At 69.3% G+C, this 55,244-nt stretch carries 52 protein-coding genes (2 of these 52 running past the window's edge); 25 read left to right on the forward strand and 27 right to left on the reverse strand.

All coding sequences use genetic code 11. The features are described 5' to 3' along the window. Window positions 1–69, forward strand: the 3' end of a protein-coding gene (locus tag N8A90_RS02125) for a DNA-3-methyladenine glycosylase I (protein ID WP_262072987.1). Its footprint begins 585 nt before the window's first position; only the last 69 of its 654 coding nucleotides appear in the window; its start codon lies off the left edge, out of view; the stop codon is at window positions 67–69. 9 nt (window positions 70–78) lie between these two features. Here N8A90_RS02125 and N8A90_RS02130 read toward each other — a convergent pair whose 3' ends face one another. The 10 genes from N8A90_RS02130 to pdxH form a co-directional block, all read right to left on the reverse strand. Beyond that, window positions 79–1,623 carry a SpoVR family protein gene (locus N8A90_RS02130; RefSeq protein WP_262072988.1) on the reverse strand — a complete coding sequence of 515 codons (1,545 nt, stop codon included), beginning with the start codon at window positions 1,621–1,623 and terminating at the stop codon, window positions 79–81. After that, a complete protein-coding gene (locus N8A90_RS02135; RefSeq protein WP_262072989.1) occupies window positions 1,620–2,912 on the reverse strand; it encodes a YeaH/YhbH family protein in 1,293 nt (430 codons plus the stop codon). Before N8A90_RS02135 ends, N8A90_RS02130 begins: the two co-directional genes overlap by 4 nt. Window positions 2,913–2,948: 36 nt before the next feature. Beyond that, on the reverse strand, window positions 2,949–4,871 hold the full coding sequence (locus tag N8A90_RS02140; RefSeq protein ID WP_262072990.1) for a PrkA family serine protein kinase: 1,923 nt from the start codon (window positions 4,869–4,871) through the stop codon (window positions 2,949–2,951). Window positions 4,872–5,198: 327 nt separating this feature from the next. Continuing rightward, window positions 5,199–6,338 (reverse strand): molecular chaperone DnaJ, encoded by a 1,140-nt coding sequence (dnaJ, locus tag N8A90_RS02145; protein WP_262072991.1) that lies wholly within the window; start codon window positions 6,336–6,338, stop codon window positions 5,199–5,201. An 88-nt stretch (window positions 6,339–6,426) separates the two neighbouring features. Continuing rightward, window positions 6,427–8,364, reverse strand: coding sequence for a molecular chaperone DnaK (gene dnaK, locus N8A90_RS02150; RefSeq protein WP_262072992.1), 1,938 nt, complete (start codon window positions 8,362–8,364; stop codon window positions 6,427–6,429). 107 nt (window positions 8,365–8,471) lie between these two features. Next, entirely contained in the window at window positions 8,472–9,047 is a 576-nt protein-coding gene (gene grpE / locus N8A90_RS02155) for a nucleotide exchange factor GrpE (RefSeq protein ID WP_262072993.1), read from the reverse strand. Between the two features lie 163 nt (window positions 9,048–9,210). Then, window positions 9,211–9,561, reverse strand: coding sequence for an FKBP-type peptidyl-prolyl cis-trans isomerase (locus tag N8A90_RS02160; protein ID WP_262072994.1), 351 nt, complete (start codon window positions 9,559–9,561; stop codon window positions 9,211–9,213). A 102-nt stretch (window positions 9,562–9,663) separates the two neighbouring features. Further along, window positions 9,664–10,044 (reverse strand): winged helix-turn-helix transcriptional regulator, encoded by a 381-nt coding sequence (locus tag N8A90_RS02165; protein ID WP_262072995.1) that lies wholly within the window; start codon window positions 10,042–10,044, stop codon window positions 9,664–9,666. 126 nt (window positions 10,045–10,170) lie between these two features. Beyond that, window positions 10,171–11,022 (reverse strand): archaetidylserine decarboxylase, encoded by an 852-nt coding sequence (gene asd, locus N8A90_RS02170; protein WP_262072996.1) that lies wholly within the window; start codon window positions 11,020–11,022, stop codon window positions 10,171–10,173. Between the two features lie 116 nt (window positions 11,023–11,138). Next, a complete protein-coding gene (gene pdxH, locus N8A90_RS02175; protein WP_410087625.1) occupies window positions 11,139–11,810 on the reverse strand; it encodes a pyridoxamine 5'-phosphate oxidase in 672 nt (223 codons plus the stop codon). Window positions 11,811–11,846: 36 nt separating this feature from the next. Between pdxH and N8A90_RS02180 the strand changes: the two genes are divergently transcribed. Beyond that, the gene (locus N8A90_RS02180; RefSeq protein ID WP_262072998.1) at window positions 11,847–12,425 is read left to right on the forward strand and encodes an NTP transferase domain-containing protein; all 579 of its coding nucleotides are present in this window, start codon (window positions 11,847–11,849) and stop codon (window positions 12,423–12,425) included. Here the strand turns inward: N8A90_RS02180 and N8A90_RS02185 are convergent. Then, window positions 12,412–12,948, reverse strand: a complete 537-nt coding sequence (locus N8A90_RS02185) for a superoxide dismutase family protein (RefSeq protein ID WP_262072999.1) — start codon at window positions 12,946–12,948, stop codon at window positions 12,412–12,414. The two genes, N8A90_RS02180 and N8A90_RS02185, sit on opposite strands and share 14 nt — an antisense overlap. Beyond that, window positions 12,945–13,697: a gamma-glutamylcyclotransferase gene (locus tag N8A90_RS02190; RefSeq protein ID WP_410087616.1), complete on the reverse strand. Its 753-nt coding sequence runs from the start codon at window positions 13,695–13,697 to the stop codon at window positions 12,945–12,947. Before N8A90_RS02190 ends, N8A90_RS02185 begins: the two co-directional genes overlap by 4 nt. 42 nt (window positions 13,698–13,739) lie before the next feature. Here N8A90_RS02190 and N8A90_RS02195 point away from each other — a divergent pair, with 42 nt between their 5' ends. After that, complete coding sequence (locus N8A90_RS02195; protein ID WP_262073000.1) at window positions 13,740–14,306, forward strand: OmpA family protein; 567 nt, start codon at window positions 13,740–13,742, stop codon at window positions 14,304–14,306. Window positions 14,307–14,367: 61 nt separating this feature from the next. On the opposite strand, the gene N8A90_RS02200 is transcribed toward N8A90_RS02195, so the two are convergent. Then, the gene (locus N8A90_RS02200) at window positions 14,368–15,396 is read right to left on the reverse strand and encodes a LacI family DNA-binding transcriptional regulator (protein WP_262073001.1); all 1,029 of its coding nucleotides are present in this window, start codon (window positions 15,394–15,396) and stop codon (window positions 14,368–14,370) included. Between the two features lie 185 nt (window positions 15,397–15,581). Between N8A90_RS02200 and N8A90_RS02205 the strand changes: the two genes are divergently transcribed. The 7 genes from N8A90_RS02205 (at window position 15,582) to N8A90_RS02235 (ending at window position 22,362) form a co-directional block, all read left to right on the forward strand. Then, window positions 15,582–16,169, forward strand: coding sequence for a gluconokinase (locus N8A90_RS02205; RefSeq protein WP_262073002.1), 588 nt, complete (start codon window positions 15,582–15,584; stop codon window positions 16,167–16,169). Next, window positions 16,166–16,681 carry a TRAP transporter small permease gene (locus N8A90_RS02210; RefSeq protein WP_262073003.1) on the forward strand — a complete coding sequence of 172 codons (516 nt, stop codon included), beginning with the start codon at window positions 16,166–16,168 and terminating at the stop codon, window positions 16,679–16,681. The genes N8A90_RS02205 and N8A90_RS02210 overlap by 4 nt, the downstream gene beginning before the upstream one ends. Window positions 16,682–16,691: 10 nt before the next feature. Continuing rightward, window positions 16,692–17,972, forward strand: coding sequence for a TRAP transporter large permease (locus tag N8A90_RS02215; protein ID WP_262073004.1), 1,281 nt, complete (start codon window positions 16,692–16,694; stop codon window positions 17,970–17,972). Between the two features lie 64 nt (window positions 17,973–18,036). After that, complete coding sequence (locus N8A90_RS02220) at window positions 18,037–19,044, forward strand: TRAP transporter substrate-binding protein (RefSeq protein WP_262073005.1); 1,008 nt, start codon at window positions 18,037–18,039, stop codon at window positions 19,042–19,044. Window positions 19,045–19,157: 113 nt separating this feature from the next. Next, a complete protein-coding gene (gene edd, locus N8A90_RS02225) occupies window positions 19,158–20,996 on the forward strand; it encodes a phosphogluconate dehydratase (protein ID WP_262073006.1) in 1,839 nt (612 codons plus the stop codon). Beyond that, window positions 20,987–21,631, forward strand: a complete 645-nt coding sequence (locus N8A90_RS02230) for a bifunctional 4-hydroxy-2-oxoglutarate aldolase/2-dehydro-3-deoxy-phosphogluconate aldolase (RefSeq protein ID WP_262073007.1) — start codon at window positions 20,987–20,989, stop codon at window positions 21,629–21,631. Before edd ends, N8A90_RS02230 begins: the two co-directional genes overlap by 10 nt. 5 nt (window positions 21,632–21,636) lie before the next feature. After that, window positions 21,637–22,362, forward strand: a complete 726-nt coding sequence (locus tag N8A90_RS02235; protein ID WP_262073008.1) for a haloacid dehalogenase type II — start codon at window positions 21,637–21,639, stop codon at window positions 22,360–22,362. Between the two features lie 33 nt (window positions 22,363–22,395). On the opposite strand, the gene hpaI is transcribed toward N8A90_RS02235, so the two are convergent. From hpaI to N8A90_RS02250, 3 genes are read right to left on the reverse strand one after another with little or no spacing between them, the layout of a single operon-like run. After that, on the reverse strand, window positions 22,396–23,205 hold the full coding sequence (hpaI, locus tag N8A90_RS02240) for a 4-hydroxy-2-oxoheptanedioate aldolase (protein ID WP_262073009.1): 810 nt from the start codon (window positions 23,203–23,205) through the stop codon (window positions 22,396–22,398). Between the two features lie 35 nt (window positions 23,206–23,240). Next, window positions 23,241–24,764, reverse strand: coding sequence for a UxaA family hydrolase (locus tag N8A90_RS02245; protein ID WP_262073010.1), 1,524 nt, complete (start codon window positions 24,762–24,764; stop codon window positions 23,241–23,243). A gap of 19 nt (window positions 24,765–24,783) precedes the next feature. After that, window positions 24,784–25,779, reverse strand: coding sequence for a Bug family tripartite tricarboxylate transporter substrate binding protein (locus N8A90_RS02250; RefSeq protein WP_410087617.1), 996 nt, complete (start codon window positions 25,777–25,779; stop codon window positions 24,784–24,786). 129 nt (window positions 25,780–25,908) lie between these two features. On the opposite strand from N8A90_RS02250, the gene N8A90_RS02255 reads away from it, so the two are divergent. After that, the gene (locus N8A90_RS02255; protein WP_262073011.1) at window positions 25,909–26,841 is read left to right on the forward strand and encodes a LysR substrate-binding domain-containing protein; all 933 of its coding nucleotides are present in this window, start codon (window positions 25,909–25,911) and stop codon (window positions 26,839–26,841) included. 22 nt (window positions 26,842–26,863) lie between these two features. Here the strand turns inward: N8A90_RS02255 and gloA are convergent, their stop codons facing one another. Further along, window positions 26,864–27,274: a lactoylglutathione lyase gene (gene gloA / locus N8A90_RS02260; RefSeq protein ID WP_262073012.1), complete on the reverse strand. Its 411-nt coding sequence runs from the start codon at window positions 27,272–27,274 to the stop codon at window positions 26,864–26,866. Window positions 27,275–27,406: 132 nt separating this feature from the next. Between gloA and trxC the strand changes: the two genes are divergently transcribed. Continuing rightward, window positions 27,407–27,844: a thioredoxin TrxC gene (gene trxC, locus N8A90_RS02265; RefSeq protein WP_262073013.1), complete on the forward strand. Its 438-nt coding sequence runs from the start codon at window positions 27,407–27,409 to the stop codon at window positions 27,842–27,844. Here the strand turns inward: trxC and N8A90_RS02270 are convergent, their stop codons facing one another. The 4 genes from N8A90_RS02270 to N8A90_RS02285 all read right to left on the reverse strand — a co-directional run bounded on the left by N8A90_RS02270 (window position 27,845) and on the right by N8A90_RS02285 (window position 32,043). Continuing rightward, window positions 27,845–28,543, reverse strand: a complete 699-nt coding sequence (locus N8A90_RS02270; RefSeq protein ID WP_262073014.1) for an ABC transporter ATP-binding protein — start codon at window positions 28,541–28,543, stop codon at window positions 27,845–27,847. It abuts the gene before it with no gap. Continuing rightward, window positions 28,540–30,234, reverse strand: coding sequence for an ABC transporter permease (locus N8A90_RS02275; RefSeq protein ID WP_262073015.1), 1,695 nt, complete (start codon window positions 30,232–30,234; stop codon window positions 28,540–28,542). The genes N8A90_RS02270 and N8A90_RS02275 overlap by 4 nt, the downstream gene beginning before the upstream one ends. Beyond that, window positions 30,231–31,304: a Fe(3+) ABC transporter substrate-binding protein gene (locus N8A90_RS02280; RefSeq protein WP_262073016.1), complete on the reverse strand. Its 1,074-nt coding sequence runs from the start codon at window positions 31,302–31,304 to the stop codon at window positions 30,231–30,233. Before N8A90_RS02280 ends, N8A90_RS02275 begins: the two co-directional genes overlap by 4 nt. A 124-nt stretch (window positions 31,305–31,428) precedes the next feature. Further along, complete coding sequence (locus N8A90_RS02285) at window positions 31,429–32,043, reverse strand: flavin reductase family protein (RefSeq protein ID WP_262073017.1); 615 nt, start codon at window positions 32,041–32,043, stop codon at window positions 31,429–31,431. A gap of 126 nt (window positions 32,044–32,169) precedes the next feature. Between N8A90_RS02285 and N8A90_RS02290 the strand changes: the two genes are divergently transcribed. The 4 genes from N8A90_RS02290 to N8A90_RS02305 are packed head-to-tail and all read left to right on the forward strand — an operon-like array spanning window position 32,170 to window position 36,185. Continuing rightward, window positions 32,170–32,619, forward strand: a complete 450-nt coding sequence (locus tag N8A90_RS02290) for a MarR family winged helix-turn-helix transcriptional regulator (RefSeq protein WP_262073018.1) — start codon at window positions 32,170–32,172, stop codon at window positions 32,617–32,619. 59 nt (window positions 32,620–32,678) lie between these two features. Continuing rightward, on the forward strand, window positions 32,679–33,995 hold the full coding sequence (locus N8A90_RS02295) for an MFS transporter (RefSeq protein ID WP_262073019.1): 1,317 nt from the start codon (window positions 32,679–32,681) through the stop codon (window positions 33,993–33,995). 7 nt (window positions 33,996–34,002) lie between these two features. Then, window positions 34,003–35,436 carry an MATE family efflux transporter gene (locus N8A90_RS02300; RefSeq protein ID WP_262073020.1) on the forward strand — a complete coding sequence of 478 codons (1,434 nt, stop codon included), beginning with the start codon at window positions 34,003–34,005 and terminating at the stop codon, window positions 35,434–35,436. Window positions 35,437–35,486: 50 nt separating this feature from the next. Continuing rightward, a complete protein-coding gene (locus tag N8A90_RS02305) occupies window positions 35,487–36,185 on the forward strand; it encodes an SDR family oxidoreductase (protein ID WP_262073021.1) in 699 nt (232 codons plus the stop codon). A 7-nt stretch (window positions 36,186–36,192) separates the two neighbouring features. Here the strand turns inward: N8A90_RS02305 and N8A90_RS02310 are convergent, their stop codons facing one another. The 3 genes from N8A90_RS02310 to N8A90_RS02320 are packed head-to-tail and all read right to left on the reverse strand — an operon-like array spanning window position 36,193 to window position 38,515. Then, a complete protein-coding gene (locus N8A90_RS02310) occupies window positions 36,193–36,966 on the reverse strand; it encodes an aldolase (protein ID WP_262073022.1) in 774 nt (257 codons plus the stop codon). 11 nt (window positions 36,967–36,977) lie between these two features. After that, a complete protein-coding gene (locus tag N8A90_RS02315) occupies window positions 36,978–37,616 on the reverse strand; it encodes a 2-dehydro-3-deoxy-6-phosphogalactonate aldolase (RefSeq protein ID WP_410087618.1) in 639 nt (212 codons plus the stop codon). A gap of 14 nt (window positions 37,617–37,630) precedes the next feature. Next, window positions 37,631–38,515: a 2-dehydro-3-deoxygalactonokinase gene (locus N8A90_RS02320; RefSeq protein ID WP_262073024.1), complete on the reverse strand. Its 885-nt coding sequence runs from the start codon at window positions 38,513–38,515 to the stop codon at window positions 37,631–37,633. 215 nt (window positions 38,516–38,730) lie between these two features. Between N8A90_RS02320 and N8A90_RS02325 the strand changes: the two genes are divergently transcribed. Beyond that, window positions 38,731–39,129 carry a hypothetical protein gene (locus tag N8A90_RS02325; RefSeq protein WP_262073025.1) on the forward strand — a complete coding sequence of 133 codons (399 nt, stop codon included), beginning with the start codon at window positions 38,731–38,733 and terminating at the stop codon, window positions 39,127–39,129. A gap of 88 nt (window positions 39,130–39,217) precedes the next feature. Here the strand turns inward: N8A90_RS02325 and N8A90_RS02330 are convergent, their stop codons facing one another. Next, the gene (locus tag N8A90_RS02330; RefSeq protein WP_262073026.1) at window positions 39,218–40,996 is read right to left on the reverse strand and encodes a DEAD/DEAH box helicase; all 1,779 of its coding nucleotides are present in this window, start codon (window positions 40,994–40,996) and stop codon (window positions 39,218–39,220) included. A gap of 282 nt (window positions 40,997–41,278) precedes the next feature. On the opposite strand from N8A90_RS02330, the gene ettA reads away from it, so the two are divergent. Both ettA and N8A90_RS02340 read left to right on the forward strand, forming a co-directional pair. Next, entirely contained in the window at window positions 41,279–42,940 is a 1,662-nt protein-coding gene (gene ettA / locus N8A90_RS02335; protein ID WP_262073027.1) for an energy-dependent translational throttle protein EttA, read from the forward strand. A 149-nt stretch (window positions 42,941–43,089) separates the two neighbouring features. Continuing rightward, a complete protein-coding gene (locus N8A90_RS02340; RefSeq protein ID WP_262073028.1) occupies window positions 43,090–43,407 on the forward strand; it encodes a hypothetical protein in 318 nt (105 codons plus the stop codon). A gap of 19 nt (window positions 43,408–43,426) precedes the next feature. On the opposite strand, the gene N8A90_RS02345 is transcribed toward N8A90_RS02340, so the two are convergent. Together N8A90_RS02345 and N8A90_RS02350 are read right to left on the reverse strand one after the other, a co-directional pair. After that, window positions 43,427–44,785 carry a TAXI family TRAP transporter solute-binding subunit gene (locus tag N8A90_RS02345; protein WP_262073029.1) on the reverse strand — a complete coding sequence of 453 codons (1,359 nt, stop codon included), beginning with the start codon at window positions 44,783–44,785 and terminating at the stop codon, window positions 43,427–43,429. Between the two features lie 10 nt (window positions 44,786–44,795). Continuing rightward, complete coding sequence (locus N8A90_RS02350) at window positions 44,796–45,839, reverse strand: P1 family peptidase (RefSeq protein ID WP_262073030.1); 1,044 nt, start codon at window positions 45,837–45,839, stop codon at window positions 44,796–44,798. A gap of 79 nt (window positions 45,840–45,918) precedes the next feature. Between N8A90_RS02350 and N8A90_RS02355 the strand changes: the two genes are divergently transcribed. From N8A90_RS02355 to rbbA, 6 genes are all read left to right on the forward strand, one after another. Further along, the gene (locus N8A90_RS02355) at window positions 45,919–47,577 is read left to right on the forward strand and encodes an ABC1 kinase family protein (RefSeq protein ID WP_262073031.1); all 1,659 of its coding nucleotides are present in this window, start codon (window positions 45,919–45,921) and stop codon (window positions 47,575–47,577) included. Between the two features lie 156 nt (window positions 47,578–47,733). Then, window positions 47,734–49,470 carry a PHA/PHB synthase family protein gene (locus N8A90_RS02360; RefSeq protein WP_262073032.1) on the forward strand — a complete coding sequence of 579 codons (1,737 nt, stop codon included), beginning with the start codon at window positions 47,734–47,736 and terminating at the stop codon, window positions 49,468–49,470. Window position 49,471: 1 nt separating this feature from the next. After that, window positions 49,472–50,236 (forward strand): enoyl-ACP reductase FabI, encoded by a 765-nt coding sequence (gene fabI, locus N8A90_RS02365; protein ID WP_262073033.1) that lies wholly within the window; start codon window positions 49,472–49,474, stop codon window positions 50,234–50,236. A gap of 10 nt (window positions 50,237–50,246) precedes the next feature. Continuing rightward, window positions 50,247–51,671, forward strand: a complete 1,425-nt coding sequence (locus N8A90_RS02370) for an efflux transporter outer membrane subunit (protein ID WP_262073034.1) — start codon at window positions 50,247–50,249, stop codon at window positions 51,669–51,671. A gap of 13 nt (window positions 51,672–51,684) precedes the next feature. Further along, entirely contained in the window at window positions 51,685–52,764 is a 1,080-nt protein-coding gene (locus N8A90_RS02375) for an HlyD family secretion protein (RefSeq protein WP_262073035.1), read from the forward strand. Continuing rightward, window positions 52,761–55,244: the 5' portion of a ribosome-associated ATPase/putative transporter RbbA gene (rbbA, locus tag N8A90_RS02380; protein ID WP_262073036.1), read on the forward strand. Its footprint extends 273 nt past the window's final position; 2,484 of the gene's 2,757 nt are visible here — the first part of the coding sequence; it begins with the start codon at window positions 52,761–52,763; the stop codon falls past the right edge of the window. The genes N8A90_RS02375 and rbbA overlap by 4 nt, the downstream gene beginning before the upstream one ends.

Consider the following 55,244-nt stretch of genomic DNA (forward strand, 5'->3'; position numbering starts at 1 on the left):
CACATCGAAGGCTGCAGCGCACGGGAAGCCGCGCTGGCCGCGCGCAAGGCGCTCACGCCGCCGCACTGAGGCGCGGGTTCAGTGGCGCGGCGCGGAGGCCGTCTCGCGCAAGGTCACACGGCCCTGCGGGTCGACGCTCTCGAGCCGCACGTCGAAGCCCCACAGCCGGGTCACATGCTTGAGCACCTCGTGCGTGTCGTCGCGCAGCGGCTGGCCGTTGCGCTGCACATGGCGCAGGGTGAGCGAGCGGTCGCCGCGCATGTCGACGTTCCAGACCTGGATGTCGGGCTCGCGGCTGCCGATGTCGTACTGGCGCGAGAGCGATTCGCGCAGCGCCTGGTAGCCGTTGTCGTCGTGGATGGCCGCGATCTCGAGTTCGGGGTCTTCCGTGTGGTCGCGCACCGCGAAGAGACGGAAGTCGCGCATCGTCTTCGGGCTCAGGAACTGGCCGACGAAGCTCTCGTCCTTGTAGTTGCGCATGGCATGGTCGAGCGTCGTGAGCCAGTCGGTGCCGGCGTAGTCCGGGAACCAGCGGCGGTCTTCCTCGGTGGGCTTCTCGCAGATGCGGCGCAGTTCGGTGAACATCGCGAAGCCGAGCGCATAGGGGTTGATGCCGCTGTAGGCACGGTGGCCGACCGGCGGCTGGTAGACCACGCTGGTGTGGGAGCGCAGCCATTCGATCATGAAGCCGTCGGCCAACTGGCCCTTGTCGTACATCGTGTTGAGCAGGGTGTAGTGCCAGAAGGTGGCCCAGCCCTCGTTCATCACCTGCGTCTGGCGCTGCGGGTAGAAATACTGCGCCACCTTGCGAACGATCCGCACGACTTCTCGCTGCCAAGGTTCCAGCAGCGCCGCGTTCTTCTCGATGAAATACAGCAGGTTCTCCTGCGGCTCCACAGGGAAGCGGCGCGCGGCATCGGCGTCGGCCGCGGCCTCGATGCGCCTGGGCAGGGTGCGCCAGAGGTCGTTGACCTGTTGCTGCAGATGGTGCTCCCGTTCCGCGCGTTGGCTGATCTCTTGCGCGAGCGAGCGCTTCTGCGGCCGGCGGTAGCGGTCGACGCCGTAATTCATCAGCGCATGGCAGGAGTCGAGCAGTTCCTCGACGGCATCGACGCCGTGGCGTTCCTCGCACTCTGTGATGTAGTTACGCGCATAGACCAGGTAGTCGATGATCGACGACGCGTCGGTCCACATGCGGAACAAGTAGTTGCCCTTGAAGAAGCTGTTGTGCCCGTAGGCCGCATGGGCGATCACCAGGGCCTGCATCGCCATGGTGTTCTCCTCCATGAGGTAGGCGATGCAGGGGTCCGAGTTGATGACGATCTCGTAGGCCAGGCCCATGGCTCCGCGCCGGTAGTTCTTCTCGGTGGAGATGAACTGCTTGCCATACGACCAGTGGCGGTAGATCACCGGCATGCCGACGCTGGCGTACGCGTCCATCATCTGCTCGGCCGTGATGATCTCGAGCTGGATCGGGTACGTGTCGAGCTTGAAGGACTCCGCCGTCTTGCGGATTTCCTGGTGGTAGGTTTCGATCAGGTCGAAGGTCCAGTCCGATGGGCTCGGCAGCGGCTCGGCGCGGCCCGGGGAAGATGTCACCGGCAGTTCGCTCGTTTCGCTCATGCGGGCGCTCCTTCTTTCTTGAACAGTTCACGAAACACCGGGTAGATGTCCTGCGCGCTCGCGACCTTGCGCATCGCGAAATTGGGCCGCACGCCTTCGAGCTGCGCGTATTCCTGCCAGAGGTTCTGCTCGGCGTCGGCCACCTGCACGTAGGCGTAGTAGCGCACCATCGGCAGGATCGATTCTTCCAGCATCTGGCGGCAGCGGCCGCTGTCCTGGTGCCAGTTGTCGCCGTCGCTGGCCTGCGCGCCGTAGATGTTCCATTCGCCGCTGGGGTAGCGTGCGCGGATGATCTCGTCCATCAGCACCAGCGCGCTCGACACCACGGTGCCGCCGGTTTCGGTGGCGTGGAAGAACTCTTCCTCGCTCACTTCCTGCGCCTGCGTGTGGTGCCGCAGGAAGACCAGTTCGATCTTCTCGTAGTGCCGCGTGAGGAACAGGTACAGCAGCATGAAGAAGCGCTTGGACATGTCCTTGCGTGCCTCGTCCATCGAGCCCGACACGTCCATCAGGCAGAACATCACCGCCTTGGCGCTCGGTACCGGCACGCGCACGCGGTTGCGGTAGCGCAGGTCGATCGGGTCGATGTAGGGGATGTGCTTGGCCGTGCGGCGCAGCTCGATCATCTGCGCTTCCAGCTCGGCGATGCGGTCGGACAGCGGCGGCTCCTGCGCGCCGGGTTCGGCGCGCAACTGCAGCAGTTCGGTCTGCATGCGCAGCAGCGTGACGCGGTCTTCGCCACCCAGCGCGATGCGCCGTGCCAGTGCGCCGCGCATCGAACGCACCACATGGAGGCTGCTCGGGTTGCCGTCGCTCTTGAAGCCGGCGCGGTGGCTTTTCCACTCCGGTACTTCGGCCAGCTGCGTGCGGATGAGGTGGGGCAGGGCGAGGTCGTCGAAGAAGACCTGCATGAACTCCTCGCGGGTGAGCTTGAAGACGAAGTCGTCCTCGCCTTCGCCGCTGTCGCCAGCTTCGCCACTGCCCTGGCCGCCGCCTCCACCACCGGGCGGACGCTTGATGCGATCGCCCTTGAGGTATTCCTGGTTCCCCGGATGCACGTATTCGCGGTTGCCGCCCGGGCCGTGCCCGAACACCGGTTCGGACACGTCGCGCTTGGGCAGCGTGATGTCCTCGCCGCGTTCAAGGTCGCGGATGTTGCGCCCGCTGATCGCGCGCCGCACCGCGTCGCGGATCTGGCCCCGGTAGCGCCGCAGGAAGCGCTCGCGATTGCCGATCGACTTGTTCTTGCCCGATAACCGTCGATCGATGATCTGTTGCAGCATGGCCAAGGTGTCACACCTCCGCGCCGGAGCGCGACATCAAACTCAAGAACTCTTGCGAACGCGCAGGTACCACTCGCACAGCAGCCGCACCTGTTTGGCGGTGTAGCCCTTCTCGACCATGCGTGCGACGAAGTCCTGGTGCTTCTTCTGTTCGTCGGCACTGCTCTTGGTGTTGAAGCTGATGACGGGCAGCAGCTCTTCGGTGTTCGAGAACATCTTCTTCTCGATCACCGTGCGCAGCTTCTCGTAGCTGGTCCAGGCCGGGTTGCGCCCCGCGTTGCCGGCCCGTGCGCGCAGCACGAAGTTGACGATCTCGTTGCGGAAGTCCTTCGGATTCGAGATGCCGGCGGGCTTCTCGATCTTCTCGAGCTCGGCATTGAGCGCGACGCGGTCGAACACCTCGCCGGTATCGACGTCGCGGTATTCCTGGTCCTGGATCCAGTAGTCGGCGTAGGTGACGTAGCGGTCGAAGATGTTCTGGCCGTACTCGCTGTAGCTCTCGAGGTAGGCGGTCTGGATTTCCTTGCCGATGAATTCGGCGTAGCGCACCGCCAGGTGCTCCTTGATGTACGCCAGGTACTTCTGTTCGGTCTCGGCCGGGAACTGCTCGCGCTCGATCTGCTGTTCGAGCACGTACATCAGATGCACCGGGTTGGCCGCGATCTCGCTGCTGTCGAAGTTGAAGACCTTCGAGATGATCTTGAAGGCGAAGCGCGTCGACACGCCGCTCATGCCCTCGTCGACGCCGGCGTAGTCGCGGTATTCCTGAAGCGATTTGGCCTTGGGGTCGGTGTCCTTCAGGCTGTCGCCGTCGTAGACCTGCATCTTGCTGAAGATGCTCGAATTCTCGGGCTCCTTCAGCCGCGTGAGTACCGAGAACTGCGCCATCATGCGCAGCGTGCCGGGGGCACAGGGTGCTTCCGACAGCGACGAGGTGCGCACCAGCTTCTCGTAGATCTTGATCTCTTCGGAGACGCGCAGACAGTACGGCACCTTGACGATGTAGATCCTGTCGAGGAAGGCCTCGTTGTTCTTGTTGTTGCGGAAGGCCTTCCACTCGCTCTCGTTGCTGTGGGCCAGCACGACACCGTCGAAGGGGATGGCGCCGAAGCCTTCGGTGCCTTTGAAGTTGCCTTCCTGCGTGGCGGTCAGGAGCGGGTGCAGCACCTTGATCGGTGCCTTGAACATCTCGACGAACTCGAGCAGACCCTGGTTCGCGAGGCACAGGCCGCCAGAATACGAATACGCATCGGGGTCGTCCTGCGCATAGGTCTCGAGCTTGCGGATGTCGATCTTGCCGACCAGCGAGGAGATGTCCTGGTTGTTCTCGTCGCCGGGCTCGGTCTTGGCCACGCCGATCTGGCGCAGCACCGACGGGTAGCGCTTGACCACCTGGAACTTGCGGATGTCGCCGCCGTATTCCTCCAGCCGCTTCACCGCCCACGGCGACAAGATGCGCTGCAGGTAGCGCCGCGGAATGCCGTATTCCTTTTCGAGGATCTCGCCATCTTCGGCCGGGTCGAACAGGCCGAGCGGCGACTCGTTCACCGGCGAGCCCTTGATGGCATAGAAGGGCACCTGCTCCATCAATTGCTTGAGCCGTTCGGCGATGGAGCTCTTGCCGCCGCCGACCGGGCCCAGCAGGTAGAGGATCTGTTTCTTTTCCTCCAGGCCCTGCGCGGCATGGCGGAAGTAGGACACCACCTGTTCGATGGCGTCTTCCATGCCATAGAACTCCTTGAACGCGGGGTAGAGCTTGATTACCTTGTTCGCGAAGATGCGCGAGAGGCGTGGGTCGTTGCGGGTGTCGACGAGTTCGGGTTCGCCGATGGCCTTGAGCATGCGTTCGGCAGCGGTGGCGTAGGCGACCGGCTCGCGCTTGCAGATGTCGAGGTACTCCTGCAGCGAGATGACTTCCTCTCGCGTGCGGTCGTAGCGGGCGGCAAAGTTGCTGATCACATCCATGGACAAACCTCCATCGAGTCAAAGAGGCCGAAGCCCCGGATCTGCCGCAGAACACGCGCCGACCGCAACCGCTTTGTAGGCGCTAGCGCACGGCGTGGTGCCCTGCAAAAACTCCCTAACCAAACTGCTGATTCAGCATAAAGCAAAGATCGCACCTGCGTGTGGGGTGTTCTCTCTGAACAACAGCGCGAGATCAAGTTCCACCCTGAACCATGAACGATTCGGCAACAGTGATCGCCGACCGTGTTTTCCCCGACTATCGATAGCCCCAAACAAAAGGGCGGCCCGCAGGCCGCCCTTGTCGGAGCGCTTGTCAGCCAAAGGCGTTCAGCTGAAGAATTCCTTGGCCTTGTCGAACCAGCCCTTGTCGGTCGGGCTGTGCTTGTGGCCGCCCTTCTTGAAGGAATCGTCGAGTTCCTTGAGCAGCTTGCGCTGGTGCTCGGTGAGCTTCACGGGCGTCTCGACGCGCACATGGCAGTACAGGTCGCCCGGATAGCTGCCGCGCACGCCCTTGATGCCCTTGCCGCGCAGGCGAAATTGCTTGCCGCTCTGTGTGCCGTCCGGAATGTCGATGGCGGCCGCGCCGCTGAGGGTGGGCACGTTGATCTCGCCGCCCAGCGCGGCGGTGGTCATGCTGACAGGCACCACGCAATGCAGGTCGTCGCCGTCGCGCTCGAAGATCTCGTGCTTCTTCAGGCGGATCTCGATGTAGAGATCGCCCGGCGGCCCGCCGTTGGTGCCGGGCTCGCCGTTGCCGGTGCTGCGGATGCGCATGCCGTCGTCGATGCCGGCCGGGATCTTCACCTCCAGCGTCTTGTTGTTCTTGATCTTGCCCTGGCCGTGGCAGGTGGTGCACGGTTCGGGGATGATCTTGCCGCTGCCGTGGCACTGCGGACAGGTCTGCTGCACGCTGAAGAAGCCCTGGCGCATCTGCACCGAGCCCTGCCCGTGGCAGGTGGTGCAGGTGATGGGCTTGGTGCCCGGCTTGGCGCCGCTGCCGTGGCAGGTGTCGCAGTCGTCCCAGCTCGGGATGCGGATCTGCGCGTCCTTGCCCTCGGCGGCTTCCTCCAGCGTGATCTCCATCGCGTAGCTCAGGTCGCTGCCACGGAACACCTGGCGCCCGCTGCCCTGGCGGCCGCCGCGGGCGCCGCCGAACACGTCGCCGAAGATGTCGCCGAAGGCCTCCGCGAAGCCGCCGAAGCCTTCCGCGCCCGGGCCGCCGCGCATGTTGGGGTCGACGCCGGCATGCCCGTACTGGTCGTACGCGGCCCGCTTCTGCGGGTCGGACAGCATCTCGTACGCTTCCTTGGCGTCCTTGAACTTCGCCTCGGCGTCCTTCGAGGCGTCACCCTGGTTGCGGTCGGGGTGGTGCTTCATCGCGAGCTTGCGATAAGCCTTCTTGATCTCTTCCTCGCTCGCGTTCTTGGGAACGCCGAGGGTTTCGTAATAGTCGCGTTTGGTGGCCATGGGTGCGTGGTCGTCGGGAGCGGTGTCAGGAAACGGAAAAGGCTGGATCACCCGACAGGGTGATCCAGCCTTGGAGAACAGCTGGCGATCAGCCCTTCTTCACTTCCTTCACCTCGGCGTCGACGACGTTGTCGTCCGCCGGGGCGCTGGCAGCTTCCGCGCCAGCCGCGGCACCCGGGCCACCTGCGGCGCCGGCCGCCGCCTGCGCATCGGCGTACATCTTCTCGCCCAGCTTCTGGCTGGCGCTCATCAGCGTGTTGGTCTTTTCGTCGATCGCGGCCTTGTCATCGGTCTTGAGCGCCTCTTCGACGTCCTTGATCGCGGCTTCGATCTTTTCCTTCTCGCCGGCTTCCAGGGTCGCACCGTGTTCGCCCAGCGACTTCTTCACGCTGTGGACCATGGCTTCACCCTGGTTGCGGGCCTGCGCCAGTTCGACCTTCTTCTTGTCCTCGGCCGCGTTCAGTTCGGCGTCCTTCACCATCTTCTGGATCTCGTCCTCGGAGAGGCCCGAGTTCGCCTTGATGGTGATCTTGTTTTCCTTGCCGGTGCCCTTGTCCTTGGCGCCCACGTGCAGGATGCCGTTGGCGTCGATGTCGAAGCTCACTTCGATCTGCGGCGTGCCGCGCGCGGCCGGCGGAATGCCTTCCAGGTTGAATTCGCCCAGCGCCTTGTTGCCCGAGGCGATCTCGCGTTCGCCCTGGAACACCTTGATCGTCACGGCCGGCTGGTTGTCCTCGGCCGTCGAGAAGGTCTGCGCGAACTTCGTCGGGATGGTCGTGTTTTTCGCGATCATCTTGGTCATCACGCCGCCCATCGTCTCGATGCCGAGCGACAGCGGGGTCACGTCCAGCAACAGCACGTCCTTGCGGTCGCCCGAGAGCACCTGGCCCTGGATGGCTGCGCCCACGGCCACGGCTTCGTCAGGGTTCACGTCCTTGCGCGGTTCCTTGCCGAAGAACTCCTTGACCTTCTCCTGCACCTTGGGCATGCGGGTCATGCCGCCGACCAGGATCACGTCGTTGATGTCCGACACGCTCACGCCGGCGTCCTTGATGGCGGTGCGGCAGGGCGCGATGGTGCGCTCGATCAGCTCGTCGACCAGGCTTTCCAGCTTGGCGCGGGTCAGCTTGATGTTCAGGTGCTTCGGGCCCGAGGCATCGGCCGTCACGTACGGCAGGTTGATGTCGGTCGCGGCGCTGTTCGACAGCTCGATCTTGGCCTTTTCCGCGGCTTCCTTCAGGCGCTGGAGTGCGAGCACGTCCTTGCCGAGGTCGACGCCTTGCTCTTTCTTGAACTCGGAAATGATGTAGTCGATGATGCGCTGGTCGAAGTCTTCGCCGCCCAGGAAGGTATCGCCGTTGGTCGACAGCACCTCGAACTGCTTCTCGCCGTCGACGTCGGCGATCTCGATGATCGACACGTCGAAGGTGCCGCCGCCCAGGTCATACACGGCGATCTTGCGGTCGGCCTTGTCCTGCTTGTCCAGGCCGAAGGCCAGGGCTGCCGCGGTGGGCTCGTTGATGATGCGCTTGACGTCCAGGCCCGCGATGCGGCCGGCGTCCTTGGTGGCCTGGCGCTGGCTGTCGTTGAAGTAGGCCGGCACGGTGATCACGGCTTCGGTCACGGGTTCGCCGAGGTAGTCTTCGGCGGTCTTCTTCATCTTGCGCAGGATCTCGGCGCTGACCTGTTGCGGCGCGAGCTTCTTGCCGCGCACTTCCACCCACGCGTCGCCGTTGTCGGCCTTCGTGATGGTGTAGGGCATCAGGTCGATGTCCTTCTGCACTTCCTTCTCTTCGAACTTGCGGCCGATCAGGCGCTTGACCGCGTAGATCGTGTTCTTGGGGTTGGTCACGGCCTGGCGCTTGGCCGATGCGCCGGCCAGCACTTCACCGTCTTCCTGGTACGCCACGATCGACGGCGTGGTGCGGGCACCTTCCGAGTTCTCGATCACGCGGGTCGTGTTGCCCTCCATGATCGAGACGCACGAGTTGGTGGTGCCGAGGTCGATGCCGATGATTCTGCCCATGATGAAGGTTCTCCTGAATGCTGAAATGAAGTTGTTGTGAACGTGTGGATAACCCGCTGTGATTCAAGGGATGGCGCGGGGATTTCCTGTGGGTTTCTTGTGCGCGATCAACCTGCCGAGCTGACCGTGACCAGCGCGGGGCGCAGCACGCGCTCGGCGATGGTGTAGCCCTTCTGCAGCACGCCCACGATGGTGTTGGGCTCCTGGCCCGGCGTCGGCACCACCGAGATGGCCTGGTGCTGGTGCGGGTCGAACTTGGTGCCGGCGGCCGGGGCGATCTCGATCACCTTGTGGCGCTCGAGCGCGCTCTTGAGCTGGCGCAGCGTGGCTTCGGCGCCTTCGCGGATCTGCTCGGGCGTGGCGTCCTGGATGGCGAGGCCGGCTTCGAGGCTGTCCGTCACGGGCAGCAGGCTCTCGGCGAAGGACTCGACCGCGAACTTGCGGGCCTTGCTGACGTCGTCGTCGGCGCGGCGGCGGGCGTTCTGCACGTCGGCCTGGGCGCGGAGGTACTGGTCGGCGAGTTCAGCGTTCTTGGCCTGCAGTGCGGCCAGTTCGGCCTGGACCTGGGCCAGTTCGCCCTGGGCATCGGCCTCGTTGGCGAACTGGGCGGCTTCCAGCTCTTCGGGGCTGGGGGCGCCTTGAAGGTTCTGCGGATTCATTTCTGGATTTTTTGGGTCTGACATGCTCAAAAACCGGTGGATCGGCCGTGAAAGAAACGATTGCAGGCCATCTGGGGCCGGCGGTAGGGCTTTTCAAGGCAAAAAAATGCGGCTGATCAAGCCGCTGGCGGGAAATGCTGCGTTTCCCGCGGTCGAGGTCCGGGGAGGCGCTGCCTCCCTGGGTGGATCAGTGTGCGTCGAGCAGTTCGACGTCGAACTTCAGCGTGGCGTTCGGCGGGATCACGCCGCCGGCGCCACGGGCACCGTAGCCCAGCGCGGCCGGGATGATCAGCGTGCGCTGGCCGCCGATCTTCATGCCGGCGACGCCTTCGTCCCAGCCCTTGATGACCTGGCCGGCGCCCAGCGAGAAGGCAAAGGGATCGTTGCGATCGCGGCTGGAGTCGAACTTGGCGCCCTGGGCGCCGTCGTTGTAGAGCCAGCCGGTGTAGTGCACATGCACGTGCTGGCCGGGCTTGGCTTCGGTGCCGTCACCGACGACGGTGTCTTCGTACTGCAGGCCGGAAGGGGTGGTGGGCATGGGCGCTCCTTGTGTGGTTTGAAGAGAAAGAAAGCGGGGGAGTTTAACGAGCGGCGCTCTGCAGGACGCCACGCCGCGCGCAGCGCGGCGTCGACCGGCCGGTCAGTGCGAGGGGGTGGTCGGCGCGGGCGGTACGGGCGCCAGCGCCGCCGCAGGGGTCGCCGCCGCAGCGGCCGCCGCTTTCCTGACCTGGCCGGCCTGCCATTTGGCGGCGAAGGCCTGCAGGTCGGACAGGCGCTTGAGCAGGTCCTGCCCGCTCAGCGTCAGGCAGTAGCCCTCGCCGCTGTGGCTGAGGACCCCGGCTTCGCGCAGTTCCTTGATGCGGGTGTTCAGCGTGTTCGGCGTGATGCCGCCCACGCTGTCCTGCAGCAGCCGGAAGGTCTGCGCATGGCCGTCCCGCAGCGCCCAGAGCACCCGCAAGGCATAACGTGCCTCCAGCAACGCCAGCAGCTGGTTCACGGCTGCGTTTTCCTTGGAACTCATCGGGATCGTCTCCTCGGCATGGGATGGCGGCGCAAAGCGGGGCTGGCGACTATAGCGCAGCGGATCGATTGCTACGAATGTTGTAGCTGCCGCATCGCGCCAGCCGTGGGCTGTGGCGCGAGGGAGTCAATCGCTGGTGTGGTTGGCCATCACTTCGCCCAGACGCACCGGCCGGCCTGGCGCCCAATCCGGGTTGAAGGCCAGGGCCGGCGGCGGGAACAGCATCACGACCGTCGAGCCGAGCAGGAAGCGCCCCATCTCCTCGCCCTGCCTGAGCGAGATGTCCTGGCCGTCATAGCGCCATTCGCGCACCTCGCCACCGCGCGGTGGGTTGATCACGCCGTGCCACACCGTGGCCATGCTGCCCACGATGGTGGCGCCGACCAGCACCAGCACGAAGGGCCCGCGCGGCCCGTCGAACAGGCACACGGTGCGCTCGTTGCGCGCGAACAGGCCCGGCACGCCACGGGCGGTCGTCGGATTCACCGAGAACAGCTCGCCCGGCACGTAGATCATGCGGCGCAGCCGCCCGTCGCAGGGCATGTGGATGCGGTGGTAGTCGCGCGGGCTCAGGTAGAGCGTGGCGAAGCTGCCGTGCGCGAACTGCGCGGCCAGCGCCGCGTCGCCGCCGACCAGCGCGGTGGCGGTGCAGTGGTGGCCCTTGGCCTGGAAGATCTGATCGTCGTCGATGGCGCCGAACTGGCTCATCGCGCCATCCACCGGCGAGACCAGGTCGGCGCGCGCGATCGGCCGGGCGCCGGGCTTGAGGGCGCGGGTGAAGAAGTCGTTGAAGCTGGCGTAGCTGGCGATGTCGCTGTCGAGCGCCTCCGCCATGTTCACGCCGTACTTGGCGACGAAGCGCCGCACGATCCAGGTGGTGACCGCGCCGCGCTCCTTGCCGGCGACCCAGCCGGCGAACGAGGTCAGCGCCTGCTTGGGCAGGAGGTACTGAAGAAGAACGGGGAGGCGATCGGACACGTGGGGCGGGGCAAAAGCGGCAGGACCGCGCATTCTAGGAACTTGCGGGCAGCGCTTTGCCCGCCCGGCTCGGCCCGATTCGATGTAGGCGCGCGCCGCAACGGGCGGTCGCCGGGTCAGGGCGCCAGCCGCTCGCGCAGCCAGCCACCGTCCAGCCGGTAGCGCAATCGGTCGTGCAGCCGGCTCTTGCGGCCCTGCCAGAACTCCCAGCGATCGGGCACCAGCCGGTAGCCACCCCAGTGCGGCGGGCGCGGCGGCGCCAGCAGGTGTCGGGCGGCGGCCACGGCGGCGTTCTTCACCAGCACCTCGCGCCCCGAGATCACCTCGCTCTGCGGGCTGGCCCAGGCGCCGATGCGGGAGTCGAGCGGGCGGCTCGCGAAGTAGGCGTCGCTTTCTGCGGCATCGACCTTCTCGACCCGGCCCTCGATGCGCACCACCCGCTCGAGTTCGACCCAGTGGAACTGCAGGGCCGCGAACGGATTGCCCGCCAGCTCCTGGCCCTTGCGGCTCTGGTAGTTGGTGTACCAGACGATGCCGCGCGCGTCGTAGCCCTTGATGAGCACGATGCGGCTCGACGGCCGCAGGTCGCTGCCGACGGTGGCCAGCGTCATGGCGTTGGGTTCGGGGACTTGCGCGTCGATGGCTTCGCCGAGCCAGCGTTCAAACTGCTGCAGCGGCTCGTGCGCGCTGTGGGTTTCGTCGAGCTCGGCGCGTTCGTAGCTCTTGCGCAGCGCGGCGAGGTGGTCGTTGGGAGAGGTCATCGGGCGATTGTCGGCCCACCACGACATCTGCGGCATCTGTGGCAGGCGCGTGATACTTCGGGCATGACCGCGCCCCTGCCTTCCGACCTGCCCACCGTGCTCGTGCTGGCCTCCGGCCGCGGCGAGCGCTTTCGCGCGTCCGGCGGCGTTTCGCACAAGCTGGCGGCGCCGCTCGGCGGCCGGCCGGTGCTCGAACACACGCTCGACGCGGTGCGCGCCAGCGGGCTGCCCTGGCATCTCGAGGATGCCGGCCATCCGGGCATGGGCGACTCGATCGCGGCGGCGGTGCGTGCGACGGCCGATGCAGCCGGCTGGCTGGTGCTGCCGGCCGACCTGCCGCTGGTGCGGCCCGAGACGCTGCGCCGCGTGGCTGAAGCCCTGGCCGCGGGTGCCGCCGCGGTGCAACCGCAGCACCACGGACAGCGGGGTCACCCGGTGGCCTTCGCCGCGGGCGCGCGCGATGCGCTCCTGGCCCTGTCCGGCGAGCGCGGCGCCGCGCCCGTGCTGCAGGCCTTGCGCGCGCGCGGCGAGGTGCGCGACCTCGCGGTGGACGACATCGGCACCGTGACCGACATCGACACCCTGGCCGACCTCGCCGCGGCCGAAGCGCTGCTGGCCGCGCGCCTGCTCAGCCCTTCGTGATGACCGCGCAGGCAATGCGCGGGCCGGAATTGCCGGCCGGCTGCGTCGTGAAATCGTCGCGGTCGCGGTGCACCACCAGCGCCCGGCCGAGCACATTGTTGGCAGCGCCATCGGTCAGCGAGATCGAATGCACGTCGACGCGAAAGCGCGCCACGCCGCTCGCATCGGCCACCAGGCTGGGCAGCTCGCCGGCGTGGCTGCCGGGCGCGGCGAACTTGCCGTGCACGCCGCCGGCCGGGTTGAAGTGGCCGCCGGACGCATTGCCGTTGTCGCCGCAGTCACCCTTCTCGTGGATGTGGAAGCCGTGTTCGGTGTTCGGCGGCAGGCCGCGCACTTCGCCCGCCACGCGCAGGCCGTGCTCGAGCGGCGTGAAGGTCACCTTGCCCACGGTCGGGTTCGGCGTGATCGCTGCGGTCGGCACGAGGTTGGCGACCGCGCCGGACCCGCCGGTCATGGAGGCGCAGCCTGCGAGCAGGCCCGCGGCCGCGGCGGCCAGGGCGATCGAACGGAAACGAGAGGTCATGGTTTCTCCTGGGAGTGGTCGGGCGCTGCGGATGCGGCGGTGTCCGGGTATAGCGGCCGCGGCGGCGCGCCGCAATCGGCCGATGCCGACAGCTCGGATTCTGCGAGTTGCACAAGTCGGGCCAGCGCACGGTCGTGGATCGCGTGGCGCTGCAGCTCGAGCCATGTCTGGCGCGCGTAGTCGAGCGAGGTGCCGTAGCGGCCGGTGGCGGTCTGGAAGATCTGGCGGTAGCGTGCGTCGCTGAGCTCGCCGGTGAAGTTCGGGCTGCGCCGGGACAGCGTGAAGGCCAGGGCCCGCACCCGCCCGCCGGGCGTGACGCAGTCGAGCCAGCGCGGGTCGTAGACGCCGGTGGGCATCTCGCGCAGCCACAGCCGGCCCAGCGTCTCGAGGCCGTCGGCCGCCGGGACGCGGAACACCATGCCCTGGCAGCTGCCGCCCGAGAGCAGCCCGAAGACCAGGCCCGGGTTCTGCACCGTGCCGCGGTTCACGCGGCTCCACATCTTGAGTGCCCGGTGCCAGCCGTGCACCTTGGCCGCGCGTCGTTCGGCGAAGTCGAAGTCGGGCCGCCAGATGAGCGAGCCGTAGCCGAAGAGCCAGAGATCGTCGTGGCCGCCCCAGTCGGTGATGGTGCGTTCGAGCATCGGCTGCGGATCGCGCAGCGGGCGCGGCAGCGGGTCAAGGCCGATGGGGCCGGGGTCGCCGCAGGCCGCATCGGCCGGGGCACCTACAATTTCGCGGTCATGGATCACCCGCCCATTATTTACCGTCCCCTTTCCTTCGGAGAACACCGCATGCCATCCAGCAACGACGAAGACAGCCAGCAGCGCTTTGCCCTCGGATTCCTCTTCGCACTGATCGCACTGGTGGTCTTCACCGTGGTGGGCTTCGCGACCTTCACCTACGGCATGGGCGGCGCCACCGCGCAGGACAGCGGCCTGCCCGTCACGCAGGTCGAGCCGGCCGAAGCCCCGGCACCCGCACCCGGCAGCACGGTGACCACCGAAATCGTGACGGTCGTCGTGCCCGAAGGCGCGAGCATCCAGGTGGTGGGCGGCGTGGTGAACTTCTACTTCGCCACCGGCAGCGCCGACCTCGCCCCGGGCGCGGCCGAGGCGCTGGCCACGGTGATCAAGGGCATCGAGGGCGGCCGCAAGGCGGTGATCTCGGGCTTCCACGACACCACGGGCGATCCGAAGATCAACGAGGAACTGGCCAAGCTGCGTGCGCAGACGGTGCGCGACGTGCTGGTGGGCCTGGGCGTGTCGGCCGACAAGGTCGACCTGCTGAAGCCGGCGATCAGCACCGGCTCGGGCAACAACGCCGAGGCGCGCCGGGTCGAGGTGAAGCTGCTGGACTGACCGGCCCTCGCGTCCTCTGCTGCGCCCGCCCGGTCTCGACCGGGCTTTTTTTCGTGCGGCCTCAGGTGCTGCCGCGCACGACCAGCTCGTAGTCCAGTTCGACGCAGCCCGGTTGCGGCAGCGTGCCGCGCATCATGCCCAGCAGCATGGTGGCGCCAGCGCGCCCCACTTCGCTGCGGGGCGTGCGCACGGTGGTGAGCGGCGGCACCATCTGGTCGCTGCCGGCCAGGTCGTTGAAGCCGGCGATGGCGATGCGGCCCGGCACCGGCACTTGCAGGCGGTTGGCGGCCAGCAGCCCGCCCTGGGCGATGTCGTCGTTGCAGAAGAAGATGGCGTCGATGTCCGGCATGCGCTGCAGCATCTCCTCGAACAGGCGCGCGCCCAACGCGATCGACGAACGCTCGGGGCTGAGCATTTCCAGCCGCGGGTCGTAGAGGCCCGCCTCGCGCAGGGCGCGGCGGTAGCCTTCGGCACGTTGCATCACGCGCGGGTCGAGCTGGGCGCCGCAGAAGGCGATGCGACGGCGCCCGCGCGCCAGCAGGTGGCGCGTGATGGCGGCGCCTGCATCCACCTGTGAAAAGCCCACGCAGGCCACGCCCGGCGCGGTGCTGGTTTCCATCAGGTGCACGCAGGGCACGCCGCTGCGCACGATCAGCTGGCGCGCCGTTTCGCTGCGGTCGAAGCCGGTCACCAGCAGGCCGGCGGGACGGTGGGGCAGGTAGGTGTGCAGCAGCAGTTCTTCTTCGGCGCTGTCGTAGTGCGTCACGCCGATGAAGGGCTGGTAGCCCTCGGGGAACAGCGTGCGGTGCACCGCCTCCAGCAGATCCACGAACAGGGTGTTGGACAGCATCGGCACCAGCACCAGGACCTGGCTGCTGCGCTGCGATGCCAGGGCGCGCGCGGCGGGGTCGGGCACGTAGCCGAGGCGCCCGGCCGCCTCCCGGACCCGCGCGGCCAGCACCGGGTCGACGCTGCGTTCGCCGCGCAGCGCCCGGGACACCGTGATCGGGCTGACCGACGCTGCCCGCGCCACGTCGTCGAGCGTGATGCGGCCACTGGAGCGGCGAGGGCGTCGGGTCGCGTCGGTCAAGGGTAAATCCGGATGAAAAGAGCACCTATTGTTCTCTAGGATAGCGCTATCTTTCACAGGGTTAACAAGTAGGGCGCCACCGAGTGCGCACGGAACCCGGCGATCGCTTCCCTCTGAGCCCCCTGTTTTTGAAGACCATGGCGGCCATGGCCCGGCCCTTCGAGCGGGCCTTTTTTTGACTCTCAATGGACAGCGCTATCTCATCATTCGAACCGCAGGCCATCGTGGTCATGGGCGTCTCCGGCTGCGGCAAGTCCAGCGTCGGCGCGGCCTGTGCCGACGCCCTGGGCTGGACGCTGCACGAGGGCGACACGTACCACGCCCCCGAAAGCGTCGCCAAGATGCGCGCGGGCACACCGCTGACCGATGCCGACCGCGCCGGCTGGCTGGACCGCCTGGCCGACCTGCTGGCGGCCCCGTCCGAGGGCGCCGGCCGGGTGCTGACCTGTTCCGCGCTGCGCCGCCGCTATCGGGACCGGCTGCGGCAGGCGACGCCAAGCCTGGGCTTTGTCTTCCTTGCGCTCGACTACGACGCGGCGCTGGCGCGCGTGCAGTCGCGGGCCGGGCACTTCTTCTCGCCGGCGCTGGTGTCGAACCAGTTCGCCACGCTCGAATCGCCCGTGGGCGAGCCGGGCGTGCTGGTGCTGGACGCCACGCGACCCATGGCGGCGCTGGTCGCCGCGGTGGTCGCCTGGGCGGCACCGACGCAGGCTGCCACCTCTTCTCCCAACCCCATCACAGGGCGCGACACGTCGCCCGGAGACATCGCATGAGCCATTCCCCTGCCACGCCGCCGGCGCCCCGGAAGCCGGCGCTTCACCGCCTGGCCGAACTCTTCATGGTCGTAGCGCTGGCCGGCATGGTCGTCGCCGTCTTCGTGAACGTCGTGCTGCGCTACGTGTTCGCCACCAGCATCGTTTCGTACGAGGAAATCTCGCGCCTGCTCTTCGTCTGGCTGGTGGCCGTCGGCACCATCGTCGCGGCCTTCGAGGGCAAGCACCTGGGCTTCGACATGCTGACCTCGCGCCTGAAGGGCGGGGCGCGCACCGGCCTGTTCTGGGTGAGCCAGGCGCTGGTCGCGCTGTGCATGGTGCTGCTGCTCCAGGGCGCCTGGGGCCAGGTGATCGCGGGCATGGAGAGCTTCAGCACCGTGCTGGGCTACCCGCTGGCGCTCGGCGCCGCGGCCACGCTGGTGCTGGCGGTCGGCCTGCTGGTCGCGCTGGTGTTCGACCTGCTGCGCGGCGCGCCGCCGGCCCATACCGGCGACGTCGGCGAGATCGAGTGAGGGCGGCGCCATGATTGTCACCACCATCTTCCTGATCGTGCTCATCGGCGGCATGGTGATCGGCATGCCGATCGCCCATGCGCTGGTGCTGACCGGTGTCGCGCTCATGTGGCACCTGGACTTCTTCGACGCGCAGCTGCTCGCGCAGAACCTGCAGGCCGGCTTCGACAACTTCCCGCTGCTGGCCGTGCCTTTCTTCATCCTGGCCGGCGAGCTGATGAACGCGGGCGGCCTGTCGCGCCGCATCATCGACCTGGCCCGCGCGTTCGTGGGGCACATCCCCGGCGGCCTGGGCTTCGTGGCCATCGGCGCTGCGGTGCTGCTGGCGTCGATGAGCGGTTCGGCCATCGCCGACACCGCGGCGCTCGCCACCATCCTGCTGCCCATGATGCGCGAGCAGAAGTACCCGCCGGGCTACAGCGCGGGCCTGCTCGCGTCGGGCGGCATCATTGCGCCGATCATCCCGCCGTCGATGCCCTTCGTGATCTACGGCGTGACGACCAACACGTCGATCAGCAAGCTGTTCCTGGCCGGTGTGTTCCCCGGCCTGATGATGGGTTCGTTCCTGATCGCCGCCTGGTGGTGGATCGCCCGCAAGCACAAGCTGCCCGCCATGCCGCGCGTGGCATGGGGCGCGCGCATGAAGGCGCTGCTGCACAGCTTCTGGGCCATGATGATGCCGGTCATCATCCTGGGCGGCCTCAAGGGCGGCATCTTCACGCCGACCGAGGCGGCGGTGGTGGCCGCGGTCTACGCGCTCATCGTCTCGATGTTCGTCTACCGCGAGATGACCTGGGCCCGGCTCTACGAGGTGTTCCTGGCCGCGGGCAAGACCACGGCGGTGGTGATGTTCCTGTGCGGTGCCGCCACCGTCACGGCCTACATGATCACGCTGGCCGACCTGCCCAACATGCTGGCCGACAGCTTCTCCGGCGTGATGGGCAACCCCATCATTTTCATGGCGCTGATGATGCTGTTCCTGCTGGTGGTCGGCACCGCGATGGACCTGACGCCCACCATCCTGATCTTCGGCCCGGTGTGCGCGCCGCTGGCCGTCAAGGCCGGCATCGACCCGGTGTATTTCGGCTTCATGTTCATCTACGTGGGCTGCATCGGGCTGATCACGCCGCCGGTGGGCACCGTGCAGAACGTGGTGGCCGGTGTCGGCAAGCTGCGCATGGAGACGGTGATCAAGGGCACCACGCCCTTCCTGCTCATGTACGTGCTGCTGGCCGTGCTGTTCGTGCTGTTCCCGTCGCTCATCACCGCGCCGCTGGCCTGGATGCATTGAGCGCCGACGCGCCATCCCTTTTCATTTTCCTTCCGCCACCTCTTTCGACAACAGGAGACTTCCCATGCGCATTCGTTTCGCTCTCGCCGGCCTCGTCGCCGCACTCGCCGCCGCCGGCGCCGCCCAGGCCCAGGACTTCAAGCCGCGCATCGTGCGCTTCGGCTACGGCCTGGTGGACAACTCCAACCAGGGCCGCGCCGTGCGCCTGTTCGCGCAGGAGGTCGAGAAGGCCACCGGCGGCAAGATGAAGATCCGTGGCATCGGCAACGCATCGCTCGGCTCCGACACCCAGATGCAGCAGGCGCTCATCGGCGGCGCCCAGGAAATGATGGTCGGCTCGACCGCCACGCTGGTGGGCATCGTCCCCGAGATGGCCGTGTGGGACACGCCCTTCCTGTTCAACAACGTGAAGGAAGCCGACGCCGTGCTCGACGGCCCGGTGGGCGAGAAGGTCAAGGCCAAGCTGGAGCCCAAGGGCATGGTCGGCCTGGTGTACTGGGAGAACGGCTTTCGCAACCTCACCAACAGCAAGCGCCCGGTCAACAAGCTCGAGGACATGGGCGACATCAAGCTGCGCGTGATGCAGAACAACGTGTTCCTCGACAGCTTCAAGGCCCTCGGCGCCAACGCCGTGCCGCTGCCGTTCTCGGAGCTGTTCACGGCCCTCGAGACGCGCGCCGTGGACGGCCAGGAGAACCCGTTCAACACCGTGGTGTCGAGCAAGTTCTACGAGGTGCAGAAGTACCTGACGGTGACCAACCACGTCTACAGCCCGTGGATCGTCACGGTGAGCAAGAAGTGGTGGGACACGCTGACCCCGGCCGAGAAGAAGGTGCTCCAGGACGCCGCCGTGAAGAGCCGCGACTTCGAGCGCAAGGACACGCGCGAGGAAGCCACCAAGGCGCTGGCCGAGCTCAAGGGCAAGGGCATGCAGGTGAACGAGCTGCCGGCGTCCGAGGTCAACCGCATGCGCGAGAAGCTCGCCGGCGTGAACGTCGGGATCGCCAAGTCGGTGGGTCAGGAGACCTGGGACGCGGTCAACGCCGCTGTGGCGCAGGCCCGCGGCAAGTAATTCCCTCCACGCGGTGCGAAGGGGGCGCCGCGCGCGCCCTTCGCCTGCACGGCGCGGCAGGTCCAGGGTTTACCATGAAGCCTCCAGCCAGCCGGCGCATTCCACAGCCCAGCATGCCACTCCACGACACCGTCCAAGCCGTCACCCGACGCATCCGCGAACGCAGCGCGCCGACCCGCGCCGCCTACCTGGAACAGATCGACGCCTACGGGCGCCGCGACCGCGGTTCCGACCGCATGGGCTGCGCCAACGTGGCCCATGCGGTGGCCGGCGTGCCGGTCAACGACAAGCTCAAGATCGTCGCCGAGCGCGCGCCGAACATCGGCATCGTCACCGCCTACAACGACATGCTCTCGGCCCACGCGCCATACCAGGGCTACCCGGACATCATCAAGCACGAGGCGCGCCGGCTCGGCGCCACGGCGCAGGTCGCGGGCGGTGTGCCGGCCATGTGCGACGGCGTCACGCAGGGCACCCCCGGCATGGAACTGAGCCTGTTCAGCCGCGACGTGATCGCGATGGGCACGGCCATCGCGCTCACGCACGACATGTTCGACGCCGCGCTGATGCTCGGCGTGTGCGACAAGATCGTGCCTGGCCTCTTGATCGGCGCATTGCACTTCGGCCACCTGCCCACCGTCTTCGTGCCGGCCGGGCCGATGCCCTCGGGCCTGTCGAACAGCGACAAGGCCAAGGTGCGCGAACAGGCGGCGCAGGGCCTGGTCGGCCGCGCGGGCCTGATGGAGGCCGAGATGGCCGCCTACCACGCACCGGGCACCTGCACCTTCTACGGGACCGCCAACAGCAACCAGATGCTGCTCGAGGCGATGGGCCTGCATGTGCCCGGCACGGCCTTCATCCAGCCGGGCAACGCGATGCGCGAGGCGCTCACGCGCGAAGCCGTGCGCACGGTGCTGGGCAAGGCGTCGGCGACGGCCTTCCAGTGCCCGCCGATCGGCCGCCTGGTCGACGAACGTGCCATCGTCAATGCGATGGCGGCACTGCTCGCCACCGGCGGGTCGACCAACCACCTGATCCACTGGGTCGCGGTGGCGCGTGCCGCCGGCATCGTGATCGACTGGAACGATTTCTCCGAACTGTCCGACGTGGTGCCGCTGCTCACGCGGGTCTATCCCAACGGCAGCGCCGACGTGAACGCCTTCCAGGACGCCGGCGGCCCCGGCTACGTGGTCGGCGAACTGGTCGGCGCCGGCCTCATGCACGCCGACGTGCTGACCGTGCGGGCCGGCGGCATCGCCGAGTTCGCCAACATCCCGACGATGGCCGGCGAGCCCTCGGCGGAAGGCGTGCTGCACTGGCACGCGGCGGCACCGTCGAAGAACGATGCGGTGGCGCGCCCGGTGTCGGCGCCGTTCAGCGCCACTGGCGGGCTCAAGCTGCTCACTGGCAACCTGGGCCGCAGCGTCATCAAGGTCTCGTCGGTGCCCGACGACCGGCATGTGATCGAAGCGCCCGCGCGCGTGTTCGACTCGCAGGCCGCACTGCAGAAGGCCTTCACCGCCGGCGAACTCGACCGCGACGTGGTCTGCGTCGTGCGCTGGCAAGGCCCGCAGGCCAACGGCATGCCCGAGCTGCACAAGCTCACGCCGCCGCTGTCGGTGCTGCAGGGCAAGGGCTTTCGCGTGGCGCTGGTCACCGACGGCCGCATGAGCGGCGCGTCGGGCAAGGTGCCCGCCGCCATCCACGTCTCGCCCGAAGCGGCGGCCGGCGGCCCGCTCGCCAAGGTGCGCGACGGCGACCTGATCCGCCTGGACGGCGTGGCCGGCACCTTGCAGGTGCTGCTGCCCGACGACGAATGGGCGCAACGCGAGACGGCGACCATGCCCGACGAACAACGCTTGGCCGACGGCCGCGGCCTCGGCCGCGAACTGTTCGCCGGCATGCGCCGCAACGCGCTCACCGCAGAAGAAGGAGCCTGCTCATGGCTATGAACCCCGACAAACTGACCGCGCTCGACGTGATGCGCGATGCGCCGGTGATCCCGGTGATCGTGCTGCACGACGTGGCGCATGCCGTGCCGCTGGCGCGCGCGCTGGTGGCCGGCGGGATCCGCATGCTCGAAGTCACGCTGCGCACGCCGCAGGCGTTGCAGTGCATCGAAGCCATCGCCCGCGACGTGCCCGAGGCCGTGGCCGGTGCCGGCACCATCCGCAGCGCGTCCGATGCGCAGGCCTCGGTGCTGGCCGGCGCGAAGTTCGGGGTGAGCCCCGGCTACACGTCCACGGTCGGCAAGGCCTGCCGCGACCTCGGCCTGCCCTTGCTGCCCGGCGTGGCAACGGGCAGCGAGATCATGACGGCGCAGGAAGACGGCTACCAGCAGCTCAAGTTCTTCCCTGCGATGCAGGCCGGCGGCCTGCCGATGCTCAAGGCCTGGCAGGGGCCGTTCGGCGACGTGACCTTCTGCCCGACGGGCGGCATCCATGCCGGCAACGCGGCCGAGTTCCTGGCGCTGTCGAACGTGGCCTGCGTCGGCGGCTCGTGGATCGTGCCGACCGACGCCATCCAGCAGGGCGACTGGGCGCGCATCGAGCAACTGGCGCGCGAAGCCACGCAGCTGGCGCGCTGAACGCGATGCAGGCGCAGCCCGACTTCGACGACCTGAAGGTCATCGCCTTCGACGTGTTCGGCACCGTGGTCGACTGGCACGGCGGCATCGCGGCCGAGGTCGAGCGCCTGCTGCCCGGCGTCGATGGCAGCGCCTTCGCGCTGGCTTGGCGCGCCGGCTACCAGCCCGCCATGCGGGCCGTGATGGAGCGGATCACGGCGGGCGAGGGCGGCTTCACGCTGCTCGACGAACTGCACCTGAGCATCCTCGAGGGCGTGCTGCGCGATGTCGGCGTGACGCGGCTCGATGCGGCGCAGATGCGCGAACTCAACCGCGCCTGGCACCGCCTTCCGGCCTGGCCCGACGCGGTGGCCGGCCTCGCGCGGCTCAGATCGAAATACATCGTCTGCACGCTGTCCAACGGCAACATCGGCCTGCTCACCGAGATGGCGAAGAGCGCCGGCCTGCCCTGGGATTGCGTGCTCTCCGCGGAGGTCTTCAAGGCCTACAAGCCGGACCCGCGCACCTACCTGGGCGTGGCCGGGGTGTTCGACATCGCACCCCGTCAGGTGATGCTGGCGGCGGCGCACCACGACGACCTGGCGGCGGCGCGTGCCTGCGGCCTGCGCACGGCCTACATCGAGCGCCCGAACGAGTTTGGAATGAAGCAGCCGAAGGATGTGTCGCCGCAGCCGGGCAACGACCTGCACGCACGCGACATCGGCGCGCTGGCCGACCGGCTGGGCTGCTGAACCGCTGAACCGCTGGACCGGCGCCGCCGTGGCTCAGTAGGCGCCGCGTTCCTGCGCGGTCGCAGCCGGAGGCGCCGGCCGCCGAAGGAAGTCGGCAGCCAGCTTGCGCGCCGCGCCCGCATAGAGCAGCACGTCGACGCCGACCGCCACGAAGGTGCAGCCCAGGTCGAGGTGGCGCCGCGCCAGCGCCGGGTCCGAGGTCAGCGTTCCCGCGGCCTTGCCCGAGGCCACGATGGTCCGCATGGCGGCCTCGATCGCCGCCTGCACCTCGGGATGCCCCGGCCGTCCGCGGTGTCCCATCGAGGCGGCGAGATCGGCCGGGCCGATGAAGACGCCGTCGACACCCTCCACCGCGCAGATCGCCGCCAGGTTCGACAGCGCCGTCACCGTCTCGACCTGCACCAGCAAACAGACCTCGTCGTCGGCCGCGTCGAGGTAGTCGGCGCGCGAACTCCATTGCGACGCGCGTCCCACCGCGCTGCCGACACCCCGGATGCCGCGGGGCGGATAGCGCGTGGCCGACACCAGCGCGCGGGCCTGGTCGGCCGTGTCGACCATCGGGACCAGCAGGCTCCGGGCGCCAATGTCGAGCAGTTGCTTGATGAGCGCTGTGTCGCCATTCACCGCGCGCACCACCGGCTGCGCAGGATGCGGCGCCACGGCCTGCAGCGCGGCCAGGGTGGAACGCAGGTCGTTGGGCGCGTGTTCGCCATCGATCAGCAGCCAGTCGAAGCCGGTGGTCGCGCTGACCTCGGCCATGTAGGGGTCGGCCATCGACAGCCAGAGGCCGACTTGCGGCCGGTGTGCGGCGAGCGCGGTCTTGAAGGGGTTGTGGGCGGGCATGTTTTTCCTGGCGCGCGGATGGGGATGGAAGGGCGTCAGCTGACGATGCCCAGATGCCACGGCACGAACTCGTGGTCGCCGAGGCCGAGCACTTCGCTCTTCGTCGGCTCGCCGGACGCATGGCGGAGGATCTGCTCGAAGATGTGTTGCCCGAGTTCCGGCACGTTCATGTCGCCGTCGATCACCACGCCGCAGTTGATGTCCATGTCTTCCTCGAGCCGGCGGTACATCGGCGTGTTGCTGGCGAGCTTGATGGTGGGGGCAGGCTTGCTGCCGAACATCGAGCCGCGTCCGGTCGTGAAGCAGATCAGCTGCGCGCCGCTGGCGATCTGGCCGGTGGCCGCGACCGGGTCGTAGCCGGGGGAGTCCATGAAGACGAAGCCGTGCTCATCGATCCGCTCCGCGTACTCGTACACGGCACGCAGCGGCGTGGTGCCGCCTTTCATCGCGGAGCCCAGCGATTTCTCGAAGATGTTCGCCAGGCCGCCAGCCTGGTTGCCGTGGCCGACGACGCCGTTGAACTGCGCGTTCTGGCCGGCCGCGTAGCGTTCCCACCAGGCCAGCCGGTCGAGCAGCTTCTGGCCGACGGCCGGCGTGATGGCGCGCCGCGTCAGCATGAATTCCACGCCGTGGATCTCCGGCGTCTCCGACAGGATGGCCGTGCCGCCGTGCTGCACCAGCACGTCCATCGCGGCGCCGAGCGCCGGGTTGGCGGAGATAGCGGAGAAGCCGTCCGAGCCGCCGCATTCGAGCCCGATCTTGAGGTGGTGCGCGCCGACCCGCGTGCGCCGCGCCGCATCGGCGTCGGGCAGCATGTCTTCGATGGCACGGATGCCCGCCTCGATCGTCCTGCGCGTGCCGCCGACGTCCTGCATGACCAGCGTGCGCATCCGGCGACCCGGTTCGAGCTGCTGCGAGTCGACCAGCGCGTCGACCTGGTTGCGTTCGCAACCCAGCCCGACGATCAGCACGCCAGCCAGGTTGGGGTGGCGCGCATAGCCTGCCAGCGTGCGACGCAGCACGTCGAAGTGCTCGCTCGGCGACGACATGCCGCAGCCGCTGGTCTGTGCGAAGGCGACCACGCCATCCACGTGCGGGTAGGCCGCGAGTCGCTCCGGCGTGAAGTGCGCCGCGATGTGGTGGATCACCGTCGCCGAGCAATTGACCGACGACAGGATGCCGATGAAGTTGCGCGTGCCCACGCCACCGTCCGGCCGCACGAAGCCCATGAAGCTCGCGCGCTCGGCCGCCGGCACGAACGCCACCGGGCGCACGTCGGTGCAGAAGGCCGGGTCGCGGTAATAGTCGACCAGCGTGAGGTTGTGGCTGTGTACGTAGTCGCCCGCCTGCAAGTCGCGCGAGGCCACGCCGATGACCGTGTCGTACTTCCTGACCGGCTCGCCGGCCGCGATGGCGCAGGCGGCGATCTTGTGGCCGGCCGGGATCTGGGCGCGGGCACGCACGCCGAAGGTCTCGATCGCCTCACCCAGGGCGATGGTGACCTTGGCGACCAGCACGTTGTCGTTCGGATGCAGGCGGAGCAGGGGGCTGTGGTTCATGCGGCGTGGCGAAGCTGCGTCAGCCCTTCGCCATCATTTCCTTGAGATTCAGTTTGCGGATCAGCGCCGTCTCCTGCCGGTACACCGACTGGACGTACTTGCGGTAGTCCGGGCCGTCCTGGTACATGACCGGTGCGTCGATGCCCTCGGCAACCTTGCGGAACTCTTCGCTCTGCACGGCCACGCGAAAGGCATCTCGCAGGCGCTTCTCCACGTCGGGCGGCAGGCCGGCCGGCGCGCCGATGCCGTTGGGTGCTTCGACCACGACGTCGAAGCCGAGCTCCTTGAGTGTGGGCGTGTCCTTGAAGCGCGGGGTGCGGGCCTCGCCCCAGGTGGCGAGCAGCCGCAGCTTGCCGCTTTCGACATGGGGGGCCCACGAGCTGCTGTCGGCGAGCATGTCGACCTGTTCGCCCAGCACATCCTGCAAGGCTGCCGAGCCGCCCTTGTAGGCGATCGCATTGAACTTCACGCCGGCGGCCTGTGCGAACTGCTCCATGCCGACATGCGTGGCGCCGCCGATGCCGGCGTGGGCATAGGTGACGATGCCCGGCTTCGCCTTGGCCTGCGCCACCACGTCCTTCAGGGACTTGAAGGGCGAATTCGCCGGCACGGCGATGCCGAAGGTCTGCCCCGAGGTACGGGCGAGGTAGCTGAGGTCCTTGAGGGGATCGAGCTGCAAGGTGCCCAGTTGCGAGAAGCGCGTCACGGAGATCGGGATCTGCCCGATGGTGTAGCCATCGGGTTTCGCCGAGGCCATCGCCTTGGTGCCCAGCATGCCCGATGCGCCCGCGCGGTTCTCGAACGCGATCGGCTGCCCGAGCTCGCCCGCGGCGATCTGGCAGATCGTGCGCATCGATCGGTCGGCGGTGCCGCCGGCCGGCCAGGGGCAGATGAAGGTGATGGGGCGTTCGGGGTAGCCGGCAGCGAATGCGCGCGCCGGTGCGATCGTCATCGCGGCCGCGCCCAGCCCGCCGAGCACGAAGTGGCGTCGCGCCACGGAAGTGGTGGTCTTCATCGTTGTCTCCAGAATTCTTGTTGGATTGGCGAGGTCGATTCTTCCGGAGAGAATCATTGCATTCCAATGAAATAGAAGACTCGCTTCATGTCGTACAGGTTATGAAGCGATTCGACCGAGGAGACCTCCATGAGCGAGATCGATCGCGTCCTGCGTTCCAACCTCAAGCTGCGGCACTTGCAGATGCTGGTGGCGCTCGACCAGTTCAGGCACCTCGGCCGCGCGGCCGAGTTCCTGTCGGTGACGCAGCCGGCCGTCTCCAAATCCCTCGCCGAGATCGAGCGGATGTTCGGGCTGGCGCTCTTCGACCGCTCCACGCGCGGCACGGAGCCCACGCCCTATGGCGACAGCGTGGTGCGCTTCGCGCGCACGGTGCTGGCCGACTATGGGCGCACGCGCGACGAGATCGATGCGGTGGCGAGCGGTGCCGCGGGCCGGACCAGCGTCGGCGCGATGGTGGTGGCGATGCCGGTGCTGGTCGCACGCGCGGTCGAGATGCTCAAGGCGAGCTCGGCCCTCACCACGGTGCTGGTGGAGGAGGGCGATCTGACGCGGCTGCTGCCCAAGCTGCGCCTGGGCGAACTCGACGTGTTCGTCGGCCGGCTGGAACCCGGCTACGCGGCGCCCGACCTGGGGACCGAGGCGCTCTACGACGAGCCCATGACGGTGGTGGTGCGCCCCGGCCACCCCCTGCTGGAGAAGCGCCGTCCGGGGTGGGCGGATCTCGCCAAGGTGCCCTGCGTGATGCCGCCGCCCTGGGCGTCCCTGCGCGTCAAGCTCGACCAGATGTTCTTCCGCGACGGCGTCCACCCGCCGGCGGACATCATCGAATCCGCCTCATTTCTCGCGCAGATGAGCTTTCTGTGGCAACGCGACGCGGCTGCCTTCATGGCGCGGTCGGTGGCGCGGCACTTCGAGGAGGAAGGGAGCCTCAAGGTGCTGCGGCTCAAGGTGCCGATCGATCTGCCGCCGGTCGGCCTGATCACGATGCGCGGCAAGCGCCGCACGCCGAGCACGGAGAAGATGATCGGCTGCCTGCGGCAGGCGGCGAAGATGAAGTGATGCGCCGAGTCGTCGGCTGCGCTCAGCGCAGGCCGCCGCCCGCGGCGCCTTCCTGGCGCTGGATCAGCTCGATCTTGTACCCATCGGGGTCCGTCACGAAGGCGATCACGGTGCTGCCGCCCTTGACCGGGCCGGCTTCGCGCGTGACGTTGCCGCCGGCGGCCTTGATCTTCTCGCAGGCCGCGTAGGCGTCGGGCACGCCCAGCGCGATGTGGCCGTAGGCGGTGCCCATCTCGTAGCGCTCGGTGCCCCAGTTGTAGGTCAGCTCGATCTCGGCCTGCGCCGGGTTGCCTTCGTAGCCGACGAAGGCCAGGCTGTACTTGTATTCCGGGTTCTCGGAGGTGCGCAGCAGCTGCATGCCCAGCACCTGGGTGTAGAAGTCGATGGCGCGTTGCAGGTTGCCGACGCGCAGCATGGTGTGGAGGAGTCGCATCTCGTGGGTCCGCTGTTTTCTGGAACCGCCGATTGTGCGGCGCCGACGGCGGCCGTGCCGCGCCGGGGGGCTTGCAAAGCCGGCGGCCGGGCCTCAACTGCAGCACCGAACATCGATTTCCGGAGCGCACCCATGACCGACACGCTGCACATCGTCTGCCCGCACTGCCACACCACCAACCGCGTGCGCGCGGACCAGACGGGCAGCGCCCCGGACTGCGGCAGTTGCCATCAGGCGCTCTTCACCGGCCATTCCACCGCGCTCGACGCCGCCAGCTTCGAGCGCCACGTGGCGCGCAACGACATTCCCGTGCTGGTCGATTTCTGGGCGCCCTGGTGCGGGCCCTGCCGGCAGATGGCGCCCGGCTTCGAGGTGGCGGCGGCGAAGCTGGAGCCGCGCGTGCGCCTGGCCAAGGTCGACACCGAGGCCGTGCCGGCGCTGGGCGCGCGCTTCAACATCCGCAGCATCCCGACGCTGGCCCTGTTCAAGGGCGGCCGTGAGATCGCGCGGCAGGCCGGCGCCATGGGCCCGGCCGACATCGTGCGCTGGGTGGACGCGCAGCTGCGCTGATCAGCCCGGCCCGGTGGGCAGGGGCCCGGCCAGCCAGCCCGTCAGCCGCCCGTTGTGCATGGTGCCGATGCGGTCGGCCATCACCTGCGCTTCGTGCTCGTTGTGCGTCACCAGCACCGCGGTCTGGCCGGCCTGCTTCAGGATGCCGCGCACCTCGACCGTCAGGCGCTCGCGCGTGATGCCGTCGAGGTTGGAGAAGGGCTCGTCGAGCAGCAGCAACGCGGGCGTGGGCGCCAGGGCGCGGGCCAGCGCGATGCGCTGCTGCTGGCCGCCCGACAGCTCGTGCGGAAAACGCCCGCCGGCCTCGGCCAGGCCGACCAGGGCCAGCATCGCGCCCACCCGCGCATCGCGCTCGGCAGCCGCCGCACGGCGCAGCCCGAAGCCCACGTTCTGCGCGGCCGTGAGATGCGGGAACAGCGCGTACTCCTGGAACATCATGCCGACGCGGCGCTTCTCGGGGGGCACGTGCGTGCCAGGCGCGGAGAGCAGCACCCCGCCCAGTTCGATGCGCCCGGCGCGCACCGGCTCGAAGCCGGCGATGGCACGCAGCACCGTCGTCTTGCCGCAGCCCGAGGGGCCGAGCAGGCAGCCGATGCGCCCGGCGTCGAGGTCGAGCGAGAAGCCGTCCACCACGGTGTGCAGGCCGTGTTCGCCGTCGTAGCCCAGCTGGAGGTCTTGGATGTGCAGGGCGGCGGTCATGGGCTTGGATTGTCGTGGTCGATGGCTGGCGGCCGCTGGCCGGTGGCGGGCGCCGGGCGGAACTGTGTGCGCGCCAGCAGCACGACCGGCAGCAGGCCGGTCGCCACGATGGCGAGCGCCGCGAGCGCGCCTTCCTCGTAGGTGCCGCGCGCCGCTTCGGCGTAGAGCCAGGTGGCGAGGGTGTCGAAGTTGGCGGGCCGCAGCAGCAGCGTGGCGGGCAGTTCCTTCATCGCGTCGACGAAGACCAGCAGCGCACTCGCGCCGATGGCCGGCTGCAGCAGCGGCAGGTGGACGCGGCGCAGCGTGCCGGTCGCGTTCTCGCCGAGCAGGCGCGCCGCCTGCTCGAGCGCTGGCGGGATGCGCGCCAGGCCGGATTCGATACCACCCACCGGCATGGCGAGAAAACGGATCACGCAGGCCACCACCAGCACCATGCCCAGGCCCATCAGCGGCAGGCCGGGCAGGCCGAGCCAGCCGGCCACGCGCGCATCGACAGCCAGCGCCGGGGTGAGCAGGCCGATGGCGAGCACCGTGCCGGGCAGGGCGTAGCCGAGCGTCGCGGCGCGTGCCTGCCAGCGCGCGGGGTTGGGCGCCGACGCGTGGCTGCGTGCGGTCCACGCGACCACCAGCCCGGCCGCCACCGCCAGCACCGTGACGCCCAGCGCCAGCGCGATCGTGTTGCCGAGGCTGGTGATCAGCCCCCGCGAGATGCCGTGGCCGAGCTGCAGGCGCTTGATGCTTTCCCACACCAGGTAGGCGGCCGGCGCGACGAAGCCGACCAGCACCGGCACCGAGGCCGCGACGGTCGCCATCCAGGCGGCCGTGCCGTGCAGCGGCCGCGGCTGCATCGCGCGCATGCGCTGCGCAGAGCCGAAGCGCCGGTGCCGCCGCCCGTGGCGTTCGAGCATCACCAGCGCGATCACGACCAGCAGCATCGCGCAGGCGATCTGCGCGGCACCGGCCAGGTCGGAACGTGCGATCCAGGTGGTGTAGACCGCCACGGTGAGCGTCTGGATGCCGAGGAATTCGGAGGCGCCGATGTCGTTGAGCGTCTCGAGCAGTGCCAGGCTCAGGCCCACCGCGATGGCGGGCCGCGCGAGCGGCAGCGCCACGCGCCGGAAGGCGCCGAAGCGGCCCTCACCTAGCGTGCGCGCGGCCTCCATCAGGTGCGCCGGCTGCGTCATGAACATGGCGCGCGCCGTCATGTAGACATAGGGGTAGAGCACGAAACCGAGCACGAAGATCGCACCGCCCATCGAGCGCAGGTCGGGCAGGCGGAACTGGCGCGGGCTGTCGTAGCCGAGCATCCAGCGGATCGCGCCCTGCACGGGGCCGATCGGGTGCAGCAGGTCGAGGTAGGCGAAGGCGACGATGTAGGTCGGCATCGCCAGCGGCAGCAGCAGCGCCCAGTGCAGCACGCGCCGGCCGGGGAAGTCGCAGCTGCTCACCAGCCAGGCGCAGCCGGTGCCGATCACCAGCACCACCGCGCCGACGCCGGCCAGCAGCAGCGCGGTGTTGAGCGCCGCCTGCGGCAGCACGAACTGCAGCAGGTGCGACCAGTGCGAGAAGTCCGCGCCCAGCGCCAGCCAGGCGAGCGACGCCACCGGCGCGAGCACGCCGAGGGCCACGAGCAGCGTGGCGATGCGCCAGAGCGGTCCGGCCGCGCGCAGGCCGCGCGGCGTGGTGGTCACCGGTCGAAGCCGACCTTGTCCACCAGCGCGCTGGCCTGCTTGCGGTACTTCGCAATCTCGGTCAACGGCAGCGGGTCGACCTTCAGTTCACCGATGGTCTGGCCGATGATCGGGTCGAGCGCCACGCCCTTGCGCACCGGGTATTCGTAGTTGGCCTGCGCGTAGAGCGACTGCGCCGATTCCGACACCAGGAACTCCAGCAGCTTCACCGCGTTGGCGCGCTGCGGCGCGTTCTTCGCCACGGCCGCGCCGCTGATGTTGACGTGCGTGCCGCCGCTCTTGCCGTCGGCGAAGGTCGGGCGCACCACCTGGATGGCGTCGCCCCACTTGCGCGCGTCGCTGCCTTCCTTCGATGCCTTCATCTGGCCGACGTAGTAGGAGTTGGCCAGGCCGATGTCGCAGATGCCGCCGAGGATGTCGCGCGCCACGTCGCGGTCGCCGCCGGTCGCCTTGCGCGCCAGGTTGGCCTTCACGCCGCGCAGCCACTGCTCGGCCTTGGCTTCGCCGTCGTGCGCGATCAGTGCGGCGACCAGCGCCGTGTTGTAGGGGTGCTGGCCGGCGCGGATGCAGACCTTGCCCTTCCACTTCGGGTCGGCCAGGTCTTCGTAGCGGAAGCTGCCGAGCTTCAGGCCCTTGTCGGCGTACAGCACGCGGGCGCGCAACGACAGCGCGAACCACTGGCCGTCGGCGCCACGCAGGTTGGCCGGGATGGCCGATTCGAGCGCGGCCGACTTCACCGGCTGCGTCACGCCGCCGTCGACCAGGTCGACGAGGTTGCCCACGTCGACCGTCATCAGCACGTCGGCCGGCGAGCGCGCGCCTTCGGCCTTCACGCGCTCAAGCAGGCCATCCTTCACGAACACGGTGTTCACCTGGATCTTCGTGGTCGCCGTGAAGGCCGTGAGCAAGGGCTGGATCAGGCCCGGCTCGCGCGTGGTGTAGAGCGTCAGTTCATCCGCGGCGCGGGCGGGCAGCGCTGCGGCGGCCAGGCAGGCAGCGGCGGCGGCGGATGCGAAAAGGCGCAGGGCACGCAGGGTGTTGCGGCCCGTCGCGCGGCGGCGGTCGGTCATGAGGTTCTCCTGAAGGGGCGAAGGTCGGCGCCGCGGGCCCTGACGGGCTGATGCGTGTTGCCGATACGAATCATTATCAAGTAACCCGCCGACCCGGGGGCCATTGAGCCTACGGGCTTGCCGTCTATTGGGCTGCCGGCTGATCCGGCGGCGCGGCCTTGAAGCGATCGCGCGTGCGCACGTACAGCTCGCCGCCGAAGCGGCCGACCGGGAAGTAGTTGTCGAGGTCGACCCGCCAGGTGGTGGCGTCGACCAGTCCGTCGCGCACGTGTAGCCAGCGCACCTGGCCGATGAAGACCTTGCGGCTCTCGGTCTCCATCTTCTCGAACAGCGTGCACTCGAAGGCCACCGGCGTCTCGGCGATGCGCGGCGGCGCCACGGCCGTGCTCGGCAGCGTGGTGAAGCCGACCACCGCCGTCTCGCTCACGTGCGGCGGGTGTTCGACGCCGCACTGGTGCATCTGCCAAGCCGTCGCCTCGTCGGCCAGGTGCACCACGAATTCGCCGGTGCGCTCGATATTGCGGGCCGTGTCCTTGAGCGAGTGGTCGCTGCGCCGGTTCATGCTGATCATCACGATCGGCGGCTCCTCGCCGACCATGTTGAACATGCTGATCGGCGCCGCGTTGACGGTGCCGTCGGGGCCCAGCGTGGTCACCAGCGCGATCGGGCGCGGCACGATCAGGCTGGCCATGAGCTTGTAGCGCTGATATTCGGTGAGGGTGGCGAAGTCGATGTGCATGGCGTCGGGGTTCGTGCGATCGAGGGGATGGTACGTGTGGAGCGAGTGGGGTGGTGAAGGCCGGAATGTCGGTCATCGAATAGCCATACAGATGCATATGCAATAGTTGCAGATACAATTATTCGCATGAGCACCAATGTCAAACCGCAGGGCTGCACCAGTTCCAAGGTCCGACAGCTCGCCCGTCGCCTCGCGCAGCACTACGACGCCGAGGTGATGCAGTGCGGGCTGAAGACGACGCAGTACTCGCTGCTGAGCCACGTGGTGGGCCTGGGGCCGATCCGCCCCGTCGACCTGGCCGACCGGATGAAGATGACGCCGTCGACGCTGAGCCGCAATCTGCAACCGCTGGTCGCGGCCGGCTGGCTGGTGCTGGCGCCTGGCGCCGATGCGCGCAGCCGCCTGGTGCACGCCACCGAGGCCGGCATCGCGAAGCGCCAGGAAGCGCAGCGCCACTGGAAGGCGGCGCAGCAGAAGCTCAATGCGCAGCTGGGCATCGAGCGCGTGGCCGCGCTGCATGCGCTCATCGACGATTCGCTGGCCTTGCTGGCGCCCGGTGCCGACGAACCGGACTGACGCGTTCGCACGACCTCTTTCGCTTCCTTCCTCTTCGTCCCCTCGCACATCCCACGACCATGTTCGCCCCACAGCTCTCCGCCTGGCTGCAACGCCGCGGCATCCACTACGGCTGGATCGTCGCTGCCGTCACCTTCCTCACCATGCTGATGATGTCGGCCGCACTCGGGCTGCCCGGCGCGATGATGCAGCCGCTGGGCAGGGAGTTCGGCTGGAGCACCGAACAGGTGTCGTCGGCGCTGGCCTTGCGCTTCGCGCTGTTCGGGCTGATGGGGCCGTTCGCGGCGGTGTTGATGGAGCGCTACGGCCTGCGCGCCGTGATGTGCGTGGGCCTCGCGCTGGTCGGCTCCGGCATGGCGTTGGTCACGATGGCCTCGCAGCTCTGGCAGCTCTTCATCGTCTGGAGCCTCATGTTGGGCATCGGCACTGGCATGACCGCGCTGGTGCTCGGCGCGGTGGTCGCCAACCGCTGGTTCGTCGCACGACGCGGCCTCGTGGTCGGCGCATTGGCGGCCAGCTCTGCCACCGGGCAGCTGGCCTTCCTGCCGGTTGCGGCGTGGATGATCGAGCACTGGGGCTGGCGTTCCGCCGTGGTCCCGGTGTTCGTGGGCGCCATCGTGATCGGGCTGCTCGCACTGGCCTTCGTGCGCAACCGGCCGTCGGACCTTGGCCTGCTGCCCTTCGGCCAGACCGCGAAGGAAGCGGCCGCGCTGCCGGCCGTGCCGGCCACGGCCATGAACTGGCGCACGCCCTTCGTCGTGCTGCGCGAGGCTGCGTCGAACCGCACCTTCTGGATCCTGGCCGGCACCTTCTTCATCTGCGGGCTCAGCACCAACGGGCTGGTGCAGACGCACTTCATCTCGCTGTGCGGCGACTACGGCATGAGCGCCGTGCCGGCCGCATCGGTGCTGGCGATGATGGGCGCCTTCGACTTCGTCGGCACCATCCTGTCGGGCTGGCTGTCCGACCGCTACGACAACCGCAAGCTGCTCTTCTGGTACTACGGCCTGCGCGGGCTGTCGCTGTTCTGGCTGCCGCATTCGGACTTCACGATCTACGGCCTGAGTCTGTTCGCGATGTTCTACGGACTCGACTGGATCGCCACCGTGCCGCCGACCGTCAAGCTCGCGGGCGCCGCCTTCGGCCCGCAGAAGGCCGGCCTCGTCTTCGGCTGGGTGTTCGCGGCCCACCAGCTGGGTGCGGCCACCGCCGCCTATGGCGCCGGCTTCGCGCGCACGCTGCTGCTGACCTACACGCCGGCCTTGTATGTGGCGGGTGCCGCCTGCCTGCTGGCGGCGGTGCTGGTGCTCATCATCCGCCGGCCGGCCGTGTCCGGCGGCGTGCGGTCGACATCCGCTGTCGCTTCGCGGGCATGAGGTCGTCATGAACAGCACGACCGCCTCCACCGGCACGCGGCCTGTACCGCAGATTGCCCCGCGCACGCGCCTGCTGCTCGAAGGCCCGATCGTCCCCACCCTGCTGCGCCTGGCGGCGCCCAACGTGCTGGTGATGGTGGCGCAGGCTGCCGTCGGGTTGATCGAAACCTACTTCGTCGGCAAGCTGGGCACCGATGCGCTGGCCGGCATGGCGCTGGTGTTCCCGATCGTCATGCTGATGCAGATGACCTCGGCCGGCGCGATGGGCGGCGGCATCGCGTCCGCTGTCGCACGCGCGCTGGGCGCGCAGCGGCGCGACGAGGCCGACGCGGTGGCCGTGCATGCGATGGTGATCGCGGCGGGCTTCGGCATCGTCTTCATGCTCGCGCTGCTGTTCGGCGGGCGCTGGCTGTATGCGCTGATGGGCGGCACCGGCGCGTCGCTCGAGGCGGCCTTGACGTACTCCCACGTCGTGTTCGCCGGCGCGGTGCTGGTGTGGATCTTCAACTCGCTCGCGGCCGTGATCCGCGGCACCGGCAACATGTCGGTGCCGGCCAACGTCACGGTGGCCGGCGTGGTCGTGCTGATCCCGCTGTCGCCGCTGCTGATCTTCGGCTGGGGCCCGATCCCCGGCCTGGGCATCGCGGGCGGCGCGGTGGCGCTGCTGCTGTATTACCTGCTGGGCATCGTGGCGCTGGGGGTCTACATGGCATCGAGCCACAGCCTGCTCAAGCTGTCGTTCGCCAGCGTGCGGCTGCGCTGGCCGATCTTCCGCGGCATCCTGCGTGTGGGCCTGATCTCGTCGATCGCCACGGTGTGCACCAACCTGTCGATCGGCATCGCGACGGCACTGGCCGGGCACTTCGGCCCCGGCGCCATCGCCGGTTATGGCACGGCCTCGCGGCTCGAGTACCTGCTGGTGCCGCTGATCTTCGGCCTCGGCGCGCCGCTGCTCGCGATGGTGGGCACCTGCATCGGCGCCGGCCAGCGCGAGCGCGCCTTGCGCGCGACCTGGGCTGGCGCGGGCATTGCCTTCCTGCTGGCCGAGAGCATCGGGCTCGCGGCGGCTCTGTTCCCGCGGCCCTGGCTGCTGCTCTTCGGCAACGACCCCGCGATGCTCGAGGCCGGCACGCAGTACCTGCGCGCGGTCGGTCCGCTCTACGGCTTCTTCGGCGTCGGGCTGGTGCTGTACTTCGCCTCGCAGGGCGCGGGGCGATTGCTGTGGCCGGTGGTCGGCAACCTGTTGCGGCTCGCAGTTGCCGGGGCCGGCGGCTGGCTCGCGTTGCGGTTGAGCGGGGAGCTCGGCCATGTCTTCGTCGCGCAGGGCGTGGCGCTCGTCGTGTACGGCGTGGTCATCGCATCGGCCATCGCGGGCGGCGGCTGGTTCGGCCGCGTCGGCTGGCCGCGCACGCCGTCCGGGCTGATGCACCGCCTGACGTAGCCGTGACGCGCCGACCTTCTTCTTTCCTTTCCCCACACTGAAAGCACACCATGCAACTCAAGGACTCCGTTGTCTTCGTCACCGGCGCCAACCGCGGCCTCGGACTCGCCTTCGCGCAAGCGGCCCTCGCGGCCGGTGCGCGCAAGGTCTATGCGGCCGCACGCGATCCGGCCAGCGTCACGCTGCCGGGCGTGGTGCCGATCCAGCTCGACGTCGGCAATGCGGAACAGGTCGCGGCCGCGGTGCGCGACTGCGGCGACGTCACGCTGCTGATCAACAACGCAGGCATCTCGATGGGGTCGAGCTTCCTCGCGTCGCCCGATGCGATCGCCGCGGCACGCGCCGAGTTCGAGGTCAACTTCTTCGGCCCGTGGGCGCTGGCCAGCGCCTTCGCGCCCGTGCTCAAGGCCAACGGCGGCGGCGCGATCGTGAACGTGCTCTCGGCGCTGAGCTGGGTGTCGTTCCCGAGCGTGGCCACCTACAGCGCGTCGAAGTCGGCCGCCTGGTCGCTCACCAACGGCCTGCGCAACGAACTGCGCGCGCAGGGCACGCAGGTGGTCGCGCTGCACGTCGGCTACATGGACACCGACATGACGCGCGGGCTCGATGCGCCCAAGTCGTCGCCGGCCGACGTGGCGCGCGTCGCGCTCGAAGGCGTGGAGGCCGGTGCCTTCGAGGTGCTGGCAGACGACATCAGCAAGCAGATCAAGCAGAGCCTCTCGACGGCGACGCCGGCGTACGCGGGCTGAGCACGGTTCAGCGGAGGGCCGCGGGCGCCGGCAGCATGCGCCGGAGCGACTCGAAGAACAGGTCGGACTGCTCCCGCTCGCTCTGCACCTGCGCGGCGACGCGGGCTGCCAGCGCGGCGTTCACCGGCGCGAGCGGCCGCCCGGTCGATTGCGCGATGACCTGGTGCAGGCAGGCGCGCTCGAGGTAGTAGAGGTCGTCGTAGGCATGCGCGATGGTCGCGCCCGCCACCACGACGCCGTGGTTCGCGAGAAAGGCCACGTCCTTGCCGGCCATCGCGCGGGCGATGCGCTCGCCTTCGGCATCGTCGAGGGCCAGGCCGTTGTAGTCGGCGTCGATGGCGAGGCGGTCCATGAAGCGCATGGCGTTCTGGCTCAGCGTCGTGTCGAGCGCGCGGTCGGCCGTGAGCGTCAGTGCGGTCGCATAGGGCGAATGCACATGCAGCACCACCGCGTGGCCGGTGATGCGGTGGATCGCGCCGTGGATGAAGAGGGCGGTCGGCTCCACGCGGTGCCGGCCGGCCAGCACGGCGCCATTCACATCGATAAGCACGATGTCGTCGGGGCCGACCTCGCTCCAGTGCAGGCCGCGGGGGTTGATGAGGTAGCGGTCCTGTGCGCCCGGCAGCATCACGCTGAAGTGGTTGCAGACGCCTTCGGACAGACCGTGGTGCGCGGCGGCACGCAGGGCGAGCGCGAGGTCTTCGCGCAGCTGGCGCACGCGCGGGGCGGCGTACTGCGCGTCGGCGCTTTCGGGGAGGGTGGTGCGAACGGTGTCTTGCATGGTGTGAGCTTTCAGGTGCGCACGGCGCCTTGCCAGGCCGCGACGAACAGCAGCGCAGCGTCGCGCACGTCGGCGGCGGTTTTGCCGGGTTGGTAGAGGGCCGAGCCGATGCCGAAGCCCGTCGCGCCGGCGGCGCGCCAGGCGTCCATGTTGGCCGGGGAGATGCCGCCGACCGGCATCAGCGGCGTACCCTTCGGCAGCACCGCCAGCCAGGCCTTGAGCACGGCGGGCGAGGCCCCCTCGGCCGGGAACAGCTTGAGCCCCGTGGCGCCTGCGGCCAGCGCGCCGAAGGCCTCGGTCGGTGTCGCCACGCCCGGCAGGCTGACCATGCCCAGACGGCCGGCCTCGGCCACCACCTCGGCGTTGAAGTTGGGCGACACGATGAGTTGGCCGCCCGCGGCATGCACATCGCGCACCTGCTGCGCCGTGAGCACCGTGCCGGCGCCGACCAGCGCCTCGGGGACGCGCTGACGCATCAGCGCGATGCTCTCCAGCGGTTGCGGCGAATTCAGCGGCACCTCGAGCAGGCGGAAGCCGGCATCGACCAGGGCGTCGCTCACGGCCGGGGCCTCGGCAGGCGTGAGGCCGCGCAGGATGGCGACCAGCGGGAGTTGCCGCACCGCGGCGTGGAAGGTGTCGAGGGGCGTCATGGTCATGTGGATGTTCAGGGGTACAGGGTCCGGGACAGGGCCTGCAGGCCGGCCCAGGTGGCCTCGGCGCCCAGCGTCCGGCTGGCCACGCCGCTGGCGTGCAGGGCGAGTTCGTAGCGCCGCGTGAGCGCGGGCGCACCGATGAGCACCACCTCGCCCTTGGCATGCAGCGACTGCGTGCGCAGCTCCTCGCCGATCAGCAAGCCCGACAGATAGCTCGCCAGGTCGGCAGCGCCCATGCGGCCGAACAGCGACAGCGTGCGCGCGCCGAAGGCGTTGTGCAGCAGGCCCTCGTTGTTGCCGGCCTGCGCCACGCCGAGCATGAAGGCTGCTTCGTCCAGCGGCGCCTGGGTGTCGATGGTGCGCGACAGGATCGAGTGCGTGCCGAGCAGCGCATAGAACTCGCCCGTCATGAAGGTGCGGAAACCGGTGACGCGGCCATCGGCCACGCGGGCCCACTTGTTGTGGGTGCCGGGCAGCACGAAAAGACCGTCGCGCTGGCCCGTGAGGGCGATGGCGCCGAAGATCTGGACCTCCTCGCCGCGCATCACGTCGGGCACGCCGTCGTGCTCGACGCTCAGGCCGGGCACCAGCGCGATGCGGTCGCCGTCGACCAGGATGACCTTGGTGGCGATCTCGGTCAGGCCCGCCGGGCAGGCGCAGTAGGGCGCCTCGACCCAGCCCTGCTTGCTGCCGGCCATGCCCGAGATCAGGCAGCGTGGGCGGCCGGGACCGCGCATCCAGTCGCCCACGAGCGACTCGAACACCGCGCCGAATTCGCCCGCCGGCACGCTCAGGATGCCGCGCGGCGCGCTGCGCTCATCGAGCACGCGACCGGCTGCATCGAGCAGCGCGCCGCGCAGTGAACTGGTGCCCCAGTCGATCGCCACCAGGTTCATGCCGTGTCTCTCCATCGTGGGGTCGGGAGGGTCGGATGATAAGTGCGGCGACCTGGCGCCGGTGGGCCGTGCGGGTATCGATGGCGCCCGCATGTCTCCCGTTGGAAGGAGCCCGGACCCGGCCGGGCGGGGCTGGCGCCGGCGCACGGAAGCTGTCATGCTGACCGGGCCGCTGGCGTCTCTGCACGGCCCGATCCACCCGCGAAGGAGTTCCCATGAAGATCGTCGTTGTTGCCTTGGGCGTCGTCTGCGCCCAGCTGCTGGCCCTGAGCGCTGCGGCCCAGACGCCGCCCACCGATCCGTTGCGCGTCGAGCGCAAACAGGAAGCGCAGAAGGCCGCGCGCACCCCCCTGCTGGGCGAAGGCTACCCGCAGCCCGAGCCGCGCGCCAAGGTGAGTCCGCAGGCCAAGGCCGAGGCGCGCGCCGAACGCCGCAAGAACGCGGCCGCCGCCGCGAAGGATGCCAAGCCCGGCGAGCTCTACAGCACGGTGCCCGAGGCACGCCCCAAGGTGCCCAAGGGCGAGCGCGCTGCCGCCCGTGCAGCGCGCAACGCGGAGGTCTCGCGCGCCGTCAAGGCGGGCGAGATCAAGCCGATCGGCGAAGGCGGCAAGTGACACGGGCGCGCACGGCGCGCCCAGGAAGCAGAAAGGGCGCCGAGGCGCCCTTTCTGTTGGTTTCTATCGGTCGATCGATGGAGGTCGATCAGCGGCCGTAGGAACGGCCACCGCCGCCACCGCCACCGCCGCCGTAGCCGCCGCCCGAGCGGCCGCCACCACCGCCGCCGCCGGAGCGGTTGCCGCCGTAGCCACCACCACCACCGCCGGTGCGGCGACCCCGGCCTGCGCCGAAGGTCGCGTCCACGCTGGTGCGCAACGGATCGGGCTGGCCGGCAACGCCGCCAGTCACGGCTTCGGCGCGCAGGTGCGCCACCTGGTTGGCCTGCGTCGGGCTGTGGCTGTTGCCGTGATGACGCGGCTGGCGCTCGTCGTGCGGCAGGCCTTGCGGCGCGCGTGCCGGGCCTTGCGGGCCGCGGCCCGGACCTTGCGGGCGCGGGCCCTGGCCGCGGGCACCCTGGCCCTGGCCACCACCGCCGCCGTTGCGAGCGCCTTGCGGGGCACCGCCACCGCCACGGCGCTGACCGCTGCCACCACCGCCATTGCCGCCACCACCGCCACCAGAGCGCTCGCCCTGGCCGGCCTTGTTGTCGCGCACGCGTTGCAGCATCTCGGTGCGGGCGGCCTTCGCGGCGGCCTGCATCACCTCACGGCTCGGCGGACGGCCGGCGCCGCCCCAGATCGTCTGGCGACCCATGGCGATCGGCTCGGCGCGTTCGCCTTCGTCGGGGCCGAAGCCTTCGACCGTCACGACCGGGATCTGCTGCTTGGTGAAGCGCTCGATCTCCTGCATGAAGCCTTCTTCGTCCATGCAGACCAGGCTCACGGCTTCGCCGCTGTTGCCCGCGCGGCCGGTGCGGCCGATGCGGTGCACGTAGTCTTCGCTGACGTTCGGGATCTCGTAGTTCACCACGTGCGGCAGCTCGTCGATGTCGATGCCGCGGGCCGCGATGTCCGTCGCCACCAGCGCGCGGATGTCGCCGCTCTTGAAGCCGGCCAGCGCCTGCGTACGGGCGCTCTGGCTCTTGTTGCCGTGCAGCGCCATCGCCTCGATGCCGTTCTTGGTCAGGAATTCGGCGACGTTGTTGGCGCCGAACTTGGTGCGCGTGAACACCAGCACCTGGCTCCAGTTGTGCTCGTTGATGATGTGCGCGAGCAGCGCCTTCTTCTTGCCGCGGCCCACGGGGTGGACCACCTGCGTGATGCGCTGCACCGTGGTGTTGCGCGGCGTCACCTGGATGCTCTGCGGGTTCTTGAGCAGGTTCGCGGCCAGGTCGCGGATCTCGTCGCTGAAGGTGGCCGAGAACAGCAGGCTCTGCTTGTCCTTGGGCACCAGGGCGAGGATCTTCTTCACGTCGTGGATGAAGCCCATGTCGAGCATGCGGTCGGCTTCGTCGAGGATCAGGATCTGCACCTGCGACAGGTCGAGCATGCCCTGCTGCTGCAGGTCGAGCAGACGGCCGGGCGTCGCCACCAGGATGTCGACGCCCTTCTTGAGCTTGCTGATCTGCGGGTTCATGCCGACGCCGCCGAAGATCACGGTGGATTCGAGCTGCAGGTACTTGCCGTAGGTGCGCACCGATTCCTCGACCTGTGCGGCGAGTTCGCGCGTGGGGGTGAGCACCAGGGCGCGGATGCCGGTGCCGCCGAACTTGTTGGTGGCGCTGCGGCTCATGGTGAGCTTGTGCAGCATGGGCAGCGTGAAGGCGGCCGTCTTGCCGGTGCCGGTCTGGGCGCCGCCGAGCAGGTCGTGGCCCTCGAGCACCACGGGGATCGCCTGGGCCTGGATGGGGGTGGGGGTGTCGTAGCCGTGCTCGAGCACAGCCTTCAGGATGGCCGGGGCCAACTTCAGATCGTCAAAGGTCATTTGGAAGCAATAGCGCCTTGCACGGCGCAGTGGCATCGGCCTTCCACGCACCCTTTTGCCGGGGCGGCATGGTCAGTTCAGGCAGATGAATCAAGGGTGGGAGCCGAGGGCCTGTCGCATCGGGATGCGCATGCCTTCTTGTCCCCGGCAGAAGAGCCGCTGTTGCGGGCAACTGGACCCGGCAACAGGCGAGATTGTCGCATGAGTCGATAATCGACGGTTTGCCGCGCCCGATTTTCTCGGCCGCCCGCGCAACCACCCTGACCCAACGCAAGTACACAGATGGCCCAATACGTCTATTCGATGAACCGCGTCAGCAAGACCGTGCCGCCCAAGCGGCAGCTCTTGAAGGACATTTCGCTCTCGTTTTTCCCTGGCGCCAAGATCGGCGTGCTCGGCCTCAACGGCTCGGGCAAGTCGACCCTGCTCAAGATCATGGCCGGCGTCGACAAGGAATTCGAGGGCGAGGCGCTGCCGATGCCGGGGTTGTCGATCGGCTACCTCGAACAGGAACCCAAGCTCAACCCCGAGCACACGGTGCGCGAGTCGGTGGAGGAATCCATGGGCGCCGTGTTCGCGGCCAAGGCCCGCCTTGAAGAGGTCTACGTTGCCTATGGGGCCGAAGACGCCGACTTCGACGCGCTGGCGGCCGAGCAGGCCGAGCTCGAAGCCATCATCGCCACCGCCGGCACCGACTCCGAGCACCAGCTGGAGATCGCCGCCGACGCGCTGCGCCTGCCGCCCTGGGACGCGAAGATCGGGCTGCTGTCGGGGGGCGAGAAGCGCCGCGTGGCGCTGTGCCGCCTGCTGCTGTCCAAGCCCGACATGCTGCTGCTCGACGAGCCGACCAACCACCTGGACGCCGAATCGGTCGAGTGGCTGGAAGTCTTCCTCAAGCGATTCACCGGCACCGTGGTGGCCATCACCCACGACCGCTACTTCCTGGACAACGCGGCCGAATGGATCCTGGAAATGGACCGCGGTCGCGGCATTCCGTGGAAGGGCAACTACAGCACGTGGTTGGAGCAGAAGGGCGAGCGCCTGGCGCAGGAGCAGAAGGGCGAAGAAGCCCACGCCAAGGCGCTGAAGAAGGAACTGGAATGGTCGCGCCAGAACCCCAAGGCGCGCCAGGCCAAGAGCAAGTCCCGTCTCGCGCGCTTCGAAGAGCTCAGCGACATGGAATACCAGAAGCGCAACGAGACCCAGGAGATCTTCATTCCCGTGGCCGAGCGCCTGGGCCAGCAGGTCTTCGAATTCCACAACGTCAGCAAGTCTTTCGGCGACCGCATGCTGATCGACAACCTGAGCTTCACCATCCCACCGGGCGCGATCGTCGGCATCATCGGCCCGAACGGCGCCGGCAAGTCGACGCTCTTCAAGCTGATCGCGGGCAAGGAGCAGCCCGACAGCGGCGAGGTCGTCATCGGCTCCACCGTGCGGGCGGCCTTCGTCGACCAGCACCGCGACGAACTGGCCAACCAGAAGACCGTCTGGGAAGACATCTCCAACGGGCTGGACATCATCAACGTCGGCAAGTTCCAGATGGCCAGCCGTGCCTATGCCGGCCGCTTCAACTTCAACGGCGCCGACCAGCAGAAGAAGGTCGGCACGCTGTCGGGCGGCGAGCGCGGTCGCCTGCACCTGGCCAAGACGCTGATTGCCGGCGGCAACGTGCTGATGCTCGACGAACCGTCGAACGACCTGGACGTGGAAACCCTGCGCGCGCTGGAAGACGCTTTGCTCGAATTCGCCGGCACCGTGATGGTCATCAGCCATGACCGCTGGTTCCTCGACCGCATCGCCACGCACATCCTCGCAGCCGAAGGCGACAGCCAGTGGACCTTCTTCAACGGCAACTACCAAGAGTACGAAGCTGACAAGAAGAAGCGCCTGGGCGAAGAAGGCGCCAAGCCGAAGCGCATGCGCTACAAGGCGCTGAAGTAAGCGTCGTCGCCCTCGAAAAAGCCGCCTCTCCGGGCGGTTTTTTCATGGGGTCGAGGCCTTGTCCTACGGGCGCCGCGACAGATGCCTACCACCTGCCAGCGCCCATCCGTGCGAGACTGGCCCGAATGAAAGCCGCAAGCGTTCTCCTGTTGAGCCTCCTCGCCGGTGTCTGCCTGGCGCGGGCCGAAGAGGTCAAGGTGCCCATCGACAGCGACGACAAGCGCATCATCTATGTCGCCCCCGACGTCGCACCGACCGGCAGCACGGTCGTCACCAACGGCGCCACCGTGGGTATGCAGCGCCCGGACGGCAGCACGACCTACGGCGGCATGAACACGGCCGGCGATCGGCCGACGTACTCCATCGGCGCCAGTACCGGCGGCGACACCTCCTTCTCGGCCGGTGTGTCGTCCGATGGCCGCAAGGAAAGCGCCGGCGTGAAGGCCGGCGTCAAGATCAAGTTCTGAGACAGCGCCCGCAGCAGGCTCAGGCGGCTGCCTTGGCGCGCGCGCCGAGGGTCGCCTGTACGCGCTGGCGCACCGCAGCGATGTTGTTGCGCAGCGCGTAGAGCTCGTCCGCATAGGACAGCGGGACGGCCACCTTGTGGACACGGCGGTCGAGGTCGTCGAGCTTCGTCATCAGCGCATCGGAATCGCCCTCGGCCGACTCCAGTTGCGTTTCGATATCGCGCAGTTGCCCATACCAGCGGAACACGCGCGAGCGCACCCGGAACTGGTAGAGCGGCGGCACCACGCGGCTGAGCGGCAGCATCAACACCACCAGGCCACCCAGCACCAGCCACATCCGCTCGATCAGGTTGCTGGCCCAGAAGGGCAGGTAGCGCTGCCAGAAGGGCGGCGTGCCGTTGATGGCGCGGTCGCCCTCGGGGCTGACGGGCAGTTCGCTGGTGCGGGTGTTGGGGAAGTCGCGAGCGCGGTTGAACCAGCCGGCCTCGCTGTGCAGCGTCTGGGCGCTTTCCGCGAAGAGCTGGCGCAGCGCGGGGTGCGTCTGCTCGCGTGCCAGCAGCGAGGTGGTGGCGGCCAGCATCGACACGTCGTGCGCCGGCACGTCGCGCGCCAGGTCGACCACGCCGCGCGGCAGCGACACGGCCGACAGGAAGGCGAAGCGGCGCGAATAGGCGTCGCTCTGCGCCAGATCCATCAGTGCGACGCCCGGCGCGCGCAGCAGTTGCTGCACCAGCGGCGACTGCGGCGCCGACGCCAGCACGATCACGTCGAGCAGGCCGGCCTGCAGGGCCTCGGTCGCCGGTGTCTGCTCGAGGTTCGACAACTGCAGCGCACCCGCATCGAGGTGGTTGGCGCGCAGCATGCGCTCCATGATCTCCGGCACGCCGCTGCCGGGGCGGTCGACGTTCACGCGCAGGCCCTTGAGCTGCGCGATCGATTCGAGCGTGCCCGTCTTGCGGTTTACCGTGCGCGCCGCATCGATGCGGTAGAACACCCACAGCGGTTCGTAGAAGAGGCTGCCGAGCGAGGTGAGCCCCGCCTCCTCGTCGGCCACCACGTCGGCGCTGCCGCCGCGCACGAAGGCCACGTCGGCCGTGCCGTTGCGCAGCATCTGCAGGTTGTCCGACGAGCCTTCGCTGGGCTTGAGCACGACCTCGATGCCGTTCGTGGCCAGGGCGCGTGCATAGCGCTGGCCGAATTCGGCATAGGCGCTGCCGGCCGGGCCGGTGGCGAGCGTCACGCGGCTGGGCGGTTGCGGCTGCAGCCACCAGTACGCCGCGATGACCAGGCCGATCACCAGGAAGACCACGGGCCCCGCCGATGCGATGAGGTCGCGGATCGACAGCAGGATCAGCTTGAGGGTCTTGGGCATGGACATGGCGCGGTGCTCACTGTGGCGATGGCTGCGCACCCGCCGCAGCGAGCGCCGCGGCGGACGGGATGTGCAGCCCGCCGACGCTCACCGACTGCGCCGCCAGCACCGCGCGCAGCGTGGCGCGCGCCACCACCTCGGCCGCCATGGCGCTGAGCACCGTCATCCCCGGCGCCGCGCCTTCGAGCGGCACGCGGCCAGTGGCCAGCGCGAACAGCGTGTCGCCATCGCTCATGGTGTGGACCGGGTTGATGCTGCGCGCCAGGCCGTCGTGCGCCACCATCGCCAGCCGGTTGGCCTGCACCTTGGTCAGCACCGCGTCGGTGGCGACCACGCCGATGGTGGTGTTGGTGCCGGCCAGCAGCGGCTGGGGCAGCTCGCCGCGCATCAGCGCGCGGCGCGTGTCGAGCAGCGATCGACCGTCGGCGGTGCGCGCGCCGGCCACCACCTGCGCGGTGTCGGGGTCGATCACGTCGCCCAGCGCGTTGCAGGCGATCAGCGCGCCGACGGTCACGCCGCCGACCGTGATCGACGCGTTGCCGATGCCGCCCTTCATCGCGCGGTCGACGCCGAAGAGCTTGCCCACCAGCGCGCCGCTGCCGGCGCCCACGTTGCCTTCGGCCGGCCACTGCGTCGATGCGGCCTCGCAGGCCGCGTAGCCCGCCGCCGCGTCGGGGCGGATGCGTGCGTCGCCCATCGGCAGGTCGAACAGCACCGCGGCCGGCATGATCGGCAGCGTGCCGAAGCGCACGTCCATGCCGACGCCGCGTTCCTCCAGCCAGCGCATCGCGCCCTCGGTGGCCGCCAGGCCCCAGGCGCTGCCGCCGGCCAGCATGATCCCGTGCACCTGCTGCACCAGGTTGCCGGGCGCGAGCAGGTCGGTCTCGCGCGTGCCGGGCGCGGCACCGCGCACGTCGACACCGCCGACGGCGCCCTCGCGCGTGAGGATCACGGTGCAGCCGGTGGGCCGGCGGGTGTCGCTGAAGTGGCCGACCTCGATGCCGGCGACATCGGTGATGGCGCCGGCATGCGGCGGGGTGCTGAAAGGGGTGTGTGACATCGGCCGGCATGATACGGCGCTGGCCTGCCGGCACCGCCTATGCTCGCGCCTCGTTTGTGTCCATCGATTTCCGAAAGTCATGCCCATGCTGCAAACCGCCATGGTCGCCGTGCGCGACCGCCAGCGCCTGCAAGAGATCGTCACGGTGCTGCTGCGGCACGGCCTGGGCGACATCGCCGACCGGCTCGCGCTGCGCCAGTGGCTGCCCGGCAGCCACGCGGGCGGCGTGCATCCGGCGGCCGAGGCCGCCACGCCGCCGCAGCGCCTGCGCATGGCGCTCGAACAGCTCGGCCCGACCTTCGTGAAGCTGGGCCAGATGCTGGCCACCCGTGCCGACCTGCTGCCGCCGGAATGGACACGCGAACTCGAGCGCCTGCACGCCGGCGTCACGCCGGTGCCGTGGGACGAGATCGCCCCGCAGGTCGAGGAGGACCTGGGCGCGCCGGTCGCCACCGTCTTCCCCGGCTTCGTCGCCGAGCCGATCGCGGCTGCATCGATGGCGCAGGTGTATCGGGCCGCCTTGCCCGACGGCCGCATGGTGGTGCTGAAGGTGCGCCGGCCCGGCCTGCGCCGCCGCATCGATGCCGACCTGCGCCTGCTCGACCAGCTGGTCGCGATGGCGAGCGAGCGCTGGCCCGAGCTCGGGCGCTATCGCCCGAGCGACGTCATGGCGAACCTGGCCGCCGCGCTGCGCGAGGAACTCGACTTCACGCAGGAAGGGCGCAACGCCGAGGCGATCGCGGCCGAGATGGCCAGGCGCGACGATGTGTGCATCCCGGCGATCCACTGGGCCTGGACCAGCGAGCGCCTGCTGGTCATGGACTTCGTGGAGGGCGCGGCGCCCGGCGATGCGGCGGCGCTCGCGGCGATCGGTGCCGACGGCCCGCGGCTGGCCCGCAACGGTGCCGAGGCCTTCCTGCAGATGGTGCTGGAGGGCGGCGTCTTCCATGCCGACCCGCATCCGGGCAACCTGTTCGCGCTGCCCGATGGCCGGGTGGCCTTCATCGACTTCGGCATGGTCGGCCGGCTCTCGCCGCGCCGCCGCCAGCAGCTGCTGTCGCTGCTGGCCGCCATCGTGCGAGGCGACGCGGACGCGCTGTCGGCCGTGATGCTCGACGTGTCCGAAGGCGGCACGCCCGACCTGCCGGCGCTCGCCGCGGCCGCCGAGCGCTTCGTCGCGCGGCACGCCGGCGGGGTGCACGACCTGGTGCAGGCGCTCGACGACTTCATGGCCATGGTGCGCGATGCGCGGCTATTCCTGCCCGCCGACCTGGCGCTGCTCTTCAAGGCGCTCGCGACGGCCGACGGCATGCTGCGGCGGCTCGACCCGGCCATCGACCTGGTCGCGACGGTCGCGCCCCTGGTCCGGCGCGAAATGCTCGCGCGCTATTCCGCCGAGGAGATCGGCCGCCGCGGCAAGGCGGCTGCCGCGCAGCTCTACGACGTGGCCGGCGAGGTGCCGCAGGTATTGCGGCTGGTGCTGCACCACCTCAAGCAGGGCAAGGTGCAGGCGGAGCTGGAGGTGAAGCATCTCGACCGGGTGAGCGGTGCGATGGAGCGTGCGGCGACGCGGCTGGCCATCGCCATCGTGGCGGCGGCCTTCATCCTCGGCCTGGCCCCGCAGCTGCTGGCGCTCGGGCCGACCTGGCGCGGCGTGCCGGTGTTCGGCCTGCTGGGGCTGGTGCTCGCGGTGGGCAGCCTGGTCGTGCTGCTGTGGAGCTTCCGCCGACGGCGCTGAGGGCATCGGCCGGCGCTTGACGCGGATCAAGCGAACGTGAGCGCGTTGCTCCTACGCTAGGGACGGTTGCGATGTCCGCTCTTCGAGACCGACGGCGCGACCGACCTTCCGTTCACCCCCGTTTCGCGTCGACCGCGGAATCTTGAGGACCTGCGCATGTCTGAGCCAACTCCACCTTCGCCTGTCACGCATCTGGACACGGTGGCGCACGGCGCCCTGGCACGCCTGACCGGCGCGCTCTCTCCGGCATCGGCCCTGCTGGCCGGGCTGGACTGGGGCGCGCACCTCGCGGTGTCGCCCGGTCGGCAATTGGCGCTGGCACAACTGGCCGGCGAACAGGCGCAGCAGCTCGTCCGCTATCTGCACGAATGCCTGCTGGCGGGCCCGGGCGAGGCGCGCGCGCTGGTCGAGCCCCCGGCCCGTGACCGCCGGTTCGCCGAGCCCGAATGGCGCCAGTGGCCCTTCAATCTCTGGCATCAGTCCTTCCTCCTGACGCAGCAATGGTGGGACGCCGCCACGCACGGCATCGCCGGTGTCGAGAAGCACCACGAGAACGTGGTGGCCTTCTGCGCCCGCCAGTGGCTCGACATGCTCTCGCCAGGCAACCGCTTCCTCACCAACCCGACGGTGCTGCGCCGCACGATGGCGCAGGGCGGAATGAACCTGGTGCGCGGCATGCAGAACCTGGTCGAGGATCTGTCGCGGCTCGCCGCCGGCACCGCGCCCGCCGGCACCGAGGACTTCCTCGTCGGGCGCGACGTGGCGGCCACGCCGGGGAAGGTCGTGCTGAAGAACCGGGTGATGGAGCTGATCCAGTACGCGCCGACGACGGCCACCGTGCATGCCGAGCCGGTGCTCATCGTGCCGGCATGGATCATGAAGTACTACGTGCTCGACCTCTCGCCGTCGAATTCGCTGATCCGCTATCTGGTGGCGCAGGGGCACACGGTCTTCTGCATCTCGTGGAAGAACCCGGGCGTGGAGGAACGCGACCTGGGCATGGACGACTACCTGCAGTCCGGCTTCCAGGCCGCGCTCGATGCGGTCAATGCCATCGTGCCGCGGCAGCGCGTGCATGCCGTGGGCTACTGCCTGGGCGGCACGCTGCTGGCCATCGCGGCGGCCGCGATGGCGCGCGACGGCGACGATCGCCTGGCGTCGGCCACGCTGCTGGCGGCGCAGACCGACTTCAGCGAACCCGGCGAGCTGGGGCTCTTCATCGACGAGAGCCAGGTCAGCCTGCTCGAGGCACAGATGGCCGAGACCGGCTATCTCACGGCGGGCCAGATGGCCGGCGCCTTCCAGATGCTGCGCTCCTACGACCTGCTGTGGTCGCGCCTGGTCAACGAATACATGCTCGGCGACCGCGCCCCCATGAACGACCTGATGGCCTGGAACGCCGACGCGACGCGCATGCCCGCGAAGATGCATTCGCAGTACCTGCGCCGCCTGTTCCTGGACGACGATCTGAGCGAGGGGCGCTACCCGGTCGGCGGTCGGCCGGTGGCGCTCGGCGACATCGCGCTGCCGATCTTCATGGTCGGCACCGAGACGGACCACGTCGCGCCCTGGCGATCGGTGCACAAGCTGCACTTCCTCACGGCGACGGACATCACCTTCGTGCTGACCAGCGGCGGGCACAACGCCGGCATCGTCAGTCCGCCGGGCCATCCGCACCGCCACTACCGGATGCTTCGGCGCGAGGCTGGCGGCAGCTACGTCGCACCGGACGAGTGGCTCGCCGCCGCGCCGGACGTCGAAGGCTCCTGGTGGCCGGCGTGGCAGCAATGGCTCGCGGGGCGATCGGGCCGGCGGGTGAAGCCGCCGCGCATGGGTGCCACGGGCTACCCGCCGCTGGCCGATGCGCCGGGCAGCTACGTCCTGGAGAAATGAGATGAACACCACCTTGCAGGGCAAGAAGGGGCTGGTCGTCGGCATCGCCAACGCGCAGAGCATCGCCTGGGGCTGCGCACGCGCGTTCCGCGATGCCGGCGCCGAGCTGGCGGTGACCTGGTTCAACGACAAGGCGCGCCCGTATGTGGAGCCGCTGGCGCAGCAACTGCAGGCCCCCATCGCGCTGCCGCTGGACGTGGAGCAGCCCGGCCAGATGGAGGCCGTGTTCGCCGCCATCGAACAGCAGTGGGGGCGGCTCGACTTCGTGCTGCACTCCATCGCGTTCGCCCCCAAGAGCGACCTGCACGGCCGCGTGACCGACAGTTCGCGCGAAGGCTTCGGCCGCGCCATGGACATCTCCTGCCATTCCTTCGCGCGCATGGCCCGGCTGGCCGAGCCGCTGATGAAAGACGGCGGCAGCCTGATGACCATGAGCTACGTCGGCGCCGAAGAGGTGATCCCCGACTACGGCCTGATGGGCCCGGTGAAGGCCGCGCTGGAGGCCAGCACGCGCTACATGGCGGCCGAACTCGGCCCCAAGGGCATCCGCGTCAACGCCGTTTCGCCCGGCCCGCTGGCCACGCGCGCGGCGTCGGGCATCCCGAACTTCGATGCGCTGCTCGACGAAGCCGTTCGGCGCGCGCCGCTGCGCCGGCGGGTCGACATCGCCGAGGTCGGCGCGCTGTGCGCCTTCCTGGCGAGCGACGCGGCCAAAGCCATGACCGGTGGCACACTGTATGTGGACGCCGGCTTCCACGTCCTGTGAACCCGACCGCATGCTGAAACCCACCGTTCTCGCCGCCGCGCTGCTGCTCGCCGGTTGCGCTTCCATGGCGCCCGGCTACCAGGCGCCGGCCTTGCCCGTGCCCGCGGCGTATCCCGCCGATGCCATGGCCGATCCCGCGGCCACGGCGGGGCGGCGCGCCGCCGCCGTGGACTGGCGCGAGCACTTCGCCGATCCGCGCCTGCAGCAGCTGATCGCGCAGGCGTTGCAGAACAACCGCGACCTGCGCCTGGCCGCGCTGCGCGTGCAGGAGGCGCGCGCGGCCTACGGCATCCAGCGCGCCGAGCGCTTTCCCGTCGTCGGTGTCGGTGCCGACGCCAGCCGCGCCCGCGTCCCCGCGTCGCTCAGCACCACGGGCCGGGCCATGGTCGGCAGCCAGTACCAGGTGGCGCTGGGCGTCAATGCCTGGGAGATCGACTTCTGGGGCCGCGTGCAGAGCCTGCAGGACGCCGCCCTGCAAAGCTACCTGGCCAGCGATGCGGCGCGGCGCGCGCTCACGCTCTCGCTGGTGGCCCAGGTGGCCGACGGCTACCTCCTGCTGCGCGAACTGGACGAGCGCCTGGTGCTGGCCCGCCGCAGCATCGCCACGCGCGCGGAATCGCTGCGCATCTTCACGCGCCGCTTCGAGGTCGGTTCGACCTCGCGGCTCGATCTAGCCCAGGTGCAGACCCTGTCCACCCAGGCCCGCGCGCTGGGCGCCCAGCTGGAACAGCAGCGCGCCGCGCAGGCCCATGCGCTGGCGCAGCTGGTCGGCGGCCCGGTCGACCTGACACCGGCGGCCACGCCGCTGGACGACGGTGCCGTGCTCCAGCCGCTGGACGCCGGCCTGCCTTCCGCATTGCTGGCCGACCGGCCCGACATCCTGGCGGCCGAGCACCGCCTGCGCGCGGCCAACGCCAACATCGGCGCCGCGCGCGCCGCCTTCTTCCCGCGCATCGCACTGACGACGAACGCAGGCGTGGCCAACGCCCAGCTCGACGCCCTGTTCGAGGGCGCCAGCCGGGCATGGACCTTCGCGCCCAGCATCTCGCTGCCGATCTTCGACGGCGGCGCTCGCAGGAACTCGCTGGACCTGGCCGAAGTGCGGCGCGACCTGGCCGTGGCCGACTACGAGAAGACCGTGCAGGCCGCGTTCCGCGACGTGGCCGATGCGCTGTCGGCGCGCCAGTGGCTGGCCGAGCAGGTGCGCATCGGCACGGAAGGCCTGGCGGCCCAGGCCGAGCGCGCGCGCCTGGCCACGCTGCGCTACGACCATGGTGCGGCCGCGTTTCTCGAAGTGCTGGACGCGCAGCGCGACCTGCTCGCGGCCGAACAGTCGCTGGTGACGACGCGCCGTGCGCTGCTGTCGGCCCGCATCGGCCTGTATGCCGCGCTGGGCGGCGGCGCCCAGCACGTCGACGCCGCCGCCGCCCCCTGAATCCCCATCGGACATGTCCATGAATCCCGCTCTCAAGAAAAAACTGATCATTGCGGCCGTCGTGCTGGCCCTGGCCGCCGGCGGCTGGTATGTCTGGCAGAAGACGAAGAACAGCGGCCCCGGCGAGGGCTTCGTCAACGGCAACGGCCGCATCGAGGCCACCGAGATCGACGTCGCGGCCAAGCTCGGCGGCCGGCTGCAGGCCCTGCTGGTGGACGAAGGCGCCTTCGTCAAGGCCGGCCAGAAGCTGGCCGAGATGCAGGTCGACGTGCTGAACGCGCAGCGCGACGAAGCCCGCGCCCAGCACGCGCAGACACTGGCTGCCGTGGCCAGCGCCCGCGCCCAGGTCAGCGCGCGCGAGAGCGACCGTGCCGCCGCGCTGGCCGTGGTGGCGCAACGCGAGAGCGAGCTCGACGCCGCCCGGCGCCGGCTGGTGCGCTCGCAGACGCTGTCGGCCGAAGGCGCGTCATCCCTGCAGGAGCTCGACGACGACCGCGCCCGCGTGCGCAGCGCCGAGGCCGCGGTCACGGCCGCACGCGCCCAGGCCGCCGCCGGCCAGGCCGCCATCGACGCGGCGCGCGCCCAGGTCGCCGGGATGCAGTCGACCGTCGGCGCGGCCGAGGCCACCATCGCCCGCATCCAGGCCGACATCACCGACAGCGCATTGACGGCACCGCGCGATGGCCGGGTGCAGTACCGCGTGGCCCAGCCCGGCGAGGTGCTGGCCGCGGGCGGCAAGGTGCTGAACCTGGTCGACCTGTCGGACGTCTACATGACCTTCTTCTTGCCCGAGACCGTGGCCGGCCGCGTGGCGCTGGGCAGCGACGTGCGCATCGTGCTCGATGCCGCACCCGGCTTCGTGATTCCGGCCAAGGTGAGCTTCGTCGCCAGCACCGCGCAGTTCACGCCCAAGACGGTGGAAACCGCGAGCGAGCGGCAGAAGCTGATGTTCCGCGTGAAGGCACGGATCGATCCCCAGCTGCTGAAGAACAACCTGGCACAGGTCAAGACTGGCCTGCCCGGCGTAGCCTGGCTCAAGCTCGACGACAAGGCCGAGTGGCCGGCCGAGCTGGTGGTGAAAGTGCCGCGGTGAGCGATGTCGTCGCCCGCGTCGAGGGGCTGAGCCAGCACTACGGGAAGACCTGCGCGCTGGACGCCGTCACGCTGGACATCCCCGCCGGCTGCATGGTCGGGCTGATCGGCCCCGACGGCGTGGGCAAGTCCAGCCTGCTGGCGCTGCTGTCCGGCGCACGCGCCGTGCAGCAGGGCCGGGTGGAGGTGCTGGGCGGCGACATGGCGCGCAAGGCGCACCGCGACCGCGTATGCCCGCGCATTGCCTACATGCCGCAGGGCCTGGGCAAGAACCTCTACCCCACGCTGTCGGTCGAGGAGAACCTGCAGTTCTTCGCGCGCCTGTTCGGCCATGCGGCCGCCGAGCGACGCCGCCGCATCGACGACCTGACGCGCAGCACCGGCCTGCAGCCCTTCCTGGCGCGGCCGGCCGGCAAGCTCTCGGGCGGCATGAAGCAGAAGCTCGGCCTGTGCTGTGCGCTGATCCACGACCCCGACCTGCTGATCCTCGACGAGCCCACCACCGGTGTCGACCCGCTGGCGCGTGCGCAGTTCTGGGGGCTGATCGCGCGCATCCGCGCAGAGCGGCCGCACATGAGCGTCGTCGTCGCCACGGCGTACATGGACGAGGCGCAGGGTTTCGACTGGCTGATCGTGATGGACGAAGGCCGGGTGCTCGCCACCGGCACGCCGGCCGCGCTGCTCGAACGCACCGGCAGCGGCTCGCTCGAGAGCGCATTCATTCAGCTGCTGCCCGAGGACAAGAAGCGGGGCTACGCGCCGGTCGAGATCCCGCCGCTGCCGCAGGACGGGCAGGACGACATCGCGATCGAGGCCCAGGACCTCACGATGCGCTTTGGCGACTTCACCGCCGTGGACCATGTGAACTTCCGCATCCGGCGCGGTGAGATCTTCGGCTTCCTGGGCTCCAACGGCTGCGGCAAGTCGACCACCATGAAGATGCTGACCGGCCTGCTGCCCGCCAGCGAGGGCCGGGCCTGGCTGTTCGGTCAGGAGGTCGACCCGAAGGATATCGACACGCGCCGCCGCGTCGGCTACATGTCGCAGGCCTTCTCGCTGTACGGCGAACTCACGGTGCGGCAGAACCTGGTGCTGCATGCGCGCCTCTTCCATGTGCCCGAGGCCGAACTGTCCGAGCGCGTGGACGACATGGTCCGGCGCTTCGACCTGGCCGAGGTGCTGGACAGCCTGCCCGAGAGCCTGCCGCTGGGCATGCGCCAGCGGCTGTCCCTGGCGGTGGCCATGGTGCACCGGCCCGAACTGCTGATCCTCGACGAGCCGACCTCGGGCGTGGACCCGGTCGCGCGCGACAACTTCTGGCGGCTGCTGATCGCGCTGTCGCGGCGTGACAGGGTCACCATCTTCATCTCCACGCACTTCATGAACGAAGCCGAGCGCTGCGACCGCATGTCGATGATGCATGCGGGCAAGGTGCTCGACAGCGACACGCCGGCCCGGCTCGTGGCCAAGCGCGGTGCGCGCACCCTGGAAGAGGCTTTCATCGGCTATCTGGTCGAAGCGGGCGGCGGCGCCGACCCGGCCGCTGCGGATGAAGCCGCGGCCGGCGGCAGGGCCGAAGCCGCCAGCCCCGGCGCATCGCCAGCCGCAGCGGCCTCGCACGCGCGGCCGCCGGCCTTCTCGCTGCAGCGCCTGATGAGCTACGTGTGGCGCGAGACGCTGGAGCTGCAGCGCGACCCGGTGCGCGCCACGCTCGCGCTCGGCGGCTCGCTCCTCCTGATGTTCGTGATCGGCTTCGGCATCAGCCTGGACGTGGAGAACCTGCGCTACGCGGTGCTCGACCGCGACCAGAGCACCCTTAGCCAGGATTACACGCTGAACCTGTCGGGGTCGCGCTATTTCGTCGAGCAGCCGCCGATCGCCGACGACGCCGACATGGACCGCCGCATGCGAAGCGGCGAGCTCTCGCTGGCCATCGAGATCCCGCCGGGCTTCGGGCGCGACGCGCTGCGCGGGCGCCATGTGGAGGTCGGTGCGTGGATCGACGGCGCCATGCCGACGCGCGCGGAAACCGTGCTTGGCTACGTGCAGGGGCTGCACCAGCACTGGCTCGCGGAGCAGGCGCGCGCGCGCGGCATGGCGAGCGCCGCCTCGGTCGGTGTGCAGACACGCTTTCGCTACAACCCCGACGTGAAGAGCCTGCCGGCCATCGTGCCGGCGGTGATTCCGATGCTGCTGATGATGCTGCCGGCCATGCTCACCGCGCTGGCGGTGGTGCGCGAGAAGGAGCTGGGCTCCATCGTCAACCTGTACGTCACGCCGGTCACGCGCACCGAATTCCTGCTCGGCAAGCAGCTGCCGTACGTGGCGCTGGCCATGCTGAACTTCCTGCTGATGACCCTGCTGGCCGTCACCGCCTTCGGCGTGCCGATGAGCGGAAGTTTCCCCACGCTGGCATTGGCGGCCTTCATCTTCAGCATTGTCTCCACCGGCATGGGGTTGCTGGCCTCGGCCGTCACGCGC

The organism is Variovorax sp. N23 (assembly GCF_025486315.1).
Lineage (GTDB): Bacteria > Pseudomonadota > Gammaproteobacteria > Burkholderiales > Burkholderiaceae_C > Variovorax.

What these genes read in the sequence shown, in the direction of transcription:
- N8A90_RS02130 (WP_262072988.1), bottom strand. Translation starts at nt 1,623, where the DNA reads ATGAGCGAAACGAGCGAACTGCCGGTGACATCTTCCCCGGGCCGCGCC.
- N8A90_RS02140 (WP_262072990.1), bottom strand. Translation starts at nt 4,871, where the DNA reads ATGGATGTGATCAGCAACTTTGCCGCCCGCTACGACCGCACGCGAGAG.
- dnaJ (WP_262072991.1), bottom strand. Translation starts at nt 6,338, where the DNA reads ATGGCCACCAAACGCGACTATTACGAAACCCTCGGCGTTCCCAAGAAC.
- dnaK (WP_262072992.1), bottom strand. Translation starts at nt 8,364, where the DNA reads ATGGGCAGAATCATCGGCATCGACCTCGGCACCACCAACTCGTGCGTC.
- grpE (WP_262072993.1), bottom strand. Translation starts at nt 9,047, where the DNA reads ATGTCAGACCCAAAAAATCCAGAAATGAATCCGCAGAACCTTCAAGGC.
- N8A90_RS02160 (WP_262072994.1), bottom strand. Translation starts at nt 9,561, where the DNA reads ATGCCCACCACCCCTTCCGGCCTGCAGTACGAAGACACCGTCGTCGGT.
- N8A90_RS02165 (WP_262072995.1), bottom strand. Translation starts at nt 10,044, where the DNA reads ATGAGTTCCAAGGAAAACGCAGCCGTGAACCAGCTGCTGGCGTTGCTG.
- pdxH (WP_410087625.1), bottom strand. Translation starts at nt 11,810, where the DNA reads ATGTCGTGGTGGGCCGACAATCGCCCGATGACCTCTCCCAACGACCAC.
- N8A90_RS02180 (WP_262072998.1), top strand. Translation starts at nt 11,847, where the DNA reads ATGACCGCGCCCCTGCCTTCCGACCTGCCCACCGTGCTCGTGCTGGCC.
- N8A90_RS02185 (WP_262072999.1), bottom strand. Translation starts at nt 12,948, where the DNA reads ATGACCTCTCGTTTCCGTTCGATCGCCCTGGCCGCCGCGGCCGCGGGC.
- N8A90_RS02195 (WP_262073000.1), top strand. Translation starts at nt 13,740, where the DNA reads ATGCCATCCAGCAACGACGAAGACAGCCAGCAGCGCTTTGCCCTCGGA.
- N8A90_RS02205 (WP_262073002.1), top strand. Translation starts at nt 15,582, where the DNA reads ATGGACAGCGCTATCTCATCATTCGAACCGCAGGCCATCGTGGTCATG.
- N8A90_RS02210 (WP_262073003.1), top strand. Translation starts at nt 16,166, where the DNA reads ATGAGCCATTCCCCTGCCACGCCGCCGGCGCCCCGGAAGCCGGCGCTT.
- N8A90_RS02215 (WP_262073004.1), top strand. Translation starts at nt 16,692, where the DNA reads ATGATTGTCACCACCATCTTCCTGATCGTGCTCATCGGCGGCATGGTG.
- N8A90_RS02220 (WP_262073005.1), top strand. Translation starts at nt 18,037, where the DNA reads ATGCGCATTCGTTTCGCTCTCGCCGGCCTCGTCGCCGCACTCGCCGCC.
- edd (WP_262073006.1), top strand. Translation starts at nt 19,158, where the DNA reads ATGCCACTCCACGACACCGTCCAAGCCGTCACCCGACGCATCCGCGAA.
- N8A90_RS02230 (WP_262073007.1), top strand. Translation starts at nt 20,987, where the DNA reads ATGGCTATGAACCCCGACAAACTGACCGCGCTCGACGTGATGCGCGAT.
- N8A90_RS02235 (WP_262073008.1), top strand. Translation starts at nt 21,637, where the DNA reads ATGCAGGCGCAGCCCGACTTCGACGACCTGAAGGTCATCGCCTTCGAC.
- hpaI (WP_262073009.1), bottom strand. Translation starts at nt 23,205, where the DNA reads ATGCCCGCCCACAACCCCTTCAAGACCGCGCTCGCCGCACACCGGCCG.
- N8A90_RS02245 (WP_262073010.1), bottom strand. Translation starts at nt 24,764, where the DNA reads ATGAACCACAGCCCCCTGCTCCGCCTGCATCCGAACGACAACGTGCTG.
- N8A90_RS02250 (WP_410087617.1), bottom strand. Translation starts at nt 25,779, where the DNA reads ATGAAGACCACCACTTCCGTGGCGCGACGCCACTTCGTGCTCGGCGGG.
- N8A90_RS02255 (WP_262073011.1), top strand. Translation starts at nt 25,909, where the DNA reads ATGAGCGAGATCGATCGCGTCCTGCGTTCCAACCTCAAGCTGCGGCAC.
- gloA (WP_262073012.1), bottom strand. Translation starts at nt 27,274, where the DNA reads ATGCGACTCCTCCACACCATGCTGCGCGTCGGCAACCTGCAACGCGCC.
- trxC (WP_262073013.1), top strand. Translation starts at nt 27,407, where the DNA reads ATGACCGACACGCTGCACATCGTCTGCCCGCACTGCCACACCACCAAC.
- N8A90_RS02270 (WP_262073014.1), bottom strand. Translation starts at nt 28,543, where the DNA reads ATGACCGCCGCCCTGCACATCCAAGACCTCCAGCTGGGCTACGACGGC.
- N8A90_RS02280 (WP_262073016.1), bottom strand. Translation starts at nt 31,304, where the DNA reads ATGACCGACCGCCGCCGCGCGACGGGCCGCAACACCCTGCGTGCCCTG.
- N8A90_RS02285 (WP_262073017.1), bottom strand. Translation starts at nt 32,043, where the DNA reads ATGCACATCGACTTCGCCACCCTCACCGAATATCAGCGCTACAAGCTC.
- N8A90_RS02290 (WP_262073018.1), top strand. Translation starts at nt 32,170, where the DNA reads ATGAGCACCAATGTCAAACCGCAGGGCTGCACCAGTTCCAAGGTCCGA.
- N8A90_RS02295 (WP_262073019.1), top strand. Translation starts at nt 32,679, where the DNA reads ATGTTCGCCCCACAGCTCTCCGCCTGGCTGCAACGCCGCGGCATCCAC.
- N8A90_RS02300 (WP_262073020.1), top strand. Translation starts at nt 34,003, where the DNA reads ATGAACAGCACGACCGCCTCCACCGGCACGCGGCCTGTACCGCAGATT.
- N8A90_RS02305 (WP_262073021.1), top strand. Translation starts at nt 35,487, where the DNA reads ATGCAACTCAAGGACTCCGTTGTCTTCGTCACCGGCGCCAACCGCGGC.
- N8A90_RS02310 (WP_262073022.1), bottom strand. Translation starts at nt 36,966, where the DNA reads ATGCAAGACACCGTTCGCACCACCCTCCCCGAAAGCGCCGACGCGCAG.
- N8A90_RS02315 (WP_410087618.1), bottom strand. Translation starts at nt 37,616, where the DNA reads ATGACGCCCCTCGACACCTTCCACGCCGCGGTGCGGCAACTCCCGCTG.
- N8A90_RS02320 (WP_262073024.1), bottom strand. Translation starts at nt 38,515, where the DNA reads ATGAACCTGGTGGCGATCGACTGGGGCACCAGTTCACTGCGCGGCGCG.
- N8A90_RS02325 (WP_262073025.1), top strand. Translation starts at nt 38,731, where the DNA reads ATGAAGATCGTCGTTGTTGCCTTGGGCGTCGTCTGCGCCCAGCTGCTG.
- N8A90_RS02330 (WP_262073026.1), bottom strand. Translation starts at nt 40,996, where the DNA reads ATGACCTTTGACGATCTGAAGTTGGCCCCGGCCATCCTGAAGGCTGTG.
- ettA (WP_262073027.1), top strand. Translation starts at nt 41,279, where the DNA reads ATGGCCCAATACGTCTATTCGATGAACCGCGTCAGCAAGACCGTGCCG.
- N8A90_RS02345 (WP_262073029.1), bottom strand. Translation starts at nt 44,785, where the DNA reads ATGTCCATGCCCAAGACCCTCAAGCTGATCCTGCTGTCGATCCGCGAC.
- N8A90_RS02350 (WP_262073030.1), bottom strand. Translation starts at nt 45,839, where the DNA reads ATGTCACACACCCCTTTCAGCACCCCGCCGCATGCCGGCGCCATCACC.
- N8A90_RS02355 (WP_262073031.1), top strand. Translation starts at nt 45,919, where the DNA reads ATGCCCATGCTGCAAACCGCCATGGTCGCCGTGCGCGACCGCCAGCGC.
- N8A90_RS02360 (WP_262073032.1), top strand. Translation starts at nt 47,734, where the DNA reads ATGTCTGAGCCAACTCCACCTTCGCCTGTCACGCATCTGGACACGGTG.
- fabI (WP_262073033.1), top strand. Translation starts at nt 49,472, where the DNA reads ATGAACACCACCTTGCAGGGCAAGAAGGGGCTGGTCGTCGGCATCGCC.
- N8A90_RS02370 (WP_262073034.1), top strand. Translation starts at nt 50,247, where the DNA reads ATGCTGAAACCCACCGTTCTCGCCGCCGCGCTGCTGCTCGCCGGTTGC.
- N8A90_RS02375 (WP_262073035.1), top strand. Translation starts at nt 51,685, where the DNA reads ATGTCCATGAATCCCGCTCTCAAGAAAAAACTGATCATTGCGGCCGTC.